This window comes from Methanococcoides seepicolus (assembly GCF_023684405.1).
Taxonomy (GTDB): Archaea; Halobacteriota; Methanosarcinia; order Methanosarcinales; family Methanosarcinaceae; genus Methanococcoides; species Methanococcoides seepicolus.
The window spans coordinates 1-57,538 of sequence record NZ_JAGSOI010000010.1 but is presented as its reverse complement, the minus strand read 5'-3'; the positions used below and the strand labels follow the sequence as shown (position 1 = coordinate 57,538).

Below are 57,538 nucleotides of genomic sequence, written 5' to 3'. Positions count from 1 at the left end.
ATTTGGAAGAACAGAAATAATATGTGGATCCGTCCCTCTTTGCAAAAAGGAGACCCGTACCCGGCTCAAGCAACTCTCCGCAAAATGAACATTTTCTCTGTTCCATTATCATCACCTGGTAGTTAGTTTCTTAGCCTCTCTGGATGTCTCCATAAGCATGAAAACATCAGCAATTCTCACTGGACCAACGCAGTTTCTTGTAATGATCCTACCCTTGTCACGACCTTCAAGAACCCTGCACTGAATCTGGCTGGCTTCACCATGCATACCGGTGTTACCGATCACGTCGATAACCTCAGCTGCAAAACCCATATCATCATCTGCCATTCGGGATACCTCCAGTCAATGATTATTTGAGTGCAGCGACTTTCTGTGCAACGTCTTCTACAAGTTCGCTGCCCTTTCCTGCATCAGTGATCACAACAGCTGCACAGCCCACACCAATTCCACATGCTGCACCAAGTTCTTTCTGCTGTTTTACAAAAATGTATGGTGTGTTCTTTTCTTCGCAAAGAGCTGGAATATGAGCAACGATCTCGGATGGCTCAATGTCAGCTGCGATTACCGCAAGCTTTGTGATGCCTCTTTCGATAGCTTTTGTTGCTTCGTTGGTACCTTTCTTTACCTTACCGGTGTCTCTTGCGAGTTCGATTGCTTCAAGTGCTTTATCTGCTAATTCGTCAGGAACTTCAAATTTAACCATATTTATATCTCCTTCGAAACCGCCCTTATCTGCGGTCTGTCATTATTCATTGTAATTAACATCAGCAATGCACATTCACTCACAAATGAGCATATGTTGCATCAACCAAAGTATTTGGTATGAATCGCCACAGTCACATATATAGCTTGCGCCAAAATGCCTGATAGCTCACCAAAGACATATGCAGAACAGAATATAAAAAAGAAAAACGAGGTGAGAACAAGCTCACCAAGCAGGCTCACCCAAGAAAGTATAGAAATCTGAAGAATCTAAGGTAACGGTCACCTTCAAAATATCTTCCTGAGACTCTATATCATAGTCCAGACCCTTATCAGGACCTTCAGCTGCATAAGCAGTTATATTGTTGCGAGTACCATCTGTCGGATTAAGATAGACAGTAGTACGTGACAAACGTGAATCATCAAGGAACATCAGATCAAGGTAATACTGATCTGCAAACCCATCATTCACGACCATAACTTGCTGTATAGGTGCACCCGGCTCCACGAACTCCATCAACCTGCTGAAATCTGATGATGCATTAGCATCGCCTTCCATGACATCCAGAACATCCTCTAACCGATCCTGCTGACCAAAGAGCATAGGATTGCCTATTACATTATACAGGTCGCTACCGCGTGAAGCGAAATAGTATCCATTATACGCATCCTCTGAAAGATAATAAGGGAAAGCAATGACCTCAGGGTTTATCACATGCATATTGAAACTGTGCTGGTTAGCATATTCTGCAGAGTACAACTTAGTGACCTGAACTCCATATACTGAATCCAACTGTGACGTATTACCCATCATAAGGTAAAGTGGTGTATCCCTTATGCTGTCAATGTCAACATACTCTGCAAATGCCACCCCTTCAGGTGTCACTGCAAGACCATCAGCAAGGGAATTCAGCTCATGATCCACATGTTCACCGGGAATAGATTCAAAGCCAGCGGCATCCACAACCGAATTATCCACAACCGAATTATCCGCAGTCTCCCCATTCGAGCCTCCACTGAAGAAAAAAGGCATGATTGACATGACCATTATAACCGCCAAAAAAATGGCTATATATTTTGTATTCATTTATACTCTCCAAAAAATCGATGCATTATCGTATCTAATATGTAAAGCAATTATCTACATAATCATATATAAAGACTATTTATCTACTCCAAAAATAAAAAAATAGGGCAGACAATATAGCCCGATCCATCAGTCCATAAACCAATCAGTCAATAAGCCTTGATGAAGCCATAATACAAGGCTGTCCCGACCATTCTCCACAGACAAGCTTTGTTTCGACCCCGACCAGAAAACCACCCGCACCCACCATGACAGTCTCATAGACTAATTTTTCCCCAACCCGGGCACTCGAAAGCATAGAATCAACATTGTCCCATTCCCCATCAGGATGAAGCTCAAGGTAATGCATATCTGAAATATCCCCATCAGAAAGTTTCAGACCTTCCATAAGCATCTTATTTGCATAGAGGACATATCCATCCATGTCCAGTACCACCAATATCTCATCCACCATATCAACAAGGGACTGAAGGTCCTTGTACTTCTTAGAATCATTTGAATCCGAGCGGATCTTTGAAATGACCACACCGATCTGGGTAGCAATGGTCTCAAGGGAATTGCGTGCATCGGCAGGGATCTCATATTCGGAATGCGAGGATAAGCAAAGCGCTGCAATGATCTTCCCATCATGTTTCACAGGGATTATACCGGTAGCATGCAAACCCTCGTACTGGGAGCTCTCACCAGTAGTAATAGCACTGAGCTCCGAATGATGTTTGTAAACCGGTTGCCCGGTCATCACAAGACGGTTCTGCACAGAATTCTTTCCAAACACCGAAATGTCCTTCACAAAACGCTCTGAAAGACCTTTATGCGCCACAAGCCTCAGATCCCCAGTTGCTTCATCAAAAAGATACAATCTTCCAGAATCCACCGGCTCGACCTTTAAGCTGAATTCAAGCATCTGTTCAAAGGTTTCCTCAAGACTATGCGCAGAACTTAGAACACTATCAAGATCAAATTGCATATGCATAAAATCATCAGAATGTTTACGGTCAGTAACATCCACAATGATACCCTGCATATAAGCGACATTCCCATCTTCATCGTGCTTGATGAACGTTCTTTCATCCACCCATCGTATATCACCGAACTTGGTCAATACACGATATTCCTGATTAAAATCTATAAAACCTGCATCTATCCTCTTAGAAAGCTCCTTTTGCACCCTATCAAGATCATAAGGATGTACAATATCAGCATACACAAACCTTCCCGAAATAAAATCATCCACCGAATAACCAAACTGGGTCACATTTTCTGAAACGAACTCAACCGGCCAATCAGGGTCAGCGCGCCAAAGGAAGACAACCGCAGGACTATTCTTAATGACATCCCCCAGGATCTTCTGTATGTCAAGAGAACGACGTAGTTCTTCATCCACCCCCCTATGAAGGAGAATACTCCACATCCCCTGCATCAGAAGTGTGACCTGACGCACATCGGAAAGATCATAATTATCAGTCTTATTGGCAAGCCCTACAAGAGCAACGATCTTGTCCCTTTCAAATATAGGAACGCTCAAAAACCGATCGATCCTCATATGCCCTTCAGGATATCCCCTTTTAGAAGGATTCTCTTCTGAATCATCATTTACTATGATCGGCAACCTCTGTTTCAGAGATTCACCCCATAACCCAACATCGACCACATGTGACTGAAGTTTCTTTTTGTTCAGAGAACATTCATTCGTAACGCCCTCAGACCATGAATCAGTCGTGATGACACTTTCATCATCGCTCATGAATGCCAGATATCCGATCTTGCTATTAGTCAGTCTTACGACCTCATCCCTGGCAAAATCAATAATGTCCTGAATGGAAGCATCCGTCATCTGGTACAAACATAACAGCGCTTCAATACGTTTTTCTTCACTATGAAGTGCATTCTCGATCTTCTTCCTCCCAGTGATATCAAGAATGATACCCTGGAGATATGTCACATTGCCCAGTGGATCGTGTTGTATCTGAGTCCTTTCATCGACCCAGCGCACTTCTCCAGTCTTTGTGAGGATACGATACTCCTGGAAGAAATCAGAATATCCACCCTCAGTACACTTGGAAACTCCTGCACGAACACGGTCAATATCATCAGGATGTACAATATCACCATAGACCAATTTTCCCGAGATGAAATCTCCCACCGAATAACCGAACATATCAATGTTCTTCGATACGAACTCCACGGGCCAATCCTTTTCTGCCCTCCATAGAAATACAACTACCGGACTGGAATTGATAACGGTCTGAAGCGCTTTGTTCATACCAAGAGCACCATCAAGCAAAGCAATATCGTCCATCCTTTGCTCAGTAATATCCAGAATGATACCATGATAGAACTGGATAGAACCGGAATCATCAAAATGAGCGGACGTCCTTTCATCGACCCATCGAATATCCCCGGCCTTTGTGAGAATACGATATCGGAGGTTGAAATTGCGGTCTTTATCATCCATATGAAGAGACGTTTCAGATATTACATGATCAACATCATCGGGATGAATAATATCAACATAACGAAACTTTCCGGTGATCAGATCTTTTGCACCATACCCGAATTGTGAGATGTTCTCGGAAACGAACTCCACGGGCCAGCCCACTTCCGCCCTCCATAAAAAGACAACCGCAGGGCTGGAATTTATAACAGATTTAAAAACCTCTTCCCGGGATGCCGCATCAATAGTAGATACTTTTGCACCGCCTACATTCGTTTTTTTGGCACTGATGCGATCAACTCCATAATTACTGCTAGATGATACTGTTCATTAATGTTGCTCATAAAGTAATAAGATAAAAGACATATTTATACATTGATGAGTGAGCATCCAAAATGACAGTTTATTTTATATAAATTTCTGATACGTTAAAATAAATTAGCCTTATGTGGATAAATGTGAAGAGTACGCCAAACCAAACCACTTACTACCTCAACGCCATTGCAAAAAGTATATCACTGGACACCGGATATTTCAATATATGAATAATATCAAGGACATGTTCCAGCAGGCATCTTACAAAAGAAAACTAAAACAAATGGTCAAGAACGCTGAAAGCACCTATGGAAAAGGTTATGTGCTACATGAGATCGGACGATTTGAAGACGCGCTGGAAAAATATGATGAAGCAGCATCCATATGGGAAGAACTACAACAAGAGCTGCTGCAAAACGAAATGGATGATGAGGCCGAGAATGCCGCAAAACGTGAACTTGAAGTTCGATTCAACAAATGTTTCATCCTATTCAAACTGGACAAAAAGGAAGAAGCACTTGCCATAGTAGAAGACACGATACAAAAAACGCCCGATGACATAAAACCCGTCTTCAGCAAGGGATTTCTACTTTTCAACATCGGTCAATATGAAGAAGCACTCAGGATACTTGACAAGGCCATTTCGCTCGAACCGGAATATCCCGATGCATGGTGTTGCAAAGCAAACACCCTATATCAACTCGAACGTTTTGAAGAAGCCCTCGAATCCTATGAAAAAGCGATCGAATTTGCAGACATAATGCACTTCAATTTTCCGCGTTACTCATTCCTGAACACGAACCCTGACCCCACTATCAAGAAAAATGCATCCGGAATTTGGTATTGTAAGGCCAACACCCTTGAAAAGCTGGGAAAGCACAAAGAAGCAATTGAAGCTTACAACAATGCCCTTGAGATCAAACCAGCATTTTCCGATGCATGGTACTGCATGGGGAACACTCTTGAAGAAATAGGAGAGAACGAGAATGCTTTGAATGCATACAGCAATGCACTCGAAGTAGAAAGGGGTTTTACCGCAGCACTTGAGAACAAGGCAAACTTACTATTTAAGCTTGGAAGAGAGGAAGAAGCAAAGGAATTGCTCGGTTCAAACTGAGATGTTAGAGAATGATCAATACATTCTCTTATCCGTTTTTTTTGACCATTCGCTAAGGAGTTCGTGACAATCCTCACACTCCAGGTTCACTTCTTTAAGTACCGAAGGGTCAACACCTTCCCTCAACATTGCATAAATGTCACCATCATCAAAACCTATAGATGCAACATCCTCTGTGCTGGTGCAATAGTAGAGCTTCCCAATACGTGCCCATATGATCGCTGAAAGACACATCGGGCAAGGCATTGTTGTCGCATAGAGCTCACAACCAGACAGATCGAAATCCCCCAGAGCCGCTGATGCCTTACGGATAGCCACGATCTCAGCATGAGCAGACGGATCATTGGTCCCAAGAACTTCATTGTGTCCTTTTGAGATGATCTTACCGTCCTTTACAATGACAGCTCCAAAAGGGCCACCTTCATTGTTACGCATACCTTTTAATGCTTCTTTTACAGCAACATCCATGAAATTGCCCATAGGATCTTCTGACATGTTCACACCTGTCCATCATATCTTTTAAGAAGAAGGGCCATTGCTTCCTTATCAAGCTCACTACCACATTTGTTGACGGTGATAGAATATGCTTTTATGAGCCTCATATACCTCTCATCATTCGTCAATTCATATCGGGTAGCGTGTACACAGGACTCTACCACGAGATTGAAGCCCCTGTTGATTGAATTAAAGATACAGCGACCTGCATGGGCATGCCTTGGAACGAGCTTTGCAACTATTGCTTCGGAAGTCTCCTTGACCTCATCGCATTCGAATACGACCCAACAAAATGAATCCCTGACAGTTGCAAACCCAAGTCCTTCATAGGAAAGAACTTCAAACTCCGATTCAGCGAGGTTCCCAAAAGTACTACGCACGAAAATAAGAGGGTCATAAACAAGATTTGCAACAAGTATGCGTTCTGCTTTTACATTATCATAGGTCTGCGAACCTTTGTAAAGTCTTACAAATACATCATTGCCTTTCCTTATGATACCTATTGGAGCTGCATTTGGCACCCAACCATTAGAGGTAGTCACAATAACTTCCGATATACCCTCAGAAATACCAAAATTATCCAGATCAAATTCCTTCATTAGAATCTCAAACCCCCAAGCAAAGATATGAATAAACCTGCTATGACGATATCTGCTGTCGAACCGGGATTTAAACCTTTCTCCAAAAGCAGTTCATCAAATTCTCCCACATCATCCCAGAAAGGAGACATATGGTAGCCGGAGCCTTCCAGCCTGTCCACAATACATTTCGCCTGCTATGAGACTTCCTCAGCAGTCCTTTCATTCGTCTTTGTCCTAATGAATGTATCAGGTCTTTCAGAAAGAAGTTTTAGAAATGAAAAAACAACTGCATGATTGATATCAGGTATTAGTGGCCCATCCCCGGATATATTCATAAAACGATCCAGCATTTGGGCACACTTCACACAATCACCAAAACCATTGACCCATTCATTAGCGATCTGGTCGTAGCCCTGTGAGATCTTCATGAGGTCGTAGAGAGTAAGTCCCTCCTCTCTCAATGATACAAATGATGAATCATCCTGAAGATCGAACTCATCCACATCGTTCACACGCACCCCTGCTGAACGGAACGCCTTATAGAAATCAATAGCATCATCAGTATCCGTTGAACTGACTATTTCATGAGCACGGGCAACGAGCTCATCCATATCGAGATCATTGCCACTGCCAAGGATCTCACCGGCAGCCATTGAAAGCGGTATAAGGAGAAGAAATGCCCCAAAATGCGTGTTCCCACCGCTCTGCCAGCTATTACTATGACAGACCGCACTTCTTAGCAGAGCACCAACCCGGGCATCTTTTTTTGCTGCAGCTTCAATAACGGGATGAATACTTACCGCAGATGCCAGAAAATGTTCATACCTGGTATCCTCATAGTCATGGTGCCTGTCAATATTACCCGGCTTTGGAGAGGAGGAAACCTCAAGTATCATTGCCAGCTGTGCACAGCATGCGATATGTGAGTATACAGACCGGTTGTTACAACCATCAATAGAATGCATACCCTGATCACTGTTCATTAACAGGTTTTTTGGCATTATCTAATATATAAGTTGCAAGGTCCTTTTTCAACCGCATATAATCCGAAGCAGAAAGGTCAAGGACATCGAGAACACCGTCTCTCAAATAACAGGGTTTTGAGATCTTACAACACCAGGCCAGGCTGCCAAAACATGTGCTATCACCAAATTCGAGTGGGGTTCCTTTTGCAAATTCCATTTTGATGTTCGCAAATTCCTTTGGACTATATCCAAGCTGAGCCGCCTTATCATGCACTGCACATGGTTTAACAGGCAAACAGCAAAATGCGAGTCCCCTAAGGTCACCTTCGCCACGACATACATGTTTGGGAGAATTATACCAGCCCATCTGTTCCTGCACTGCACAGACATCTTCAACAAGAGAATCAATGAACCCATCATCCTCAAGCACACCCCGAGATACCGAGATCATATCAGCACCCTTTGAGAACATGTCCCTTGCATCCATAATGTCCATAATTGAATTATTCCCAATAAGGAAAAGCCTTGTAGAATCACGAATACGCAAAATGGCACGAAGGTCAGCACCAGCACCTTCTTTCATGGCATCGACATGGAGAATGTCTGCTCCTGCGTTCTCAATGCTTCTTGCAAGGGCAACATCATCGACAACGTTTGCCCTCACCTTCACAGAAAGAACCACACCTGTCTCTTTGATCTTCTTTATCCACTCGGTAAGTCTGGGAAGGTCTTTCATCAATGCTTCACCAACACCGATGGAAACCATTTCCTCCTGCCTGCAATGTGCATCAAGCTCAAGTATGCCACCTGCAGCTTTCACGATACTAGCAGCTTTAAGAAGAGGGTCAAGGCTTACAGCTCTTACATTAAAACCTACGGCTCCAACGGTATCAACAGCATTGACCTCAGTTTCAAAAAACTCAAGAGGAGCATCCGATAAGAACTCCTGCCGGCCTCTTTCAACAAGCTTTACCGCAGCTGCATTCGTTTCTTTGTCCAGATTATAGCCACCGATCACTGCAAGACCGGCATTCTTTGCATTTTTGCTGGCAAATGCACTGTCAGTGATACCAGCCATTGGCGCAAGCGCAATGGGGTTTCTGAAAGTAACATAGCCAACTTGCAGATCAAAAAGTTCATCGCTCACAATAATAGCCTCATTCAAATGATTTAGCATATCTTGCGCTGTAGAAGAAAGTAGTTACATATTAATGTAACGTTAGGTAAATAGATAGATACAGACGACAAAGGACCGATAATAGTACCAACATTACTAGCAGATAATAACATCAAAGATCAGAAAAAGAGGCTATAAAGTGGAACCAATCAAAATTGCAGCCATACAGATGGATATTTGTCATTGCAATAAACAAAAGAACATCGAAAAGGCCCTTCGTTTCTCAGAAGAAGCCGTTTCAAAAGGTGCTGATATTATCATCCTTCCGGAAGTGTTCTCCACGGGCTTTTGCTATGAAGACCTTGAGAAGGCAGCAGAATCAAGACCATACCCCACGATTGAAGAAATAGCAGCATTCTCTAAAAAGAACAAATGCATCATGATAGGTTCCATAATCGAAAAACATGGCTCCGAGAACAGAGAAACATATACAAATCTGGGCTTTTGCCTGGAAGATGGAGAACTTGTCGGGACCTACACAAAGACACATCCTTTCGGAAAGGAAAAAGGATATTTCGCATCAGGAGATCTCATCGAACCGATACACCTTAAAGAACGGGATCTGATAATTGGGTTGCAAATATGCTATGAGATAAGATTTCCTGAAATAGCAAGGAAGCTTTGTCTTTCAGGAGCTGACATGCTCATAACCATTGCAGAGTTCCCGAAACCAAGAGAACATCAGTGGAGAACACTTGCCACTGCACGTGCCATTGAAAATCAGATATTCCACATTGCCTGCAATCGCTCCGGTTCAGACCCTAATTCCACATTCTTTGGAGGCACCATGATAATTGACCCCCTTGGAAACGTAATGGCAGGTGCAAAGGATGAGGAATGTGTGATCATCGGGGAAATTGATACATCCCTTATGAGAAAAACAAGAAAAGCAATACCGGTTTTCGATGATCGCAGACCAGACCTATATTGAGGAAAGAATAAAGAAAGGGAAAAAACAAAGGCAATTGAGATATTCAGATCATTAACGAGCTCAGATATTAAAATTGACATCAAGCCCAAGAATGGTCCTTGCGCCGCCTGCAATATCACGTGCTATCTCAGCACAGCCTATGGCAGCACTCCATTTACCGAGCAATTCGGGCTTCAGGTCAAGATGAGAACCTATTCTTTCAGCAACGTAGTCAACTTCACCAACTGAACCTGCAAGGAAGACCTTGCCATGTGAACCGTGATCTTTCATCAGGACCTGTATTGCTGCAATTTCCATTGATGCGAATAAAGCGATCCGATCCAGTGCCAGGATGGCAGCACTTTCACCATTGACTGCAGCTTCGAGAAGTTCATCATTACCCGAATAAGGAGTGTGTTTCAACACACCTGCATTTATGAAGGCCTCGTTGGCACTGCATTTACCCGCATCGACATCCCTTATAGCCTCAAGATCGAGCGGACCATGCCGGGTTCCCGGTGCAAAGATACAAGCATCTATAGCACCTATGAGCTTACCACCGCAAACACCCACTGTAACAGTGTTGGAACTTATGTCTGAGACCACAAGGTCATCTATGCCTTTGCATTTGGCATTGTAGGCTATGCCTATCTTCTCAGGACTTGTGGAATGGGAAAAGACGTTCAATCGGGGATCAGTATTGCTTTTTGTATGGATTCCGGGAATAAGGACAGCAGGGATAGGAGAATTCCTTATGGCATCGAAAACAAGTGTTCCGGCTCCGGTCTTTTTACCGACACCCTCTATGCTCAAAACGCCCCTGGAATCGACATTGTCCATATCCTCGATGCTTACAATACCATCACCCATGGAATAGGTGACAGCTACAAGTTCTATATCAGAGATCCCAATATCAAGATGAGAAGTGATCGAATCGAGTATCTGAGCCTCGGACATGCCCGATACTTCCGTACGTGGCATTTCAAATGTTCGTACATTTCCCTCACAGATCCCGGCAAAACGCATTGCGTTAGTCCCGTGGTCAACTCCGATAAACATCGATCACACCTTGCCATCAGATGTCGAAAAGCATAGCATTAAGCTCTTCCATCAGGGGTTCCCCTTCTTCACGGGTAGCAACCGTTGTAACGATCCTAATTTCCTGAGCTGATGTCCCATGGGATAAAAGAAGACGGAGATTGCCATGCTCATCGGGATGTGGAAGCACCTTTGCTGCCAGATTCCCACCCGGAGAGCTCTTACCCCTAACAGTGATCACGGAAGGAATGATACCCTTGACCTTTTCGTGCTGACTGATGATAGCAAGGATCTTTTTACCCTGACGGTCGCCAATGACAGTGGTGTGTGCACCACGAAGTTTCTCTTTCAACGACGCTTCCTTACTTTTGATAGTATTATCATCCATGAACAAAATTTGGAAGAATAATATAAAACGTTAGTGGTCTACATAAAGTAAAATTTCAAAAAAAGATAGAATATGCACCAAAAGGTGCATTTTCAAGTATCAGATATTCTGAACATCACTCATGTCAAGAAGCTTTATCTTCGCATCACCAAGGACCTTAACAGCACCCCTGATATCGTTGACACGGACAATAAGGAAAGCTTTCTCGGTCCTGGTAACAAAAGCATAAGCGTAATCGATGTTGATATCCCTCTCACCAAGGACCTCTGCAATCATACCAAGCTGACCGGGCACGTCTTCCATCTCCACACCAAGGACATTGGTCTCCGAGACGGTAAATCCGGAATCATGCAGCACCTTGTGAGCCAGATCAGGATCATCAACGACCATTCGGATTATACCGAAATCGCCTGCTTCAGCAATGGTGAACGCCCGGATGTTAATACCGGCACCTTTGAACTTGTCAGAAACGCTTGCAAGCCTCCCTGGCTTGTTCTCTGCAAATAATGAAATCTGTTTGATCATTTTATCTTCCATGAGATCGCCCCATATCCTAATTTAAATGATGTCTTCTAAAGCTTATAACTTTCTGTTGTCGATCACTTTCTTTGCCTTGCCCATAGAACGTGGCAATGAACCATGTTCCACAAGTTCCACCTTGACAGCAATGTTCAACACGCCCTTAAGGGCTGATGCCACCTTTTTCTCCAGGTTGATGATATCATTGACCTTGTCACTGAATGCCACATCGGTCATCTCGATCTGCACCTTCATGATATCAAGCTCATTTATCCTGTCCACGATGATCATGAAGTGTTCGCCAACTTCGGGTATCTTCATGAGCACAGACTCGACCTGTCCGGGGAACACATTGATACCACGGACAATGAGCATATCATCTGCACGACCAAGAACACGCATGATACGTGGATGTGTCCTCCCACATTCACATTCATCCCAGTTCAGTACAGTGATGTCACCTATGCGGTATCGTATGAGTGGCAATGCTTCCTTTACAAGTGTGGTTATCACAAGTTCACCGCGCTCGCCGTTTGGTACAGGCTCACCGGTGTCAGGATCTATGACCTCAACAAGGAACTGGTCTGCCCAGATGTGAATGCCATCCTGCTCCCGACATTCCGTGAAGAGAGGACCGCTAAGTTCGGATGTACCGAAGATATCATAGGCTTTGATACCTGCCGACTCCTCTATCCTCTTACGCATTTCCTCGGACCAGGGTTCAGCACCGAAAACACCTACACGCAGATCCGTATCTTCCTGGAAGCTCACGCCGGCACTCTTTGCAGCCTCGATCATGAAAAGGAAATATGAAGGAGTGCAACCGATAACGGTTGTTCCGAGATCCTGCATCAGTTCGATCTGTCTGTCAGTATTACCGGAACTTGCAGGCAATACCGTACAACCGGTCTCTTCTGCACCATAGTGCATACCCAGACCGCCTGTGAAAAGACCATAGCCATAACCTATCTGCATAACATCGTCGCGTCCGACACCAATCGATGTCATGGCACGGGCAAGGGATGTGGTCCATGCCTTTATGTCATTATCAGTATAACCGACAACTGTGGGTTTACCGGTAGTACCGGATGATACATGAAAACGTACAAGTTTGTTATTGGGAACACAGAACATACCTGTGGGATACGTATCCCTCAGGTCCTTTTTGTACGTGAAAGGAAGCTTTGTGACATCATCGAGACTCTTGATGTCCTCTGGCCTTATTCCTGCAGCATCAAATCGTTTTCTGTAAAATGGAGAATGCTCATAGACATATTTCACGAGGTTGCATAACTTCTCCCCCTGTATCTCCTTCAACTCTTCAACAGGCATTCTCTCGATCTGTGGATTCCAATATTCTATCATATTTATCACGCTATTGTCGATCAATACTGATGGTGGTTTGTTACAACCACTTATAGACTCAACGGGTTTTTCTTAGTTCTCAAAATTTCTTTCACCAACTCAACACATTCGAAGAGAATAGTGTCCATATCAGCTACAACATCTATCCCTGCTGCACCTGCATGACCGCCACCGGTCCCATCGTAGTGGCTGCTGATCTCTTCCATAATCTTGCCAAGATTAACGCCTGCATTGACAGCATCACGTTTGGCGCGACCGCTTACTCTTATGTTATCAGACCTTGCAGTACCTACAAATGCAACATCTCCACCGATGTTGATGAGCATGGAAGAAGCAGAACCACCAAAGGAACTTACATTCGAAGTAACGACCAGCCAATCACCGACACGTTCAACATCTGCCCGTGATGCGGTTTTAAGCATTGCGATCCTCATAGAGACATCCTGAGGTGTTGATGCCATAAGGTCGAGCACTTCTGCATATTCGACACCGCTTGAATCGATTATCTCAGAAAATGTCTTGAACGTCCTGCTCGTGGCATGCTTGAAATGACCTGTATCTGTCACGACCCCGGCCATGAGTCCGAGAGCCATGCGATGCATTATAGGTGCACCCATGCATTTCAGAACATCATAGACGATCTCCGCTACTGATGTGGCATTACGGTGAAGATAAAAAGACGCGTTCTCTGTCAGTGCAGTAGTTGCATGATGATCTATTACACAATAGTTGGTAAGTTTAATATCATTGAGCTGTGCGCTGGTAGATGTGTCTACGACCACTACCAGATCATAATCTTTAGGATCAGGATTATCTATTACATCTATCTCCAGTTTATCAACAAGTAATGCTGCAACTCTGTTACAGCCATCCACAAGCCCCACTTTGCCTCCGATAGCCTCAGATAATGCAAATGCACTACTTATGGCGTCCGGATCGGCATTTCGATGGCAGAGGTATAGGATATTGTGATAATCTAGGAGACGGTTGTAGAATCCAGCTTCGTCAACCTGCATTGCTACCTCTCATCCATTCAGACAGGACTGTCTGAAAAGGATAAAGGAGGGTTTACAAGGATCACTGTCCCTGAGTACCCATTGCCTGCTTAAGTTGTTCCTGAAGCTGGGTAAAACGCTTTGAGATGCGCTCTTCCTGGCGTGTGGTGGATTGAAGCCTAAGTGAAAGTGTCTCAAGTTTTTCTTTCAGCTTTGTGATGGTATCATCCTTGTTTGACTGGATCTGAAGGTCACCTACAGCCCTGTAGACAACAGCATCATCGGAAAGCTTTTCAAGCTCTTCCAGTGCCATTTCAGACTCTTTCTTCATAGATTCCATCTGGTTCTTCTGCATAGCAAGAGCCTGCGCCTGCTGCTGAACCTGCTGCAACTGTGCAAGCTGATTCTGTACTTGTGGGGGTATTTCTGAACTCATATTGGTTTCACCTGACCAGTCAATAAACCTGAAATGATTTTAATGTTTCTATCCAAGGTCCAGCAAAATAAAAAGCAGGGTCTCTCATACACCATTTATGGCATTCTTACCGACAGCACATACATCATGTGCTATTTGTATCAGACGAAGCCAGGTGTTGAGTGTGGAACGCATTGATATGATGTCATCAGCAGTGATATTCATCACAAGGGAGGCATCCCTGACCTTTACATCCACGATAGAACGTTCAGAGACCATGGTCCCAAGCTCAGGTAAGATGCAACGATATATAGCCTCTGCATTCTCTGTTACAAAAACAGATTCAGAAGCCATTTTCATTCAGATATCCCCATTTTGCGATAATTTTTGATATTTAGCCTGAAAAGCATATTATCACGATAAATGAATTCAAGATAATCATCGCTGGCAATAAGGCATTTTGAATCGTAATAACATTCCCCTTCAGGAATATCGAAATAATGGGAAAGCAACTCGAATAGCTCGCCATCACCATTTATTGAAGGCTCCAGCGCCTTAAGAGGAACATATTTGTAACCGTCTGGGTAAAATACGCTCAGGTGGATAGATAACAGTTCAGCGCCCTCGCCATCGTAGAACATAATGCTCCCAGGACTTCCGTGATAATCACCTATGACCATCAACATATCATCTTCACACAAAGTAACGATGTCCATCAGACCCATTTTTCCACGGGCCACATATTCGCAATTAAAAAAAGATGCCAAATACTTGCACATAGTGCGAGTATTGGCTGAAGGTTTGCGAGAAGAAGTGATTAGCATGACTTCTTACTCGACCTTAACCTTTTTGATCGATGATTGCGGCCTTTCTTTTACAAGTATACGGTGCCCGCAGTACGGACAGCGAATACCAGTATATCCATAGTCGATCTCGACTGGCCGCTTGCATCGTGTACACTTATAGTCCATATTGATTACTCAACCTGTTCAGTGGCTTTCTTAACAGTCCTCAACACAGTCTTACCGACTGTAGTAGCTGGGATGTAAGTACCGCCTGCAAAAGTATATCCACATTTTTTACATTTCCAGATGCCAGTCCCAACTCTCTTTACAGTCAGGCGTGCACAGCTTACACATTTGTGCGCTGCATGCATCTTCTCTTCGAGATCAGCAACCAACTTTCGGTCTCTTCTACCATAGCGTGTACCAAATCTTCCTGCGGACCTAGATACACGTCCTTTCTTAGTATATTTCTTTGCCATTATAAATATCTCCTTGAAGCAGATTCCTATTTATGATCGAGCTTATAATGATCGAGTATAATCGTTACGAGCCTTCATTGAATCAGAGACGATTCAGATGTTGAGGAGGTATTCCCCTCTGATTTGCGCTCCTATCTCACGTGATTTTTCAACGGACCTCAGGAAGTTCTCTTCTGAGAGCGTACCTGGACCGCTTTTCTGCATAGCACAGATCGAACCATCCTGATTGGTCACTATAGTGAGTCTTAGATCACTAACTGATTCCTCATTATTGGTCGCATCAATGACAAGTTCCCCTCCAATGTCAACAAAGGAGAGAGAGACCGGCATTTCGCAGATAGGCAGTTTTACGTCATCTCCACGACCTTCGCGTTCCCCTGGAACAGTTGCTGTCATAAGCGCCGCAATAGCACCGATTGAAGCAGCATCCAGTAAATTACCACTGTCGTTAAGCACATGAACATCTATGAAAACTATCCAGACCTCTACCCCTTCCGTAATACACAACTTGTTTAAATCAATTGCGCCTGATTCACGGATACCGCGGTCTACCACACGTGCCATTTCAATAGCTTTCTCTCGTGGTGGACCAGCTTCGAAGTTTGGTGAAGCTATAGGATTAAGCTCCATACTTGTGATAATGACGCCCTTGTCTGCAGAATCCGCGAACGGAGAGCCTACCTGCAGTTTGACACCGACAAGTACCTGCGTATCACCCAGCAAGACCTTTGCAGAGCCTTCTGCCTTATCAATGACATTGGTCTCAACTATCAGATCACGCACTTCATCGAACCCACGACCATCTTCACGCTGGCCTTTGAGAGCCAGATTGAACAAATAATCTTTTTTAAGTCTTGATATAGCTTCACTCATTTTTCTCACCCTCATCCTCATCGGACTCCGCGCCCTCTGGTTCTGAAGAGCTGTCACCCTCGGACTCAGTACCTTCATTTATCTCGAACTCAGAGACATCTTCCCCGAACAGGTCCTCAGCTTCATCAGAAGTATCCTCGACCTCATCATCCGTGAAAGCCTCTCCCTCATCCTGAAGTTCGAGGTCCTCATCCACTTCATCTTTAAGCTCGTCGTCCTCATCCTCAAGTGCGACTTCAGAAACTACCTCAGAAACTACTTCAACGTCCTCAGTTTCATCTTCAGAGGTTGCGACCTCAGCCTGAAGTTCAGCTTCCTTGAGGAGCTCCTCTTCGTCAGTAGTACCGAACTTTGATAAAAGGGCCTCTTTCTGGATAGCAAAGATCTGCTCACAGCCCTTCCTGGCCATTTCGATACCCTTAGCGATCTCATCAGCAGTAAGGTTACCATCCATCTGAAGTAAAGTGATCTCGCCATCCTCGGTCATTGCAATAGGCAGGTCAGCATCACCATAATTGTCTTCGGGTTTGTTAAGGTCGAGCACAAGCTGACCATCCACCTTTCCGACAGCACATGATGCAACCAGTCCCTTCATAGGAATACCTGCATCCACAAGTGCAAGTGTAGCAGCATTTATAGCTGCTGTCCTTGTACCTGCATCTGCCTGAAGGACCTCTGCAAACACATCAATAACAGCACCTGGATAGAACTGTTTCATAACAACAGGTTCGAATGCTTCTCCGCTTACCTTTGAGATCTCAGTACTCCTCCTGCTTGGACCAGGACGGATACGATCCTCCACAGAGAAAGCAGCCATATTATACCTATACCTTACAAGTGCTTCACTTGGACGCTGAAGCCTGCGTGGGTGAAGTTCCCTCGGGCCATAAACAGCTGCAAGGACCTTGTTGTTACCCCATTCAAGATAACAAGAGCCATCTGCTCTTGAGAGTACGCCCATTTCCACGGTCATTGGGCGGATCTCATCAACACGCCTACCGTCAAGACGAAGTCCATTCTCGTCAATAAATTTTTCCGGTTTATCACTCATATTTAATCTCCAATTTCATCTCATTCTCCCATCTGTAAACACAAAAGGTCTTAATCAGTCCCTTCAGGATCATTTTCCAGCAAGACATCGACCTTACGACTGGTCTCTTCGGTAACGTCATCATCTTCAAGGGACACACCAGCAACTTCCTCATCTACTAGCTGTTCTTCATCGGAACTCTCAGTCCCTTCCGGCCCACCCCTCAAAAAAATGCCGACCTTATCCGTTAAACCGGATATATGAGATTCACTTTCTATCATTTCGATCGCTGTTGTCAGACGATCCATATCGTTATCCCTACCATTGATCCAGATACGGCCGTTCTTTCCTACGAAAACATCACAATTCGACTCTTTCTTAAGAATAGACACCATTGAACCCCCGTGCCCGATGACACGTGGTACCTTTGCAGGCATAACTTCAATGATACGACCTTGTCTTAGGACCTTTGAGCCCTGTTCACGCATTGAAAGCTCTACTTTCATAGCCTTGCTGACATCTTTCACACGAACAACGACAGAATCCCCAATATCCATGAACTTCCTCATTTCAGAAGAATCAACACGTTTCGGAAATTCGGATACATGAAGTAGACCATCATAAGGAGAACCTGTTTCCATTATCCAGTTGGAAGGAGTAACATCAATGACTTTCACAATAATGAAATCCTTACGCGAAGGAATATATTTTCCAGAAAAGGGTACTACTGAAACCCTTCCCTTGAAATTTGCAACTCCATAAAGTAAAGAATATATATTTCCGTCTTTAACATAAGTGCCTGGCCCGGCCATTTCTTTCTTCTCAGAAAGCAATTGCCCGGGAATTACTATATTACGATCCATTAATTAACCTCTTACAAAAGTTTTGTTTCCGCATCACCTTTTGTCAGATGGTTCACAAGACCATAAAAGTCATTCTGCATGCCTGCAGGGATCTTGACAACCGCAACCCAGGAACCATCGTTCTGCCAGCTATCCCTGAGCATGGTCCCGAACTTTGCGATATCCCCATAGGATTTTGCTGCATAGTCTGAAGGGATCTTGACAGCGATCTCAACTTCTTCAAAACGAATAGGAATAATCGGTCTTATTGCCTTCATGACAATATTGACCTGCTCATCCACACTCTTCAGAGGATCGATATGGATCTTTGCCTCTTCCATTGCTTTTTCGATCCTTCCAGGAGGGTGAGGTGCCCTTGTCTGAGGATTTATCGCATTTTGTGCAATAGTGGAAATGACCTGTCTGGTCTTCTCCTCAAGAATATGTTTCCTCTGTTCCTTGGTAAGCTGAAGTTCGCCGTGTTTGATAATATACGCTGCGATCTCAAAAACGTCATCTGTCTGGAATGCATTGGTAAGATCGGATTCAGATGCATGGTCTCCCCTGCCAGAATCCTCGAAAACGGCCTCTACTGCAAGAACGTCCTCAATTTTAACATTGCCTCCTTTCTTGAACTCCAGAGCCCCGTCAGGATCCACAAGCACTTCATAATGTTTGCTGCCTTTCTTTAGCCTTGCAACCAATGATTCATCAAGAGATACCATACTCTAAACCCTCCTATATTACCCAATAATGCTCAAAAACACATTATTCGTCCTGCTGCTTTTCCTCATCTGCTGCTTCTTCAGTGGTTTCGTCAGCATCGTCTTCCTTATGTTTAGCAAGAATGGCTTCAACGTATGACTCGACCTCTTCAACGGGACATTTCCTGAACTGGCGGTCCTCAAGAGTGACCATGCCCACTTCAAGTGTTGCAGGATCGATCTTTACATCAGATGCCCTGTAAAGTGCTTCCATTCCAAGCATTACTGCTTCTTCCATGGTCATGTCATCACGATGCATTTCCTCGAAAGTTTCCATGAAAACATTTCTGCCTGCTCCGATAGCTGTTGCCTTATACTCAAGAAGTGCACCGCTAGGGTCACTTTCGAACAGCCTGGGTTTGAGGTCATCGACACCTGCTATCAAAAGTGCAGTACCATAAGGACGGACACCACCATATTGCGTGTATGTCTGTTTGTGGTCACATATCTTCTTTGACAGAACCTCAACACCGATAGGCTCATCATAGGTGGCCATGTTGATCTGAGCTTCCACTCTAGCCCTGTCCACGAGAGCACGTGCATCAGCAACAAGACCTGATGTTGCAACTCCGATATGCTCATCTATCTGGAATATCTTTTCGATGGATTCCGCTTCGATCAACCTGCTTGTGATCCTCTTGTCAACAATAAGGACAACACCGTCCTTTGCTTTAATTCCAGCAGCGGTAGTGCCTCTTTTAACGGCTTCCCTCGCATACTCTACCTGAAAAAGCCTTCCATCGGGACTAAAAACAGTAATTGCTCTATCATAACCCATTTGTGGTGCCATTTGCATGCTCTCTTATCTCCTACTAATTATTTTGTGATTCTAAAAAACGTATGAATAGAGTTTCTGTACATTCACCTAGTTCACTTGAAGTAATTCCAAATTATAATATATATGGCTGTTTATGTCTTTTCTTCAGGACTATATACAGTACACCCTTCTAAATACTTTGTTGTTGCTCCATGAACAGTCCCGGATATACCAAGAACATGAATTATCACCGGCTTGCCATCCACCGATGTAACCGAAGCAAGAACAGCACGGGTCATATCCATACGGTCCCGAAGACAACGTACAATACCTTTTGAATCCTCAAAGTCAAGTAACTTTATATCGCATTCACTTGAACCCTTATCGCCCACTAGCGAACTGGCACATGAGAATATCTCACGAAGGAGATCACTTCGATCGACCCTATTGCCACCTATAAGTTCAAATGCAAAATATCTGCGATCCTGACGCAAGGTCGGAGGAAGGACTTTCAGCTTCATTCATCCTCCTGAACAGAAAGAGAAGGCTCAAGTATCTCCACCCCTTCACAAACATAGTTCTTATCATGTCGTTTATTTTGAACTATCCCCAAAGGAGTTTCCGATAATGCCATAATGGCCTCATCCTTTTCCATTCCAAAAAGAACTGCAAGTGCAATGATCTCCCGAGGTGCACGCAGGCCAAAGATAGACGAAGCATTGCTTGTAAGCAACATTGGAACATCATATTTCCTTGAAAGTGCCAGATAATCCCTGAAATGAGATAGACTGTGCACACGTCTGCCGCCACGGGACATGATCAACGAATCAATATCAAATGCAATAGCAACATTATTTTCACTCGCAGATTTTGCAAGCACATGATTTAAGCCACTACCCTTTGGAGTGGACGGGTGTAAAAGGACATCAACGTTCGAATTCTCCAATGCTGCACGATTAATTCCCTCATCGCCACCATGCACAGCCAGAACATCCACGTTATTGCGATATTTTCCAACAAGACCATGAAGTTTAGATGGATTGGAAGCCACAATCTCGACCGTACGAAAAATATCAAAACCTTCAATGCCATCAGATTTTAGCAGTCCCTCTGCCGTGGAATGATTGCTCAGACCGATCCCGGCAAAACCAAGATGCTTTGCCATTGAGACCAGTTCTTGTACCGTATTTTTTCCATCTGGCACAGAGTGAATACTAAGATCATAGAATGAACGTTCAGCCAAATAATTCCTCCACGATCCTGCCGGCATTAAGCCGATCCTTTGGATACGTTTCGATCTTCACCTTCACAATTATCGCATCCGATGAAGAGGATAACTTGATCTGGCCATTGAAAGCTGCCTGCTTGTCGAATCTCAGATGGAACATCTGGTCATCATCAAGACGGTCAGGCATCTCCTCACGAAGAAGTTCTACATCTTCAGGCGTCATGTTCGGTCTGACGAATGCGGCAAAGGCCTTTGTGTCGGGCTTGCGCTTGATAGTTGCACTGAACAGGGTAATAGGATTACCATGATACCCTTCGAAGACCAGGGACTCAACGTACTTATCCGTATCAGTACACTTGCCCTTGTCAAATGAATTCAATAAAAAGAGATCCAGAGCAGATCTTACTCTGGACTCATCCTCAGTAGCATGTGCGCTTACACGCACAGAGATATAGTGGATCACTTTTTGCTTCTGTTAAGGTTTGATCTTACACTTGGCCTGGTCTTCTCAGTACCGGTACCGCGCGTCTGCATGCCTCTGCCCTTGCGACCTGCACTGGTCTTACCACGGAATACCCTACCGCTGTGAGCCTTGCCACAGATCCAGTTGAGGTTCTTGTCAGATTTGATGACAGGGTGGCTTGGGTCAACGAGAATTACCTCGTACCATTTCTGCTTACCATCTTCGCCCACCCAGTAAGAGTTAAGGACTTCCATGTTAGGGTACTTTCTTGCAGCACGCTCTTCAGAGATCCTCTGAATGCTCTTACCGACAGTGATCTTGTTCTTACCGGTGTGCTGAGTACGCCTTCCACGAATGTAACGGGACTTTCTCATGCTACCCCTTCGTACTTTTACACGAGCAACAACGATACCCTGCTTGGCCTTGTAACCAAGTGATCGTGCACGGTCGATACGTGTTGGGCGTTCTACTCTTGTAACAGAGCCTTCCTTTCTCCATACCTGAAGCCTTTCCCATCTAAGGTCACGGACGTAAGTCTCGTCAGGGTTCTTCCATGCATCTCTTATATATCCATAAAATGATTTTGACAATTTATTCACCTTGTTTCATGTTAGTTTCACGGTTCAGCTGAAGTTTTCAGCCACACTCCTACGGGACATTATCCCGACAATGAAACATCGATTAGTACGTACACTATGACATTTAAGTCTTTGTATCCAACAGGATTGAAAGGATGATGGCGTTAACTAATTAGAACAAAAACAAAAAAGATTGGTTGAGAGCTAAAACCCTCAACTAGTTCTTAAGTAGGGTTCACGCGTAAGATATAAATCGATCAGTTTACTAATTTCTGCAAAAGACGATAACCCATTAAGATAACCATCGATTCCCGCACTCACATCACCAAAATCAATCAAACAGTCCTTATTTTTATCGTACTGATTGTATGGAATTACATGGTCTGCAGCTGGTTCGCCCCATCCAAAGTTCTGCGTGTACGTTGCAGCATTACTGTATGTTCTGCCATCATATGTGAATTCACCAACCCATATGCCAATACCGATCTCATTATAACTGGGGTTCAATATATTTGCCCTGTGCCCGGGAGAATTCATAAGACCTTCATGAGCTATTGTAACACTTGGAGGTACCTTGAAAGCAATGTTCTCAGCACACCTATAGGATTCATAGCCAGAGCTCCCGATCCTTGTAGAGAAAGAGGTACCATCGTATGAATTGTGGCTGAAATAATCCTTGTCTATCATCTCTTGACTATGCTCACTTGCCACATTGTTAAGAAGAGAATTGAACCTAAAGGGATCAAGCCCATATTCTTCGCGCTCCTGATTAATAAGGTCAAGCATTTGCCGTTCTTCCTCAGCATATGGATTATCAGCACTTGCTGCAGGGACAAGCAAACAAACCATTAGCAAGGAAACCAATAGGATCTTTAATTTGTTCATTTTTCACTTACCGCCCAATATTAGAATTAGACTATTCGTTAATAATACCCTCATATTTATCAAATTGAGTTTATACAAAGTCGTTCATCCTTTGCATTGAACAACTATATACATCTAATGCACACAAGTCACATAAAATAAGTAAATTAAGGTAGTTCAAGATCATATTCCAAGAGATTAAGATGGAAATATCTTTGTAGCTGTGGGATGGAAGGATATCCACACCAAATTTTATCGAATAAAACCTGCAACACAAAAACGTTGTCTTGGAAGTGATAACGTGTGTAAAGCAATATTGATACTCTTGACAAAGTTAAACCTGGACAAAAGAAAAACTTGACATTATAATAGAGTAGTACAAGAAAAGAAAAACGTGGGGCTGGAGAGATTCGAACTCTCGATCGACGGGTCTCTCCGAACAACTGCCTTACGACAGTCAATTCTTAAGAACACACATCAGTGCTCCAACGGCTCTTCACCGACCCACTCCGTCGAGTAGATCTCAGTAGACCCGTTGTTCATCATTTATCCGCTGGAGCCCGTCGCCATTCCAGGCTAGGCCACAGCCCCGCAACCTTGCGATTACAATCCAAAGATACATCTTATCAGTGATATAGGTATCGGTTTAAAAAACAAAAATGGTTCAAGAATGTAACAACTGCACACACTTCAACCCAAAACGATCATTCTGCATTGATAAGGTCAGCAAGTTCAAGACAGATCTTTTCGATCTCCTCACGGATAGTATCGACAGAAACTCCGAGAAGGCCTGCAAGATAAAGTGCCCCTCCGGCACCCACCCCTTCCTTCACATAACCAAGCTCATACTGCCTCAATCCTTTGTGGGAAGAATTACCAAAACGAGGGTCAATGGCGAACATATCAGCACCAAGGGCCTCAATGATCTCATTGAAATTAGCAGTCTCATCATTAGCGACATAACTTGTGGTCACAATGGACACATTACTAAGATCAGTACCCAGATGCTTCATGAAAGCATACACTGCGGCCATCTGAGTTCCGCCTGCAAGGATGACACGCTTACCTTTAAGGCCTGAAACAAGACCCGCCACAGCTGGCATCATCGGATCACCAAGACAGGCTATTGCGCGCATAGGATCCCCCTTAAGACCACCAGAAATGATACCCGATGCATCCATTGCCTCTTTCACGACCCTTCTCTTAAGCCCCACAGGATTCTCGGAAGAGCTGCTACTCACATTACTATCATACCCGAGAGCATCGAGAACGCCCATGGCAGTGGTCGTACCAGCAGGAGTACTCTCCCCTATTACGAACATATCGTGATCATCGCGAACCTTCTCGCCAACAGAAAGTGCAGCCTTGATGATGCCTTCAACATCATGCACCGCAACATCGTTCCGGATATCTTCCCCATACCTTGCACCAAGGTCCTCAAAAGGAACCTTAGGAGGTATCTTCAGACCAGAGTTCACAAACAAATGGGGAACACCTGAAAGCTGTAATGATGCACGTGTAATAAGCCCGGGGGTGGGAGTATTATAGGGAGGCGTCATCGGGATCACAGGAGTACTGATGATACCACCAGTCTCCACAAGCTCCGCGTCGCCTGTCGGAGTATAATCCGTAAGCTTAGCAGTCTTTCCTGCCGCAGACAACTTCTCGATATATGCAGTTTCCGTATTTCCCAATACACAAATGAATAACGGCTTTTCCGGTCTTTTATCGTTAGCTATCAGAGATCCCATATCAAATCACCCCGTCAGTATCAATAAGTCCTTGCCACGTAAACCCTTGTACGAGTTTCTTTGCTACAGATAGGACACTTGTAAGTACCATCCTCATCCATATCAGTAGGAATTCCAAGTATGCCTGCACCGGCCTGTTCATCCAGATCGAGACCACACTTTTCCTCACCACACCACGGGACAAGAGCAATTCCATCCTGCACCCTTTCCTTAACATCATCCACAGTGGAACAATCGAAGATGCGCTCGTTCAACTCAGCGGTCGCCTTTTCCAAAAGAGCTACCTGAATAATCTCGAACCTTGAGAGAACCTCATCCTTGATAGAAGCCAGAGGCACCTGTTCCTTCTCGCCAGTATCACGTCTGGCGAGCATTGCAGCCTCGTTCTTCAGGTCCCTCGGACCTATCTCTATCCTCAAAGGAACGCCCTTCATCTCCCACTTATAATACTTGGAACCCGGACGTTTATCACTATCATCGATAGTGACCCGAACACCTGCAGCCTCAAGCTCAGCCTTCACATCATTACATGCATTGAGCACAGCTTCCGGCTCTTTGAAAATGATAGGTATGATAACAACCTGTGTCGGAGCGATCTCTGGAGGAAGCACCAGACCCTTATCATCACCATGGGTCGAAAGCAGAGTGGCAATGCACCTTTCAGAAACGCCGTAACATGTCTGATGAGCATAGACCTGTTCACCATCAATATCCTCATACTTGATATCGAAGGTCTTTGCGAAATTATCACCCAAGTGATGTGCAGTTCCTACCTGAAGCGTTTTCCCATCAGGCATCAACGAATCTACTGCAATAGTATAATCAGCCCCAGGGAACTTATCCCAGCTAGGACGCTTTGAAGGGAGCACAGGAATAGCAAGCCTTCTGTAGAACTCGATATAGAGCCTGATAGCTTCATCCACCTGAGAAGCAGCCTCATCCCAGGTTGCATGAACAGTATGCGCTTCCTTAAAAGAAGTTATCTCCCGGAGACGGATAAGCGGCCTAGTGTGCTTTGTCTCATACCTGAAGGTATTGACGATCTGATAAAGCTTCAATGGAAGGTCCGCATGTGAACGTACCCAGAGACGATACATAGGATAAATAGCGGTCTCACTGGTTGGACGAAGCGCAAGTTTCACATCAAGAGGAGTTGTACCGCCATTGAGAACCCAGTACACTTCTTCTTCAAACCCTTTGATATGTTCTGCCTCTTTCATGAACTCATTTTCAGGTATCAAAAGAGGGAACAGTGTTTCCTGGTGATCTTTATCAAGCAATCCACGGATAATATCATAAACATTCCTGCGAATGGAAAAACCGAAAGGATACCAAACATATGAACCTTTCACAGGATAACGTACATCCATGATCTCTGCGATCTGGAGCATATCATTATACCATTCACTGAAATTCTCTTTTGAAGGAAGCGTTGCCTCTTTTTCTTGTTCAGCCATAATGTCACCAATAAGATCGAAACGATTAAATTCGAATTTTTGAGCTAAATACAGGCATCATTTATAGTTATTTCCAATCGGCTGTATCTTATCAGAAGAATCGACTTCCATCTGGGAGGTATCAACATCAAAGACAACCATACCGCTATGAAGATCGCCCGCTTCTTCGGCTGAGAGCTTTCTGGATACAACTTTCTCAGAGATTATAGCACTGTTACCAAGAGGATCTTCTATAATGACGGTCAGAGGAAAATCGCCAGCAATAGCTTGTTCAAGCTGATCCTGTAGTTCCAGTCCACGTGCATACGCATCGGCATCATCTTTAACCCAGCCAGTAGCGGTCACGACAACCGACTGTACCCTTTGAAGAATGCCCTCAATATTGGTAACATATGAATCAGAAACAGAACCGGGCTCAACATCGATCCCGAGTTCAGGGATCCTTATGGTGCCTGAGGTCGAACGTATGACCCTTGCATTGAGATCCTCAAGTCCTTCTACCTTGAGCTCAAAACGCATAGGCTCTTTCTGAGCAAGTATCATTGTATCCGTGAACCTGAACCCACAGTTACAACAGGAAGTGGAAATGTACATAACTTCCCCGAAATAGGGAATTTCATCCCCCTGCCACTTAATGATAAGGTCTTCCTGGCAGAGAGGACAGGAAGTTCTGGTCTCAAATGATCTCGGGGACTCTGCCCCGGAACTATCTTCTGCGCTCAATACCTTCCACCAACTATCTTGGATCTGTCTATTCTGACACCTGTCGGAGTGACAAGTACCTGATCATCCTTAATACCTGCAATGTCCCCATGCACATCGATAACAACATCTTTCAGATCCTTAAGTGCCCTGTCAAGCATGAGTTTATCAGCCTTGATATTAGAGATATCGATCATAAGGATATTGCCATTATAGATCTCTTTCTTCAAGTCAGGAAGTTCATTAAGGTTCGTAAGTTCTGCCACCCTGATATAGGTCTCTGCAGGTTCATCTGCCATTTCCTGTTCAAATTTACCAAGGTCGAGCTCAGTATATTCATCAGCATCTGTCGCACCCTTTACTCCACTTCCAAATATTTTATCCATGAAATTTGCCATAGTCAGCACCTTTGTCCTAAGATTCGATTGAATGGATTTAGAATATATCTTTAATAATTCTTTTAATATTTAAGCCATTAGCTATTTTGATTTTCTGGCTTCGCATCAATGTTATAGGGTTTAATATGGATGTTCATCATATTTTAATGATAGCTTCCCATTCATCCTGAAATATCATGCCTCAAGGTTCCAAAGTTCATCCCCGACATAATGTATAGACTTAATAGCCTTACCTGACCTGTCCACCATCTCAGTCGCCGGCACAAGGGCACGTCCGATAGCAAGAGGCTTACCATGTGTTTCTTCAACGATAATAACAAGGTCGCCCTCATTCAGCCCATCATCAACTTTAACGATTCCCGGACACATTATATCAGCACCATTCACAACAAACTTCACAGCACCCGCATCAACAGTAACGACATTGCAATCAAGTCCCAATTCCAGCACACCCCTTACAGTAGGGAAAGATACCTCACCCATCTGGAAGAAAAGCACCTTGCCATCAACGATGATAATCTTAAAATCATCAGCCATAGCACTCTCAAGCTTGCATTCTGAAATACTATCAATAACATCCCCGAAAGTAGATCGAAGACTTTTAAACAATTTGTTCTTTGCAGATTTCCTTAGTTGAACCCTGGACTTTACTTTCAACTTATCACCTTTGATAATAAAACATGATTTTAACCATGCATTATAGCCCCGTATTGTTTTAAACATTTCGAACAGGAAATTGCAAAAAATAATGGAGCAGTATTCGAAAATAAACAGAAAGATAGCAATACCCCCTGCCAACCATCAGAATTGTTTTGGAGATACTGGCAAAAAGTAGAACCAGTGGCATAAAAAAAGGGAAATTATTATATAATCAATCGTAATAGGAGAGTTCAGAATTTAACAACTATATATTATCTGTAGTGTAATTTGTCTAAATCACAAATCGTTTCAAGGATAAATTGAAACCGCTGGCATAAGGCAGCTTTTCTAAAAAAAAAAACGGGAGGTATCGGCATAACTGGTGCTACAAAACGAGATTTCCGCGCATACACCCTTTCAAATTATAAAGAGATCCCACAGATACAGAATTTTACTCAGGAGCAGCAAGAGGATATCGAGATCGCTGCAAGGATATTTCCGTTCCGCGTTAATAATTACGTCATCGATGAGCTTATTAATTGGGACAATGTACCCAATGACCCAATGTTCAGACTTACTTTTCCTAACAAGGACATGCTATTGCCTCCTCACTATGAGGAGATGAAGCACCTTTTACACACCGGTGCATCGGAAGAAGAGGTCCAACAGGCAATACATAAGATACGTTTGACCCTGAACCCACATCCTGCAGGGCAGCTTGATAAGAACGTTCCCGAACTTAACGGCAAGGTCCTTGAGGGAATGCAACACAAGTATAACGAAACCGTCCTTTTCTTCCCCACACAGGGACAGACCTGCCATACATTCTGTACATTCTGCTTCAGGTGGGCACAATTCACCGGCATGAAAGACCTGAAGTTCGCCAGCCGGGAGATAGAGACGTTAGTATCATATCTACAGGAACATCCCGAGGTCAAAGATGTGCTTTTCACAGGAGGAGATCCTATGACAATGAGCGCAAATCTCCTGAAAAGATATATCGAACCCATCCTGGAAGCAGATATTCGCACGATCGAGAACATCAGGATAGGGACAAAATCATTAAGTTACTGGCCACAACGCTTTGTTTCGGACAAGGATAGCGAAGACATACTGTCCCTGTTCTCCAATGTTACCGACCACAACAAGCACATGGCCATCATGGGACATTTCAACCACCCGGTAGAGCTTACAACAGATACAGTCAAGGAAGCCATAAAGAACATACGTGCAACCGGAGCACAGATACGAACCCAATCCCCCCTGATAGCCCATATAAATGATGATCCTATCATCTGGGAACAGATGTGGAGAGAACAGGTACGGCTTGGATGTATCCCTTACTACATGTTCATGGTAAGGGACACAGGTGCAAACCACTATTTCGACACTCCTGTGGCAAAAGCATGGGAGATCTTCCAGGAAGCATACCAGAAAGTAAGCGGACTCGCAAGAACCGTACGCGGACCAAGCATGTCCACTGACCCCGGGAAGATAAATGTCCTTGGCACACAGGAAATAAACGGTGAAAAGGTCTTTGTGCTTGAATTCCTGCAAGGCCGTGATTGCGGATGGGTACGTAAACCGTTCTTTGCAAAATATTCCCCGACAGCCTCATGGCTTACCGACCTTGAGCCTGCATTTGGGGAAGAGAAGTTCTTTTTTGAAGAGCCAGGAACGATATAAGCATTTAAGGGGACATCTTTACCCCTGTTTCCATGCATATTACATTTTTTATAACATACGCCTATTTAACAATAATATTTAAATCTGTTACCGCATTAGGATGATACCTATACATAGCCAAGGAACTGGACATATCCAGGAGGGCACCATCATGATCAAAGAAGTTACTGACCAGTACAATGCCAAAGAGATCGAAACAAAGGTTCATGGATTTTGGGAGGCGAACAACGCCTACAGATCAGTACGTGAACACAGGAAAGGCGCTAAGAAATTTTATTTCGTGGACGGACCACCATACACCACAGGTCACATCCACCTTGGTACTGCCTGGAACAAGATAATCAAGGACAGTATCCTGCGTTACATGTCAATGAACGACCATGACATCCTTGACAGGGCAGGCTGGGACATGCACGGATTACCCATCGAGGTAAAGGTAGAAGGTGCCCTTGGTTTTGAATCAAAGAAGGACATCGAGACATATGGCGTCGGCAATTTCATTGAGAAATGTAAGGAGTTCGCACTTCGCCAGAAGGACGATATGACCGAACAGTTCCAAACCCTTGGTGTCTGGCTTGACTGGGAAGACCCTTACATGACGCTCAAGGATGAGTACATCGAAGCTGCATGGTGGACACTTAAACAAGCACAGGAAAAGAACCTGCTTGACACTGGAAAGAGAGTTGTCAACTGGTGCCCAAGATGCGAAACCGCAATTGCTGACGCGGAGGTCGAGTATGAGGACCGCGAAGACCCTTCAACTTATATCAAGTTCAAACTAAAGGACGAAGAGAACACTTTTGTCGTCATCTGGACAACGACCCCCTGGACCATCCCCTCCAACATTGCTGTGGCAGTCCATCCGGAATTCGAGTATTCAAAAGTGAAGGCTGTCAAAGACGATGACTCAACTGAGACATTGATAATAGCATCAGAGCTTGTTGAGAACGTGCTCAGAATAGGCAGATATGCAAATTATGAGGTACTCAGTACGATGTCAGGCAAGGACCTAGAGGGCACAGTTTACGAGCATCCACTTGCAGACCTTGTGCCTTTACAGGCAGAGATAGAACACAGGATATGCAATGCAGATTACGTTACAGCAGATAGCACAGGTTGTGTCCACATTGCGCCTGGACACGGTGTTGACGATTTTGAAGTTGGCGTAAAGAACGAACTCCCGATCTTCTGTCCCGTAGGCCCTAATGGTAGCTACACCAGTGAAGCAGGAAAATATTGCGGAATGAACATCCGTGACGCAAATCGCGTTGTTATGGATGACCTGCTGGAGAGAGGACTTCTCATGGCCGAGAGAATGATTAGCCACAGGTATGGTCATTGCTGGAGATGTAAAACAGCTATCATCTACCTTGCAACCGAACAGTGGTTCCTGAAGATAGGCGAGCTAAAGGAAGATATGCTCGAAGAGATCAAGAAGGTCAACTGGACACCCGAATGGGCAGGTTCTGCAAGGTTCAAGGACTGGATAGAGGGTGCACGCGACTGGTGTATCTCAAGACAGCGTTATTGGGGTATCCCGATCCCTGTCTGGAAATGTTCAAGTTGTAACAGCCTTACAGTTATCGGAACCCGGGAAGAACTTATCGAACGCTCCGGAGCAGACCCGGATATCGAGCTGCACAGACCTTATGTTGACAAAGTGACAATACCATGTGAGTGTGGCGGAACCATGAAACGTGTCGAAGATGTCTTCGATGTATGGTTCGATTCTGCAGTGGCATCCTGGGCAACATTGAGGTTCCCACATTCAAAGGAAAAATTCGATGAATGGTGGCCTGCTGACTTTATCACAGAAGGACATGACCAGACACGTGGATGGTTCTATTCACAGCTTGGAGCCAGTATGGTGGCATTCGGAAAAGCACCATACAAGAATGTGCTAATGCACGGTTTCACTCTTGACGGCAGCGGAAAGAAGATGTCAAAGAGCATAGGCAATGTCATACAGCCTGCCGAGGTCATCGATAAGTTCGGTGCCGACACCCTCAGATCATATGTACTATCAGCCAGTGCACCCTGGGAAGACCTGAAGTTCAACTGGGACGAGCTGGCAACAGTGCACAGGACGAACAACATCTTGTGGAATGTATACAGATTCCCGCTCCCATACATGGCACTTGATGATTTCGACCCTCAGAAGGTTTCATACGAATCCGTTGAAGCTTATTTGAGAAGCGAGGACAAATGGATCCTTTCACGCATGCAGACAGTGATCGCTGAGGTCAATACGGCAATGGATGCGAGATTGCTGCACAAGGCAATGCGTTCCATCAATGAATTCGTGCTCGAGGACCTTTCGAGATGGTATATCCAGCTCATCAGACCAAGGACATGGGTCGAAGCAGACAACCCCGACAAACTGGCAGTCTACAGGGTGCTCTACGATGTGTTCGTGACCACTGCAAAGTTGATCGCACCATTCATGCCACACCTTGCGGAAGAAATGTACCAGAACCTTGTCAGGAACGTTGACGAGAATGCACCTGTGACCATCCATCTCTGCGATTGGCCAGTTGTCAATGAAGCACTTGTTGACGCCAGCCTTGAAGCACAGATGAAGGTCGCACGCTCTATCGTCGAGGCTTCTTCCAACGCTCGCCAGAAAGTAGGACGTAAACTCAGATGGCCGGTATCACGCATAGTTGTCAGCCCGACCGATGAGAACACGATCGCAGCTGTCGAAGGACTGCGCTATGTTCTTATGGACCAGACAAATGCCAAGGATATCGAGACTACCAAGGTAGGAGAAAGCTGGAACGAGCTTGGAGTGAAATCCGCACCTAACCCCGGAGCTATCGGACCGGTCTTCAAAGGAGATGCAGGTAAGATCAGTGCCGCTATCGGCGCAATGGATGCTTATGACCTGAAGAAAGGACTTGTCGGCGGAGAGATGGAGATATCTCTTGCAGACGGTACAAATGTGACCATCACCGAGAAAATGGTCAACTTCAGCGAAACAGTTCCGGAAAATGTGGGAAGTGCTGAATTCAATGGCGGAGTAGTGTTCGTTGATGCAAAGCTTACCCATGAGATAGAGTCAGAAGGATATTCAAGAGAGGTCATTCGCAGAATACAGGACATGCGTAAGGAGCTTGACCTTGATGTCGATGACAGTATCAGAGGTCACATACAGATCAGCGATGAAAGAGTACTCGACCTTGTTCTCGACTTTGAGAACTACATCGCGAAAGAGGTACGTGCAAACGTGCTTGTGATCGGCCTGGATGTCGAGACCACAGGAGAGCTCGCGAAGGAATGGAATGTTGAAGGCATCCCGATGACCATTGCGATCTCAAAGGAAGAATAAAACAAAGGTGTGAAAATGGATTTTAAAAAGTGGGAGCCAGTCTATGAAGCGATCCTCGAGGACTTCGGGTTCTTGAGGGAAGAAGATGAGAATGCTGCAACCATCCTTTCCCATCTTCTGATAGGACCTAACACCGCAAGTACCAATGTACTTGAAGAGCTCATTTCCGGAAAGGATGTGCTTGTCTGTGGGAATGCACCCACACTGGCACAGGAGCTCGACCAGGTCAAGATCGAAGACCACGTTGTCATCGCAGCCGATGGTGCCACTGCAACCCTTGTTGACAGAGGCATTATCCCGGCCGTTATAGTGACAGACCTTGACGGTGATGTGGAAAAAGAGATACAGGCAAATCAGGAAGGGGCAATTGCAGTCATACACGCCCACGGCGATAATATTGAACAGATATTGAAGTATGCCCCAAGGTTCAACAACATCATCGGCACCACACAGGCAGCACCCTTTGGCAACATATACAACTTCGGTGGCTTCACCGATGGTGACAGATGCGTTTTCCTCGCAGGCGAGTTCAATGCGGCCAGCATAACCCTTGCAGGTTTCGATTTTGACGATGAGAACGTAACTGAGATGAAGCATAAGAAGCTTGGCTGGGCGAAGAAGTTGCTCGGCGTCCTCTGAACTTTTAATTCTTCCTCCCATTCCCTCTTTTTTTCTTTCTTTGTTCTTTTTTTGTTCTTTTTTTGTTCATCAATTAGTATTTTGAGAGAATATACGAAAAGTTGGTTCGGACCTACGCCATGGGAGGAAAAACTATTTCAGACAGAGTCGAGATGAAATTATTTCCATACACCACCCATAAATATTGATCTCAATTACAATAATACAGTATATTTTATATTGTTTCAATTGTAATATTCAATCGAAAATATAGTCCTTCATTACATTATAAATAAAATAACGAATATTGTTAAATTCTAAAGAGGTTTTATGCGAACTTTAGTGATCTGTATCGACAGGGATAATGACCTGGGAGAAAAGGCAAATGTCTCCAGCCCCATCAAAGGGCGTGAAGATAATATCAAGGCTGCAGTGGAACTTGCTACTGTCGATCCTGAAGACTCCGATTCAAATACGATATTCGGAGGTATCAATGTCCTCAATGAGCTACATTCAAAGGGTATTGATGCGGAAATTGTGACCTTTGCAGGGGACAAGAACGTAGGGGTAATATCAGATCAGAAGATAGTTGTCCAGCTTGATGCGTTCCTGGAAGAGAATGATATCACTAACGCGATCTTTATTTCCGATGGTGCAGAGGATGAAACTCTTATACCTATCGTCCAATCACGCGTCAAGATAGACTCCGTAAAACGAATAGTAGTCCAGCAGAGTGCAAATCTTGAAAGTACATACTACATCCTCAAGAACGCATTCAATGACCCGAAGATATCACAAACGTTCTTCGTACCAATTGGACTTACAGCATTGATATATGCAATATTCCTTCTGGCAAACTATCCCGAAGGTGCCATAATCGGTATTTCAGCAGCCATAGGCGCTTACATGCTTTACCGCGGATTCAATCTTGACCAGCCTTTCGCTCTTTTAAGAGAAAGGATGAAGGGGTCCTACTACGAAGGGCAAATGACATTTGTGACAAATACAATTGCCATAATCCTTGCAGTAATAGCCACAATGATAGGAGCAGTCACGTTGTGGAAGTACTTTACCGCAGGTGGTGGCTGGTATTATGGACTTATCACGTTATTTACCGTATTCATCAATGTTACGGTCTGGTGGTATGTGATAGCCATACTTTTTGCCAACATAGGAAAAATGGTCGACCTGAAAATAAATGATCATTTTTCAATAAAGGATGTATCACCATCACTATTCATTACGGCAATGGGATTGCTTTTCTGGGGTGCGAGTACCTACATACTATCAGTCAGTGCATTACCCGGTGCATCGGATGTACCCGACCTTAGCCTCCAATATTTCATATATTCAGTAGTGGGAGCGATAATAATTGCCCTTGCAGGTATTAAGACCTCCCTAAAAGAATCCTTTTCGGACACACAACGTAAGGTCAAAAAAGGTAAAAAGGATAAAAATAAGAACTAAAACGACAAACTACCAACCATGAGCATAGATGTAGCAATACTTGGTGGCGTCGGGTCCTCTTCTTTTACAGATGGAGATACAAAGATCATAGCCACACCCTATGGAGATATAGGAGTGTACATCACCCATAACAATGGGAAGAGTATCGCAATGATACCCAGACATTCCGGTGCAGCCGAACATGTACCTCCACACATGATCAATTACCGCGCCATCATATGGGCCATCCGCGAACTTGGTGTGAAAAGGATAATAGCAACTAATTCAGTAGGCACCATGAAAGGCCATCCAATAGGAAGCTTTGTAATAACTGATGATTTTATCGACCTTACCAAAAGCCGCATATCCACATTCTATGACAAGGAAACCGTTCATGTGGACATGACGGAGCCATATTGCCACATCATAAGCAAATGCCTGATGGATTCCCTTGATAAAAAAGGTCTCAGCTACACCAGAGGCACCTATGTATGCACCGAAGGACCACGTTTCGAGACCCGTGCAGAAATAGCGATGATGAGCACTTTCGGCGACATCGTGGGGATGACAGGATTACCGGAAGTTGTGTTGGCAAGGGAATTGGAACTTTGTTATGCGTCTATTTGTACCATCACTAACCAAGCTTGTGGAATAAACGATAACAAGATAACTGCAGATGAAGTTGTGGAAGAACTTTGCACAAAACAGGATATTCTGCTGGAAATACTGTTCGATGCCATTGACAACCTTCCCATGGAAAGGGATTGTGGCTGCAAAGATGCGACCCACGGTGCACGCCTTTAAGGCAAGTACAGAGGTAATCTCAGGGGAATTATGCAAAAAATATAACCTACGATAGCTGAACATACCCTGATGCTTGCTACCCAGTTCCCCGATCCAAAAGATCAACAAGGTCATCAATTAATTGCCTACTAGCGTTTCGATGAACTTTCCAAACCCTTCATCGTGATCCCTAGCTGAAAATTCAAATATGCTAACATCCGGATTGATAGCTTCAAGCATATATCTTATTGAAGATACCTTAGCCATATCTGTAGAATCGATCTTGTTTATACCGATAATATCCGATTCCCTGATCTGTTTAATGATGAAATTTGGCAATTTGGCAATTTCACTGCTAAAAGTGCCTGCATCTAAAAGGTATACAAGCAGGAAGGACAGATCCTCAAAAGGCATGTATTCAAGGCTTTCTTTTATCTGAGCTGGAAAGGCAGGACCTTCAAGCTCTATGAACACAAATTCAGGGACAGACTTATCAGCCATCACCTTTAGTGTCTTTTCGACAGCAAACCGCAAACTGCAAGGCACACATTCAACAAATAATTCTTGTATAGAGATTCCCTCAAAGGGGAGGGAACTATCATCAAGCTTTGTATCGCCTTCACCTATAATTATTATTGCCAGTTTCTTGCTTATTTCACCAAGATATGTTCAGATCTTGCCTATTAAGGTAGTTTTCCCACTTCCCTGCAAACCACATAAAAGAATTGTTCTCATTGAACTCCCCGTATTACCTTTTTGGATCTGTTAACGTATAAACATGGCCTTCTTGCCAGATAAAAAGTAACTAAATAATATCAGCATAAAGAAAATCCGAAAAAATAGCAGATCATTGGGAAAATGTATTTTCAAATAACAATGAAGTTCGGTGAAAAAGCAGCTAACATTCCATGAAAGCAGTTGAACTCTTTAAGGAAAAAGGGAAAACAAAGTGAAATATTGCCCCATGCTGTCGTTCATCATGCAATATCCTTTGAAGTATCGATCTGCACACCTTCTGAAACTTTGAACTTGAGAACGTCCGAATTAGGCACCATTCCGCGTATCTTGGGAATTGCGAGCTTGCTTATTACATGATCACAGCTGTGGTCAACGCTTACATCGAAGATGACATCAGAAGCGTTAAGCACCTCATTTTCAATATGCTCATCGTAGCATCCTTTCAATGAATAAAGATAGACCATGCTATTGGTCTCTTTAGAGGTTTCGTAGATTATGTTGGTAAACCTCTTCAACAGACCGGGATTCACATTGAGATTCATGAAGAATGAGAAATTGTCAAAGATAATGTTGATATCTTCATCGACAGCATCGTTCTGGATGTTGTGCAGATTATATTCCGTGAACTCGAGGATCTTGGAGTCGACATACTCATTGCCCACATTATCGATCATATCACCCAGTGGAGTAAAATAATATTCACTGTAGATATCGACAAATACGATGTGAGATGGATCAAGATTCTGATTTATTATATCCCTCATGATATATTTAGGTCTGCGCCCTGTGGTAAAATAGTATGTCTTGCGTGATTGAGTAAATTCGTAAAGGAAGACCTCTGCCATTGATCTGGGATCTGCCGAAAAATATATCATGGAACTAAGTGGCAAACCACCGCCAAGGCTTCGGTCCAGAACGTAGATACCAGTAGGTGAAATGATAGGACCCTTATAGACCGGAGTCTGAGGTTCAGGCACTTGATCACGAGTAAGAACTTTCGACTTTGGGACGGCACAGAAGTCAAGTTTCCGGCGGTTGGGAATCTCTTCTGAAGTAGAGCATTCTTGTACTGCCATATTTTGCATCTCCGACGACTTCGGAGTAAGTATTACTTCTACACCCATAGAAAGACTACCTGACATGTTCTACCCCCCATAACGTCATTACTCAGTACAATCCAATACAATTATTGAGTAAGTGTATACACGCATATAAAGAGTGTGAACACGAATACCTACGTGTGCATACATCAAATCTAAAAAAGGTTTGGACAAACATGATTTATATGTGAGTGCACCTCTTTGAAATCAGAAAATGACTTTGTGGACATTCCTAAAAGCTGAGAAAGCAAAGGTCATAGTAATGGCCATCAAGGACCGTAAAAGAGTGCCACTCCTGACCGGAGAGCTCATCCTTCGCACATCCCCTGCAGGCCCACGTCCGCATAAATTTCGCGTGGTCAAAGATGATAAAGAGGAGTTAAGACAACCAGAGGAGTTCATTGAGCTTCTCAGGATCTCAGAGCGCATTCTTATCGATATTGAGAGTGAAAAGAGGAGCGAAGCTGCAGTCCGGGAACTTCTGGATGATTTCCACCTGGAATCGGAAGATGTGCATGTGTGCAGGTTCTGCCTGCTAAAGAAACAGTTCAATTTCATTAATAAGAAGTCGATCAAATATCATCACGAACTAATTTGCGAGGATTGTGCAAAGGAAGAGCTTGAGATGGCACTTCGTAATGCACATCGTTATATTGGTGATGAGGCTGCAGATCGCATCCTGCAGATCATGCTCACCACGCGTGACCTTGACCGTACCATAGGCATGCTGAGCCCGGAAGAACTTGACCTTGAATATACACGGTTCGATACGATAGAGCAACAGACACATGCCAATAAGATAAAGATAAAGGATGTCCCGCTCTCAAAAAAGCTTAAAGATATACTGCTTCAAAAATCCGATACATTCCTGCCGGTACAATCACTATCCATCGAAAAGGGATTGCTGGAGAGAAGGAATCAGCTTGTTACATCAGTTACTGCTACCGGAAAGACCCTTATTGGAGAAATCGCGGGTATTGAGAACATCTTGCATGGACACGGAAAGATGCTCTATCTTGTCCCTCTTGTGGCACTGGCGAACCAGAAATATGATCAGTTCAACAAACGTTATTCAGGGATAGGGCTCAATACCTCGATAAGAGTAGGAAGTTCGAAGATAAGGACATCGAAGACAAAAAAGATGAAAAGGGGACTTGATGCCGACATTATAGTGGGTACATATGAAGGTCTTGACGTTATACTTCGTACAGGGGATGCCGATCTTCTGGGACAGATCGGTACTGTGGTCATCGATGAAGTGCATATGATAGAAGACTCTGAGCGTGGTCACCGTCTGGATGGAGTTATCGGGAGGCTCAAATACGTTGCATCAGGTGCACAGTTCATTTACCTTTCAGCAACTGTGGCAAAACCAAAGTTGCTCGCAAAAAGACTCAATACCGAGCTTGTGGAATATGAATACAGGCCGGTACCCATTGAAAGACATCTGCTTTTCTGCCCGGAGAGCAGCAAGATCAGACTGATGACAAAGCTTGCCAAGGACGAGTATGCCAAGGTCTCTTCGAAGGGACACCGGGGACAGACGATCATATTCACAAATTCACGCCGGAACTGTCACAGTATCGCACAGGCAATATCGATACCCGCATCCCCATACCATGCAGGTCTTTCAATGGAGGAGAGAAAGAAGATCGAAAGGCGGTTCGAGAAGGGAGACATACCGGTCGTGGTAACTACAGCAGCCCTTGCAGCAGGAGTGGATTTCCCGGCCTCACAGGTCATCTTTGAATCCCTCGCCATGGGTATAGAATGGCTGAACATGCAGGAGTTCCTTCAGATGCTTGGCCGTGCGGGAAGGCCTGACTTCCATGACAGGGGTATTGTTGTCTTGCTTGCCACCCCTCAAAAGCATTATACCAGTGAGCAGACCGGTACTGAAGAGGAAGTTGCCATCAGGCTGTTGAATGGCGAGATGGAACATACGGATGTGAAGTATGGTGAAGAAGAACAGATAGAGGAGATCCTGGCAACCGCTGCTGTAACCACATCTAAAAGGGACCTGGAGACCATACACAGGAACATGCTGGCGGACTTTGCCTTTAGTTCATTGCTTGCTAAATTGAAAAAGAAGAAGTTTATTACGATAAAGGATGATTCCATCGCACTTACGAAGTTCGGAAGTATTGCCGCAGGACATTTTCTTTCGATATCAAAGGCGTTCTTGATACGTGATGCGGTCCTTTCCGATCATAGAGCCATAGAGATAGTCACAAATCTCGAGTTCTTTGAGGCTGTTTATTTCAAGTATGCAGCCCAGATATCAACTGCCCTGAAGATAAATATGCCTTCAAGGGTGTTCCAGGGAGCTTCAATGGATATTGTTATGGAGGGTGAGAACCTTTCGAAACTTGAGACCAAGATGCAGGACCAGATACTGGACTTTGCTGCGGATTTCCTGACGTGTGGATGCAAGGATAGCCCATTTTGCGGGTGTCCTGAGCATTTGTTCTCCGAGAAGATCATCAACATGAGGATGGATGGTTATGATCCTATACAGATAGTCAGGCAGCTTGAGGATAAATACGGTATTACTGCATATCCGGGAGATCTGCTCGGATATCTTGATGATACTATAAGAAACCTTGATGCTGTTGAGAGGATAGCGGCAGTATATTCAAAGAAAGATATCGCACATTCTGCAAAAGATTTGAAAAAGCTCATTGAAGGATAATATGGGTTTATTCCGAATAGGACAAACCCTTTTAAGCGATGTTGACAATTACTTTCCAAATAAGGCATGGTTTTTGAAGGATATATTAATATGACTGAAGATAAGATCGCTCCCGAAGGGAAAGTTGCAAAGAAGTTGAAGATAGAGGTCGTTAAACCTGAGAACTTTAAACAGACCTATGCTATTGGTGCATTGGGTGGTCACAGTCCTTACGATTTTAGGATCGGTTTCTATAATGACAGCCCTAAAGGGTTTGAGAAATCTTCGAATTCACAGGTCATACAGAGATCCATCGAGACAGAAGTGATCATGTCACCTCTTGCCGCACTGGAACTATCACACTGGCTTGAACAGCATATTCGCGACTTTGAAGCTATGTTCGGACCTATCGCGAAAGTGAAGAACCATCTGCGTCCGGTAGAACAGCCAGAAGATACAGCCGAAATACAGGGATATATCTAAGAAATCACCTACGCCCTGCAATTTGTGGGAACGATGTTTTGATTCTAATCGGCAACCATAAATAGTAGGCAGAACACTTTACTTTTCCCGTATATAGTATTGATTATTATCTATTAACAATGATGTGAGGATACGATCTTGTTCCCAAATAAGAAAGTTCAGAAAATGATTGGATCTAAAGTCCAGGTAGAGATGAAGGGCGACCAGCACATCCTTGAAGGTACATTACAGAGTGCTGATGATTACCTTAACCTGCATCTTGTGGACACTACAGAGCTCGCTGATGGCGAACGTCTACGATCACTTGGTTCCGTTGTATTGAGAGGAAACAACATAATATTGATAGTGCCTGTAGAGAACTAAGATTTTATTTCCCGGAAAGAACCATGGAAATAGAAGAGAAGACTCTAAAGATCATACGCGATAGCAAGGACGGCGTCTATCAGAACGAGCTCTGGAAGCTTCTGGAGATAGACAGCCGTAAATGCTCAAGGATACTCAACAAGCTGATCAAAGCGGAGCTTATATCCCGCGAATCATCTGTTAATAATGGAGCTAGTACCTACCTTATAAAGGTAGTTACCCCAGAAGAGGAATCCTTCGATCTACTCCTTGCAGGAGAGATGTTCTCCCCTTGCGCAGGTTGCAGGCTTGCCTGCCAACCAGAAGAATGTGAACTGTTGTCAGACTGGATCAGCCAGCTGAGCGCAGAACCCGTAGAGACAGAAGAAGAAGAATAAGCCATTCCAAGCGAAAGGTATATATCCCCAATCGCCCTTATAGGGCTCGCTTCAATGCGAAGGATTAAAGCCCGCATTAAAGCGAGTAAAAACAGCGTGCTCCGGTAGTGTAGTCCGGCCAATCATTCCAGCCTTTCGAGCTGAAAACTCGGGTTCGAATCCCGGCCGGAGCACCAATATAACTTTTTTAAAATGTAATTAAACAATACATAAACATTTTGCTATTACAATTAAGCATCTTTTCTGAAAATTCTGCTAACACAGAGCCAACGGCTACAAGTATGGAAGGATTAACATGCATAGTCTGAAACTAGAGTCCCAGAGAACTTATTCTCTGCTTTTCACGATCAATACTACATTTTTCAGACACTCCAAGCAGTGGGGATGGGGTGTGAGCTTTCGTATCATACAAATTCATGCATGCAAGATCCATGAAATTATATTGGACTCCCTCACAATTTGTTTTATATCGCATAACCAACAACATTGATATGGGTAAATGAGGGGGATTTGAAAAACCCTGTAAGGTAGGGCTTGAGATTGTATTCCTCCAATCTACGGGAGTAATCACATGAAGAAAATGGTCTCTATGAATCCGGCAACAGGGGAAATAAATGAGGAATTTGAATACTATTCAGAAGAGAGGATCAACCGGGCCTTAACAAAGGCAAGGACTACTTTTCTTGAATGGAAGGATCTTGACATTTCCGAAAGAGCGCATTATCTAAAGACTGCGGCTGCACAACTAAGAAAAGACAAGGATGAACTGGGCCGTATCATAACGATCGAGATGGGCAAACCCATCAAGGAATCAGTTCCCGAAGTGGAGAAATGCGCGTGGGCTCTCGAATATTTTGCGGAGAATGCGGAGAATTTCCTTGCACCGGAAGCTGTGGAAACCGACGCCCTGGATTCTGGAGTCTCATTTGAACCAAAGGGAGTGATACTCAGCATGATGCCCTGGAATTTCCCGTTCTGGCAGGCCCTTCGTTTCAGTGCACCGGCACTTGTAGGAGGCAATACGGTCATACTGAAGCATGCCAGCTCCGTGCCCAGGTGTGCCCTTGCGATTGAAAAGGTGTTTGCTGATGCAGGCCTTCCAGAAGGTGCATTTCAGACCCTGCTTATCGACGGCAGGACCGCCTTGGAACTCATCGCAAGGGATGAGATCGCAGCAGTCACTTTCACAGGCAGCCTTAATGCAGGCAGCAAGGTGGCGGAAGCTGCAGGCAGGAATATGAAAAAGGCTGTGCTTGAGCTTGGAGGCAGTGATCCGTTCATCGTTCTTGATGATGCCAATGTGGAGATGGCCGCAAAGGCAGGAGTGAACAGCCGCTTCCAGAACGGCGGCCAGCGTTGCATTGCAGCCAAACGTTTCATTGTTACCGAAGCTGTGGCCGATGAATTCCTGCGTATTTTTATCGGGTCCGCACGACAGCTGAAGGTCGGGGACCCAATGGACCCACAAACAGATGTTGGTCCCCTGGTCAATACGGAACAGGTCGATATCATTGATGCACAGGTAAAGGATGCTGTGAACAAAGGTGCCGACCTCCTGCTTGAAGGGGGAAGACTTGACAGGCCAGGGTCATTTTATGCACCTGTGATCCTCAGTAATGTTAACGAGAACATGCGTGTGTTGAAGGAGAGACATTCGGACCGTTGCCCCTATTATCATTGTCAAGGGTGAGGAGGAGGCCATACGGGTTGCAGGCAACAGCGATTTCGGGCTTGGTGCCAGCCTGTGGACCGAAGATAGGGAACATGCAATGGAGATTGAAAAACGTATTGAATCCGGCATATTGTCGGTGAACTCAATGGTTGCCTCGGACCCCCGCCTTCCCTTTGGCGGTGTCAAGAAGAGCGGCATAGGACGAGAACTGTACAAGTATGGACTCTATGAGTTCATGAACATCAAGTCGATCAAGGTGTATTGATATGAAAGGAAGCGAACTGTTTGTCAAGTGCCTGCAAAACGAGGGCGTGAAATATATTTTTGGTATCCCGGGAGAAGAAACACTGGATCTCATGGAGTCCTTTTCGAGATCAGACATTAAATTCATTGTGGTAAGGCATGAACAATCCGCGGCATTCATGGCGGATGTGTGCGGCCGCCTGACAGGCAGGCCCGGTGTCTGCCTCTCCACCCTGGGTCCGGGAGCTACCAATCTCATGACCGGTGTGGCAGATGCCCATCTTGACAGGGCACCCCTTGTGGCCATTACCGGTCAGGGTTCCCTTGACAGGGCGTATAAGGAATCCCACCAGTTTCTGGATGTTGCGGGAATGTTCAGCAAGATAACTTCCTGGAACGCAACTGTGACCGCTGCACACCAGATCCCGGAACTGGTAGGGAAAGCCTTTGATATAGCCAAGGATGTGCCTGGAGCTGCTCATATTGAGCTGCCTGAGGACGTATCCGCCCAGGAGACCAATGCACTGCCCCTTGAGAAAAAAGAATACTCCCATTCATGTAGCTTTGATGAAAAGGAATTGCATAAAGCGATCGAACTTATCTCGGGTGCGACCAGACCTTTGATCATTGCCGGGAACGGTGTGATCCGCGAGAATGCTTCCCCTGAGCTGGAACAGTTCGTGGAGGCAGCCAATATAGGCGTTGTTACAACTTTCATGGGGAAAGGTGCAATTCCCGCAGACAATGATCATTTTATAGGTTCCATGGGGATGTCCGAACAGGATTACATCATATGCGGTCTGGACGCAGCGGACGTGGTCATTGCCGTTGGATTCGATTCCGTGGAATACAGCCCGGACCACTGGAACATGGACGGTTCAAAAACCATTATTCATGTTCAAAACAGGCATCCTGAAATAGAGGCCAGCTATATCCCGGAATGTGCACTCCTAGGCACACTTAAGGCAACCCTCCGTGCAATGACCTCTGCAGTTACCCCGCAGGAATTCCCGGACCATTACAGGAATATCAAGACTTCAATGGAAGACGAATTACTTCGCTACAAGGATGACCCCGCATTCCCGGTGAAACCCCAGCGCATTCTCTGGGAGGTCCGACAGAAACTTGATCGCGAGGACATCCTTATCAGCGACGTAGGTGCTCACAAACTCTGGATCGACTGTATCCAGCACTTGCCCCTAACACCGTACTGATGTCGAACGGCCTGGCTGCCATGGGATTTGGCCTACCTGCCGGCATAGCGGCCTGCCTTATGCGCCCTGAAAAGAAAGTTGTGACAATCGCAGGAGATGCCGGTATCCTCATGAATATCCAGGACCTGGAAACCGCTGTGAGACTGGACTGCGATCTTGTGATCATTATCTTTGACGATGCATCCTACGGTCTTATCGAATGGGAAAGCAATACTAAATTCGGGGAATCTTTCGGCACCTCTTTCAAGAACCCGGACTTCGTGGGACTAGCAAACAGTTTTGGTGCCAAAGGAATACGCGTAAGCAGCGCTAACGAACTTGGTGATGCCCTGCAATCTGCCTTAAAGGAAGGAGGCGTCTGGTTGATCGACGTCCCCGTTGATTATTCGGAAAATATGAAACTTACAACAATACTGGAAGGCAAGTATTGTACTGTTTAAGCGGTTACTTCCAAAATGCCATGACCTTTGATCTCTGCAGCAACCTTGCTAGATATACTGTATATCACGTTTGAGATCTGATTGGATATACAACTAAACTGATCTATGCGAGAACTCCAGGAGTGAACCTCTCGGTGCTTTCGGTGAGCTGCATCACTACCGTCCAGAAGATCATATTTCTGGAGAGTAATTGGAAGATATCCGTCAGTCTGTTTTGGATATCCTTAATGATGGTCGTGACACTCTCCTGCAGTATGATGCTGATGGTGTCCTCTCTTATGATCATGACGATAGTGGCATGGAAGATCAAGCCGTTGATGACTATGTCCCTATCCGGGAATTCGTTCCTTATGGCATGCTGCAGCGTGAGAGCTTGGAGGCCTGGCTTGCTTCCATTCCTGATTTAGATAACCGGTACTATTGTGAAGGCCTGATTGATCTTTATTGTGAGATTCAGGAGAATAAAGATCTTCCTTCTAAGATGAAGCGTTTGTATGTCGCAGATCTTCCGAAGCCTCCTGCAACGTTCAAGATAATATCTCGTTTTGTGGAGGGTGGTAAACTGTGAATAGCGATAGCTATAGATTTTAGTTTATGTTTTATCGTTGAATGAAATTCTTTTAATATCGCTTTCTGTAAATAGTATTTCTTCCCATATTTGAATTTCATCGATACATTCTTGTTTTTGATCTCTAATAATCATAGATGGTTTGTCTATTAGTATCATTTTTTCGTCATCTGCATCTCCAGAATATCGCTTAACCCTTCCATAAAATTCCTCATCTGATGATGTGATGATGTATGCGTATTTTCCTTTTTTTTTGGCCAGGTTACTAAGTGTAACAACCCATACACTGTCGTTATTGATCTTGTTTCCATCACCGTGTTTTTCATTTTTACGTCTTTTTCCTATGAAGCTGCCTAATATAATTGCAGCTAAATACATGAAAATTATTGTGCTGTAATCTAATGAGATAGCAGTGGGTTTTACAAATGCGTCTGAATATGTTATCAACTTAAAAAAAGCCAATATACTTTTTATTATATTGGCAATTACAAAGAATAATACGCTTACGAATAAACTAAGAAAATAATATTCGTGTTCGTATATTTTCTTTTTGTTATATGCTGATAATTCATAAATGATATGCAAAAATAAAAATCCTGGTACTAGGAAGATTGCTGCTACAATAATTTCGTTGTTTGCAATCTCTATCATTCATTTTCTGTCCTTTTTAGGATTTGCCACCCTAGGCCTTGGTAAATCGTCTGCTTCTATTTCATGTGATTTTAAACATTTGGACGAATCGGTGTTATTAAATTCACTTAGTTGTTTATCTGATTTTTTGTTTTCCATTTTTTCACCAATGTTGACTCTAATTTATTTTAACTGTCTTCTCTTATACGTGTTTGGATATATATATCTTTCTTTCATGTCTTTTTTACTTGTGCACCCGATTCATCCCCTCCTCCCCTCCGACCCGGCCAGATCCAGCAAAAAACAGCAGGTCTTTGCTCTCTTCTGTTAGTATGTACATACGTTAGTTATCTTTAACAAAATTAAAAAGAAGGTTAAAGAGAGAGGAAAAGTGGAAAAGATAAAAGAGAACATACACCAAAAACAAAATAAAGAAACAGGGCTGACCTTCATCAACCCATTCTAGCTTTAACGGCGGTTTATGCAGCTTTTTCCAAGAAGTTCAATTGCCTGTCCCATGAACTGACCGATGGCCTCTGTAGGATCATAGGTCACCTCGATTCCCATTGAATCACACAGGAGATCTGTGATATCCTTTTGTTTTACAGGGGCTTCCATCATATTGGAAATGAGGTTAAGCTGGGATGCACATCCTGCACAGTTGGTCACAAGATAGTCGGCTCCCGTTTCAGTAGCCTCACCGATACGCTTCTGTCCGCAATGGGCCACTGTTGGAAGATCATTGAATGCGGTTACAATGCCACAACAGAGGGCTTCTTTTCTGTTCTCCACGAATAATAGTAACTACAATGACCGCTCGTAAATCCACTCGAATCAATGGCAGTGATCTCAATCTTTTCACCATGAGAATAAAAGAGTTTTAGTGTTTGTTGTAGCAATCCGCTGAAATAAACAGAGTTGAGTCTTGTAATGAATTTATGAAGTGTGTTCCAGATTGAAAATCTGGAACTCCCACTAAATCTATGATTTAATGGAATAGTAAAGTGTGGAACCTGTTTTAATCCAATTCTTGTTTTTACCTCATCCATTACTTCGACAAGTTCAACAATATCTCTATAATCTTCATTCAGATACTCTTTCAATAGAACCAATGTCAATAGTTGATGTTGTGTATATTTTCTTTTGGAATACTTGCAACTATAGATCTGAAGGTGTGAGTTACCTGATACAGCTAGCGCTGTATCAACAAACTTTAAATATTTGTTAGGCAAAACACAATCATCCCCTTTGTGTTTTCTGTGATACGTAATACTCAGGGGATAATCCTTTTTAAAATTTTATGTGGAAATTAAATAAAAAAATAGGTTTTCTACAGAGCCAAAATTAGCGTTATTTATATAAGGTACATGAGTAAAGAATGATGTTATACATACCCTATCGATAATATCAGCAATGGATCTTCATTGGCTGGCAGGTTAAGGATGGAAGCAACCTTCGCATCATCAAACGCACCCGTCACACACGTCCCAATGCCAAGTGACATTCCCTGCAGACAGATGTTCTCAGCAGCGCAACCCCCTTCGATATGTACATACCTGATTCCACGAGTTCCATACTTTACCGTTGTGCGTGAGTAATCCGCCGCAATCACGACAACCGCAGCAGCGTCCCTGATATGTGGTTGTGACAACGAAGCTTTGCAGAGCTCATCCCTTCTGTCACCATCACAGATCCGTATCAGTGAATGCCGGGCTGGAGCATATCTGTATACACCAACGTCCAGTCCCCTTACATTGCCAGCAATCAGATACACCTCAAGCGGATAAAGAGCACCTGCTGACGGTGCTGTCCTGAAGAACTTATCCATGGTCATTCCTTGTGCAGCCCACAGAATTTGGGACACATTCGAAAGAGATAATGGATTGTCGGAATAGGAACGAATGGACCGCCTTTGAGCAAGGGTCTGTTCGATGGAAATGTTGCCAGCAAGGGCCGGATCCGGAAGTTGGAGCTCAGGCAATGGGTCCGCAGGTTTTGTTCCTGCATCAAGCTGATCATTCTCATTTCTTTCGACATATCTACTCATCAAAATAATAGATTGGTGTGCGACATCTATAAATCTTACTCTTAGCAAACTATTTGCAATGTCTGATAGACAATTGCTTCCAGCCGATCAGCTGAAAGAAAAGCTTTCAGAACCCGCAATGGACATAAGGTATCTTCTCTCCAGAGGATATAAGAGAAAGAGTGCAATTACCTTTGTAAGCAACCATTACCGATTGACAGTACCGGAAAGGCATATACTCACAAGACTTGTTTTCTCACCAAAAAAAGCAGACCACCGCAACAAAAAGAAGCTTGAATGCTCCCAATTAAAAGGATGCGATGTCTTTGTTGACGGCTATAATGTCCTTATAACCATAGAGACTGCACTCAAAAATGAACCCCTATGGTTTGCAGATGATGGATTCCTGCGGGATACAAGTGGAATATTCAGTAATCACAAGATCACGGATACTACTTGTATGGCAGTTGATGAAATGCTCTCAACTCTTGCAAATTTGAAAGTAAGGTCGGCAACCATCCTTCTTGATTCCCAGATGAGCAACAGTGGAATACTTGCAGAGCTTATATGTGAAAGAGTCAAAAATAAAACTTTCAAGGGCGATACAAGGACATCAAAACATGTGGATTTCGATCTCAAGGAAGCGGGAGCAAATACAGTAATAGCAACTGCTGACAGTGTAATAGTAGATGCAGTAGATAAGGTGGTTGACATCACGGAATGCTGGTTGAAGCAGAATTCGAGATCATTGGAGGTCTTTAGTTTGAATCCTCATATAATGGATAAGTTCGAAAATTGAGATAATGTGGTTTTTACGGTTGATGATAAAAATACAAATTAATTTATGCTAATAGCCCAATTCAAACTATAGGCACTGGGATGGGCATAAATTTAATTTAGTTATTCTTTCGCAAGATCAAATTATTCCCTTTTACTCACACTACGTGGACGAGTTGGGAAATAATCTTTTGATCTGGTTTTGGAAATGAGGGGATCTTATCATCTGTGGGGATAAGCATCTGAATTCGAAAGAAAGGATGAATCTCGTGAATTAGAGACATTGCTATAATAATCTCAAATGGGGATCGAGTGCTAAATGTGGCAAAAGGGGAAGTTTGGGGGAATATTATGACAGCTAAAGCAAGTGATAAAACGGTTGGTATTTTAGGTGGCATGGGATCTGAATCGACAGCATATTTTTTCTTAAAGGTGATCAAAAGCACTCCTGCCAGGAAGGATCAGGACCATTTAAGGATCATCGTGGACAATAATTCCAATATACCTGATCGTACACAAGCGATCCTTGGAATGGGGGAAAGCCCCGTCGATGAAGCACAAAAAACCATCCATAATTTAGAAACTGCTGGTGCAGAGATCATAGCAATACCATGCAATACTATGCATTATTATTATTCTGAACTACAGGACAGCACAAAGATACCCATACTAAACATGATCTCAGAAACTGCATCACACATTTCTGACGTATTTCCAGATATTAAAAAGATCGGGTTATTGGCTACTACTGGCACACTGGAAACCAGACTATATCATAAGGCAATAAATGAGATCGAAATATTAACTCCGGATGAAGAGCTACAAAAAAAAGTCATGAATTCAATTTATGGTGAACAAGGAATTAAAACAGGATATACATCTGGAAGTTCACGGAACGAGATCTTAGAAGTAATTGAAGTACTGATCGACCAGGGGGCAGAGGCTATAATACTTGGTTGCAGTGAGCTTTCTTTGCTTTCAATTGAAGACGAAGTGTCTGTTCCATTGATACACCCTTCACAGGTCTTAGCAGATGTGGTCATAAAAACGGCAAGGATGGAGACATGACTTCAAATTAAAGATAAAGCTACAAAAAACATTGTCGGCTTTATAACATCATAACTCTTCATAACCTATATGAAAGTCGATGTGCAGGGCTTATACCGACAATTCTATGTTGACAATAATTTTGAAAGGGAAGACATATTTAAGTCCCTGATATCCAGATTCAACATTAATAACGCTCTTTACCCGGGAAGTTTTGTTCATATTACTCCTTCTTTTTTCATTTCTGAGGTCTTATATGTTGATAGTGATCCACGAGCAAAGAAATTCTTTGAGCAAGAAAATTCAGTTGCTGATATGATCTCAACGAAAAAGACCTATGATACAGATGCTGTTTTCCATTTCATATCGTCTGATTACTCTCTATCACTTGATCTTAAAGAAAAGAGCTACGATCTGCTCATCTCACAATATGCTGGTTTTGTTTCACAGGCATGTAAAAAATATCTGAAAACAGGTGGGATCCTGCTTGCAAATAATAGTCATGGGGATGCCGGAATGGCATTCATAGATGATGATTACGAATTCATTGCTGCTGTTTATGTAAAAGGTGGTAGCTATCACATCACAGACAGGAATCTTGGATTCTATTTCATTCCAAAGAAGCATATAAAGGTTACAAAAGAATACCTCGAGAAACTTGGGAAAGGAATAGGGTACACAAAAACAGCAAATTCGTATATTTTCAGGCGAGTTTCCTGAGAAGTTGGTTTTTAGTATTTCATGGTGGTATTGTTTACATCGAAATAGAGGAAACAAAAAACACAGATGATCACCATTCACAGAAAAGCTAAAGATAACTTAAATGAACAATATTTAAGAACATGTCTCATGCTGACGATCTTAACTGTTGAAGAAGGATATATTAAAAGGATTTAATGGCCTGACTTTTCTAATAAGCCTTTAAGATTTCCTCCCTCTTCTCTCATATGTATCCTAATAGCCTCAACTCTCTTTTTTGCAATTTTTGAAAGCAACCATCCAAATCGAAAAGAAAGTGTGGCTGTAAATACACTTCCATTACTATTGTGAGGTTCTATGGAGAAAGACCCGTATGGTCAAATAATGGAATGTGGAAATAGGGTTTTATATTCTATCAATTCACCTTTTTTGATCTTGGTTATTTCAAAACTTATTTTTTCCAGTTTACCGTTGAGATATTCCTCAGCGTAAAGGATCGCCCCTTTCTCAAAATTCTTCCCTCTGATCCATTTTGCAATCACATGGTCCTTATGCCAGTATGTGTAATTTTCTGAAAAATGATCAAACCATTCAAAAATGACTTCTGGAGGTCGGTTTATTGTTACAGAATCTTTTAATGTGAGCATATTTCAAATCCCCTATCCCCTTGCTAATATCAATTGAGAATGAACATTTGTATTTATTCCTAAAATAAGTTGGTGGAGTTCACTTCTTTGAAGTTAACTGTGTACTCACGATCTAATATGGCTTCTATAATTCGAATCTCAAGCTCTTACAAAATTGTAATAATGAAATAAGAGATGTTTCTCACATATAAAAAAAGATGATCGATAAATAAATATCAATCGATCTGAAAATTTCGATACCAAATATTCATGCTTTCAATATTGCCAGATATATTGGTATTATTTACAAGTCTTCCATAATATTCATATCCGCATTTTGCAAACACAATATTCATTCCATATGAGCTGGCTCTTGCAATGGTATATGCAGTTTTGATACCCTTTGCTTTCATTTCATCTTCCATTTTTCTAAGCAAATATGAAGATAAGCCCTTTCCCCGGAATTCAGGCAATGTTGCAAAATCTGTCATTTCCACATTCGAGTGACCGTATTCTATTTCAGAAGAAGAGAGTGCAATAATTTTTTCTTCTTTGAAAGCTCCGAAATACACTACATTATCCTCTATTGTTTTTAAGAGGTAATTGGGATCATGTATGGGAAAAGGATAGGTTTCAAATGTTTTTTTATACAGATCAGCCATCTGTGTAATATCATTTTTATCGCATATTCTAATCGAGTATTCGGATGGAACATTGGTCTGTTGATCATTTCTTTTTGATAGAGCTGTCGTTACCACATTTTCATGCATTTCATTCAAACAGTCAATGCTTCTCTTATCATCAAGGAATTTGCTCATGATCACTGCATTTTCTTTCCCATCATAATATCGTGGGATCGACGCTTCACAAAGATAATCTCTATCACAAAGAAGTTCTTTGAAAGATTCCGGAACCTTTGTGAATATCTTTGAATAGCTTTCCTTTTCTGCAAGAGCATCCAGTTTATCCAGAAGTAAAGGTATATCTTCTGGATTGGATCTCATGAGATATATGCGATCATTATACCTCCCATGCTGGATAATGGAGTTGCCGATCTTCTCAATAGTATCCTTCAAGTCCTTCTCTCCATCCTCTCATTCTCTTCAGGAACAAGACTTGTGGTGTCATCATAATCCGCAAGCAGTTTGGCAATACCAATTCCCTTATACTCTGTAGCGTCGTCAAGTTTAAGCTGAAGATTGCACTTTTCGCAGTTACGATCACAATATATTTGTTTGTATGATTCCGGTTCTTTGTAGGTGGTAATAACACCTTCATAATTACGAAGGATCACACGGTTTGTCGACCAGGAGATGATATAATTGGGCATAACTGGTATTTTACCTCCTCCATGAGGGGCATCAATAACATAAGTAGGAATGGCGAACCCACTTGTATGGCCAATCAAATTTTCCATTATTTCTATTCCTTTGCCTATGGGTGTCCTGAAATGGGACAGGCCTTCTGAAAGATCGCATTGATACAGATAATATGGACGAACACGATTTTGAACCAGTTTATGAACCAGTTTTTTTATAATTCTCTGGCAGTCATTTACGCCTGCAAGTAGTACCGTTTGATTTCCAAGAGGAATGCCGGCATCTGCAAGCTTTTTAAGCGCTTGTCTGGAGGAAAATGTGACTTCTCTGGGATGATTGAAATGTGTATTTAGCCAGATAGGATGATGCTTTTTCAAAATGCCCACAAGTTCATCTGTAATTCGGTATGGAAGTACAACCGGCATCCTGCTGCCAATACGAATCACTTCTACATGAGGAATACTATTTATTTCAGTAAGGATCCAATCCAGAAAATCATCAGACAACATAAAAGGATCCCCGCCTGAAAGTAATACATCCCTTATTTGTGGAGTGTTCCTAATGTACTCGATACCCTCAAGTATTTTCTCTTTTTCAGGTATGTAATCAATGTCCCCAACTTTTCTTTTACGTGTGCAATGGCGGCAATACATGGAACAGACATTGCTTATGTGGAAAAGAACTCTATCAGGATATCTGTGAGTTATACCTTCAACAGGGCTATCTGTATCTTCCGAAAGAGGATCTTCAAGTTCGTCCACTGATACAGTTAGTTCTTCCGGTGAAGGGAATGATTGTAGGAAAATAGGATCGTTTCTGAAATCCTCAGAATCTATCAATGATAGGTAGTAGGGTGTGATAGACAATGGGAATTTGTCCAGCGTTTCTTTGAGCTTCTCTTTCTCAGGTGGCTCAAAATTTATTCCAAGCAGTCGCTCGAAAGTTTCTATATCCCTAATTGAATGTTTTAATTGCCAATTCCAATCCTTCCACTTATCCAGAAAGTCATCAGAATCGATCATTGTTGCTATTTCTTTTTGTTGCTTACTGTATTTTTCCATTGAAAAACCACGGGTAAAGTTTCGGCTTTAAAATAGTATCTATAATTTGCCATCCAAAATTAGCACAAAAAAGCACATGGATCTTGAATCAGATAGATACTTTCAGTCACTTTTCATTGACTGTAGCCTATAAAATAAAAATACACCTACATTATTAGGTTGTGTATTCCATAAAATGAAGATAATATATGATATACTTGTCCCCCTTCATAGAAGAGACTAAAATTAGATCTGATATAAGGATTGGAATAAATATTTGCAAATTCAATCAATTTATTGTGAAATCTCGGTTTTTTGACGTCACCTATAACTATCGATTTTTTATGTTAGTAGAAAAGGAATTTAATGGCAGTAATCAGGGATCGAATTGCCGACCGCATCGGGCAATCTTTGGGCGACCCTACCCCACTATTCTCCCCGTCTCAGGTCGACCTTAAGGATTTACAAATGCCAAATAAACTTTGAATATTTATGGGCTTTCACACCCAATGGCGTTCTACCTTCTGATTCACTGCCTCACCGTACTGTTTATGGTACGGTAATAGATAATATGTTTTAAAACTATTAATTGATTTTGATATACAACCTGATAACAAAAAAGAATTTGACTTTGTCTAGATATTATTTCCTAAAACCGAATTATCATATATATATTTAATCATAAAAAGTTTCATGAGCATGTTTTCAACAAAAAACATAAGGTGATGAATTTAACGTATTGGTATAACCAGTTTCACTTATCTCACATCAGAAGCTTGGCCAGTATCGGAGCAAGGAAAACTGTAACCAATCCGGCAATGCCAATTGCCATCCCGCTCATAGCTCCCTCGGTCTCTCCCATCTCGACGGCCTTGGTCGTACCGAGGGCATGGGAAGAGGTTCCTATGGCAATTCCCACTGCCACTTTGTCGTTTATTCTGAACAACTTACATACCAGAGGACCCAGTAGAATGCCTGCTATTCCTGTGAATACTATGGCTGCAACAGTTATGGATGGCATACCTCCAAGCTGACTGGATATCTCCATTCCTATGGGCGTTGTAACAGATTTTGGTATCATGGAGATGCTTAGCAGCTCATCAAGCCCGAACATCCTGCACATGACTATTATGCTCACAATACCTGCTGCAGATCCTACACTGATCCCTGCAAGAATTGGAATCACATTCTCCTTAAGAAGGCTGATCTTCTTATACAGGGGCACAGCCAGGATGACAGTAGCAGGCCCAAGGAAGAAAGATATGTATTGTCCTCCCCTATTGTAATCATCAAAGGTTATGTGTAAGCTCAGCAGAAGACCAATTATCATCAGCATGCTCAGTACCAGTGGGTTCAGTAGGGGGGAACCTGTCCTTTTGTAGAGCAGGCAACCCGCATAGAATGTTAGTAGAGATATCCCTATGCCAAAGATCGGAGACCCTGTCAGAGAAGAGATAAGTTCACTCAACAGATTTCCTCCTTTTCATCAGTATCTGTACCGTCATACCGGTCACCACTGTAATGATGAAGGTCGAGACCACAGATATGAAAAGCAGGGCAGTCCATTTTCCTTCAAGTATGGAAAAACAGGTTATCAGTCCCACAGCTGCCGGTATGAAAAAAAATGAGAGATGCTTCAGCAGGAAGTTGCTCACATCTTCGATCATGGATAGCTTGAGGATACCAGTTAACAGAAGGATTAGTAATAGCATCATTCCCAGTATATTACCGGGAATCGGAAGGTTGAGGTAATTATGGAGGATATCTCCCATAAAGCATATAGCGAGAATTATAACTAACTGGATGATATACCTAATTGGGATCATTTTCGTTTTTTTGGAGTAAGGTCAGTAGCAGACAGTAGCATTTTCAGTCCATGAATAAATTCATGAACCGATAAAATGCTCAATTACTGACTGTTTTTAGGCTTACCTGAGCCTCGACCAGAATTCCGACCTGAGTTTTTCTTGGATGTACTCTTAGCCTGGCCTCTATTGGCGTTCTCTGATCTTCCACCCTTATTTTTACTATCCTTATTGCTACTACTACTACTACTTCTACCGCCTTTGCTTTCTCCTTTTTTACCCCTGCCCCTTTTAGGTCCGGCACTTCCTGTTCGTCCTCTCTGTTGCTTGGGAGCTGGCTTTGCTGCATCACCTGTGGCATTCTTCGCCTTTTCGGAATGGTAATTATGTTCTGCGACCTCTATCTCCATGTCGGTGAGTTTTTCTATCTCGCGCAGGAAGTCACGTTCATCAGCTGCACAGAAAGAGTATGCTGTTCCCTCAGCTCCTGCTCTTGCTGTACGTCCTATTCGGTGTACGTAGCTTTCAGGGATATTCGGCAGGTCATAGTTTATTACGTGTGATATGTCCTCGATATCAATTCCTCGGGCAGCTATGTCTGTTGCAACCAGTACACGCAGTTGTCCGGACTTGAAATTCTGAAGTGTTTTTGTACGGTGGGTCTGGGACTTGCTGCCATGGATAGCACCTGCATTTATATTGTTCTTATTAAGCATCTCAGTGACCTTATTGGCACGGTGCTTTGTACGTGTGAATACGAGGACACAGTCCAGATGTTTGCCTCTTAGTAAATGCAAAAGCAATTCGTTCTTGTTATCCGAATCCACGAAAAAGATGAACTGCTCTATGCGCTCAACAGTTGTTGCCTGCGGGGTAACCTCAACCTGTGCAGGATTGCTGAGCATCTTCCTGGCAAGTGCGGATATCTCCGGGGACATGGTGGCTGAAAAGAAAAGGGACTGACGCTTTTTTGGCAGCATATCGACAATTTTGTTCACGTCGTTGAGGAACCCCATGTCAAGCATCCTGTCCGCTTCATCAAGGACAAAATACTCCACACTGGAAAGCCTAATATGGCCTTGTTGTATCAGGTCCAGCAGTCTGCCCGGGGTTGCTACAAGGCAATCCACACCCTTTGAGAGAGCTCTTACCTGTGGTGTCTGTCCAACTCCTCCGAATACAACTGTATGCTTGTAACGGGTGTATTTGCCATACGTGGCAAAACTATCCCCTATCTGTGCTGCAAGTTCCCTTGTGGGCGCAAGCACAAGCACTCGCGGACTTCTTGGCTTCACTGTCTTGTGGGATGCAGACATATTCTGGAGAATCGGTAATATGAATGCAGCTGTCTTGCCTGTACCTGTCTGAGCGATACCGATCATGTCCCTACCATCCAACAGATGGGGGATGGATAGTTCCTGTATCGGAGTAGGTGTTGTATATCCTTCTTCGGTTAATGCCCGCTGAAGCGGGTATATTAAATTTAAATTATCAAATGACACGTTATACCTCTGGTTATAATATCAAAATCGTTGGAATTTATCTGACCCATCTTATTGATAAGAGATAATCTTGGTGGTTAATGAGCCAAGATATATAGAGAATTTCAAATTAGCTCATAATTCCCCCCATTCTAGTTTGATAACACCTTCCTTAAAAAAAACTACCAAACAAATTACTACCTTCAACCTTATTTTGTAACTCAGTAAGCACCAGCAATTGATAT

At 43.4% G+C, this 57,538-nt stretch carries 64 protein-coding genes, 2 tRNA genes and 2 pseudogenes (1 of these 68 cut by a window edge); 20 read left to right on the top strand and 48 right to left on the bottom strand.

Going from position 1 to position 57,538, the window contains the following annotated elements; genetic code table 11:
• The 5 genes from KDK67_RS04215 to KDK67_RS14420 form a co-directional block, all read right to left on the bottom strand.
• Positions 1-106, bottom strand: the 5' portion of a protein-coding gene (locus KDK67_RS04215; RefSeq protein WP_011498393.1) for a 50S ribosomal protein L24e. Its footprint begins 83 nt before the window's first position; only the first 106 of its 189 coding nucleotides appear in the window; its start codon is at positions 104-106; its stop codon lies off the left edge, out of view.
• 5 nt (positions 107-111) lie between these two features.
• On the bottom strand, positions 112-327 hold the full coding sequence (locus KDK67_RS04210) for a 30S ribosomal protein S28e (RefSeq protein WP_172366828.1): 216 nt from the start codon (positions 325-327) through the stop codon (positions 112-114).
• 22 nt (positions 328-349) lie between these two features.
• Complete coding sequence (gene rpl7ae / locus KDK67_RS04205; RefSeq protein WP_250867575.1) at positions 350-703, bottom strand: 50S ribosomal protein L7Ae; 354 nt, start codon at positions 701-703, stop codon at positions 350-352.
• 225 nt (positions 704-928) lie between these two features.
• The gene (locus KDK67_RS04200; protein ID WP_250867574.1) at positions 929-1,789 is read right to left on the bottom strand and encodes a hypothetical protein; all 861 of its coding nucleotides are present in this window, start codon (positions 1,787-1,789) and stop codon (positions 929-931) included.
• Between the two features lie 145 nt (positions 1,790-1,934).
• Positions 1,935-4,469, bottom strand: coding sequence for a PAS domain-containing protein (locus tag KDK67_RS14420; protein ID WP_250867583.1), 2,535 nt, complete (start codon positions 4,467-4,469; stop codon positions 1,935-1,937).
• 295 nt (positions 4,470-4,764) lie between these two features.
• Here KDK67_RS14420 and KDK67_RS04190 point away from each other — a divergent pair, with 295 nt between their 5' ends.
• On the top strand, positions 4,765-5,655 hold the full coding sequence (locus KDK67_RS04190; protein WP_250867572.1) for a tetratricopeptide repeat protein: 891 nt from the start codon (positions 4,765-4,767) through the stop codon (positions 5,653-5,655).
• A 15-nt stretch (positions 5,656-5,670) separates the two neighbouring features.
• Here KDK67_RS04190 and KDK67_RS04185 read toward each other — a convergent pair whose 3' ends face one another.
• The 4 genes and pseudogenes from KDK67_RS04185 to KDK67_RS04170 form a co-directional block, all read right to left on the bottom strand.
• Positions 5,671-6,150: a nucleoside deaminase gene (locus KDK67_RS04185; protein WP_250867571.1), complete on the bottom strand. Its 480-nt coding sequence runs from the start codon at positions 6,148-6,150 to the stop codon at positions 5,671-5,673.
• A gap of 2 nt (positions 6,151-6,152) precedes the next feature.
• Positions 6,153-6,749, bottom strand: a complete 597-nt coding sequence (locus tag KDK67_RS04180; RefSeq protein WP_250867570.1) for a DUF447 domain-containing protein — start codon at positions 6,747-6,749, stop codon at positions 6,153-6,155.
• Positions 6,749-7,696 (bottom strand): annotated as a pseudogene (locus KDK67_RS04175) (triphosphoribosyl-dephospho-CoA synthase). The gene KDK67_RS04180 and the pseudogene KDK67_RS04175 overlap by 1 nt, the downstream one beginning before the upstream one ends.
• A gap of 7 nt (positions 7,697-7,703) precedes the next feature.
• Entirely contained in the window at positions 7,704-8,843 is a 1,140-nt protein-coding gene (locus KDK67_RS04170) for a methanogenesis marker 9 domain-containing protein (RefSeq protein ID WP_250867569.1), read from the bottom strand.
• A gap of 169 nt (positions 8,844-9,012) precedes the next feature.
• Here KDK67_RS04170 and KDK67_RS04165 point away from each other — a divergent pair, with 169 nt between their 5' ends.
• On the top strand, positions 9,013-9,804 hold the full coding sequence (locus KDK67_RS04165; RefSeq protein ID WP_305064334.1) for a carbon-nitrogen family hydrolase: 792 nt from the start codon (positions 9,013-9,015) through the stop codon (positions 9,802-9,804).
• Positions 9,805-9,864: 60 nt separating this feature from the next.
• Here KDK67_RS04165 and KDK67_RS04160 read toward each other — a convergent pair whose 3' ends face one another.
• The 26 genes from KDK67_RS04160 to KDK67_RS04035 form a co-directional block, all read right to left on the bottom strand.
• On the bottom strand, positions 9,865-10,842 hold the full coding sequence (locus KDK67_RS04160; protein ID WP_250867568.1) for a methanogenesis marker 12 protein: 978 nt from the start codon (positions 10,840-10,842) through the stop codon (positions 9,865-9,867).
• Between the two features lie 16 nt (positions 10,843-10,858).
• Entirely contained in the window at positions 10,859-11,209 is a 351-nt protein-coding gene (locus tag KDK67_RS04155) for a DUF2103 domain-containing protein (protein WP_250867567.1), read from the bottom strand.
• Positions 11,210-11,308: 99 nt separating this feature from the next.
• Positions 11,309-11,746, bottom strand: coding sequence for an ACT domain-containing protein (locus KDK67_RS04150; protein WP_250867566.1), 438 nt, complete (start codon positions 11,744-11,746; stop codon positions 11,309-11,311).
• 42 nt (positions 11,747-11,788) lie between these two features.
• Positions 11,789-13,093 (bottom strand): phenylacetate--CoA ligase family protein, encoded by a 1,305-nt coding sequence (locus KDK67_RS04145; RefSeq protein WP_250867565.1) that lies wholly within the window; start codon positions 13,091-13,093, stop codon positions 11,789-11,791.
• A gap of 50 nt (positions 13,094-13,143) precedes the next feature.
• Positions 13,144-14,109, bottom strand: a complete 966-nt coding sequence (locus KDK67_RS04140) for a DHH family phosphoesterase (RefSeq protein WP_250867564.1) — start codon at positions 14,107-14,109, stop codon at positions 13,144-13,146.
• A 61-nt stretch (positions 14,110-14,170) separates the two neighbouring features.
• Positions 14,171-14,524 carry a prefoldin subunit beta gene (locus KDK67_RS04135; protein ID WP_250867563.1) on the bottom strand — a complete coding sequence of 118 codons (354 nt, stop codon included), beginning with the start codon at positions 14,522-14,524 and terminating at the stop codon, positions 14,171-14,173.
• Between the two features lie 84 nt (positions 14,525-14,608).
• Entirely contained in the window at positions 14,609-14,863 is a 255-nt protein-coding gene (locus KDK67_RS04130) for a KEOPS complex subunit Pcc1 (RefSeq protein ID WP_250867562.1), read from the bottom strand.
• A complete protein-coding gene (locus tag KDK67_RS04125) occupies positions 14,860-15,327 on the bottom strand; it encodes an rRNA maturation protein (protein WP_276575057.1) in 468 nt (155 codons plus the stop codon). The genes KDK67_RS04130 and KDK67_RS04125 overlap by 4 nt, the downstream gene beginning before the upstream one ends.
• Positions 15,328-15,333: 6 nt before the next feature.
• The gene (locus KDK67_RS04120; RefSeq protein WP_011498374.1) at positions 15,334-15,474 is read right to left on the bottom strand and encodes a DNA-directed RNA polymerase subunit P; all 141 of its coding nucleotides are present in this window, start codon (positions 15,472-15,474) and stop codon (positions 15,334-15,336) included.
• 5 nt (positions 15,475-15,479) lie between these two features.
• Positions 15,480-15,767, bottom strand: coding sequence for a 50S ribosomal protein L37ae (locus tag KDK67_RS04115; protein ID WP_250867561.1), 288 nt, complete (start codon positions 15,765-15,767; stop codon positions 15,480-15,482).
• Positions 15,768-15,860: 93 nt separating this feature from the next.
• Entirely contained in the window at positions 15,861-16,649 is a 789-nt protein-coding gene (gene rrp42, locus KDK67_RS04110; protein WP_250867560.1) for an exosome complex protein Rrp42, read from the bottom strand.
• Complete coding sequence (rrp41, locus tag KDK67_RS04105; RefSeq protein ID WP_250867559.1) at positions 16,633-17,691, bottom strand: exosome complex exonuclease Rrp41; 1,059 nt, start codon at positions 17,689-17,691, stop codon at positions 16,633-16,635. Before rrp41 ends, rrp42 begins: the two co-directional genes overlap by 17 nt.
• 50 nt (positions 17,692-17,741) lie before the next feature.
• On the bottom strand, positions 17,742-18,533 hold the full coding sequence (gene rrp4, locus KDK67_RS04100) for an exosome complex RNA-binding protein Rrp4 (RefSeq protein ID WP_250867558.1): 792 nt from the start codon (positions 18,531-18,533) through the stop codon (positions 17,742-17,744).
• Positions 18,534-18,544: 11 nt separating this feature from the next.
• A complete protein-coding gene (locus KDK67_RS04095) occupies positions 18,545-19,237 on the bottom strand; it encodes a ribosome assembly factor SBDS (protein ID WP_250867557.1) in 693 nt (230 codons plus the stop codon).
• 43 nt (positions 19,238-19,280) lie between these two features.
• Positions 19,281-20,072, bottom strand: coding sequence for an archaeal proteasome endopeptidase complex subunit alpha (psmA, locus tag KDK67_RS04090; RefSeq protein WP_250867556.1), 792 nt, complete (start codon positions 20,070-20,072; stop codon positions 19,281-19,283).
• A gap of 113 nt (positions 20,073-20,185) precedes the next feature.
• A complete protein-coding gene (locus tag KDK67_RS04085; RefSeq protein WP_250867555.1) occupies positions 20,186-20,554 on the bottom strand; it encodes an Rpp14/Pop5 family protein in 369 nt (122 codons plus the stop codon).
• The gene (gene rnp3, locus KDK67_RS04080; protein WP_250867554.1) at positions 20,551-21,276 is read right to left on the bottom strand and encodes a ribonuclease P protein component 3; all 726 of its coding nucleotides are present in this window, start codon (positions 21,274-21,276) and stop codon (positions 20,551-20,553) included. Before rnp3 ends, KDK67_RS04085 begins: the two co-directional genes overlap by 4 nt.
• Positions 21,269-21,724 (bottom strand): RNA-binding protein, encoded by a 456-nt coding sequence (locus tag KDK67_RS04075; RefSeq protein ID WP_250867553.1) that lies wholly within the window; start codon positions 21,722-21,724, stop codon positions 21,269-21,271. Before KDK67_RS04075 ends, rnp3 begins: the two co-directional genes overlap by 8 nt.
• Complete coding sequence (locus KDK67_RS04070) at positions 21,721-22,314, bottom strand: 50S ribosomal protein L15e (RefSeq protein WP_011498364.1); 594 nt, start codon at positions 22,312-22,314, stop codon at positions 21,721-21,723. Before KDK67_RS04070 ends, KDK67_RS04075 begins: the two co-directional genes overlap by 4 nt.
• Positions 22,315-22,515: 201 nt before the next feature.
• Positions 22,516-23,187, bottom strand: a complete 672-nt coding sequence (locus KDK67_RS04065; protein ID WP_250867552.1) for a CAP domain-containing protein — start codon at positions 23,185-23,187, stop codon at positions 22,516-22,518.
• Positions 23,188-23,561: 374 nt separating this feature from the next.
• Positions 23,562-23,757, bottom strand: a tRNA-Trp gene (locus KDK67_RS04060).
• Between the two features lie 113 nt (positions 23,758-23,870).
• Positions 23,871-24,917, bottom strand: a complete 1,047-nt coding sequence (gene cobT / locus KDK67_RS04055; protein WP_250867551.1) for a nicotinate mononucleotide-dependent phosphoribosyltransferase CobT — start codon at positions 24,915-24,917, stop codon at positions 23,871-23,873.
• 20 nt (positions 24,918-24,937) lie between these two features.
• Positions 24,938-26,374 (bottom strand): proline--tRNA ligase, encoded by a 1,437-nt coding sequence (gene proS, locus KDK67_RS04050; RefSeq protein WP_250867550.1) that lies wholly within the window; start codon positions 26,372-26,374, stop codon positions 24,938-24,940.
• A gap of 57 nt (positions 26,375-26,431) precedes the next feature.
• Positions 26,432-27,097 carry a ZPR1 zinc finger domain-containing protein gene (locus tag KDK67_RS04045; RefSeq protein ID WP_250867549.1) on the bottom strand — a complete coding sequence of 222 codons (666 nt, stop codon included), beginning with the start codon at positions 27,095-27,097 and terminating at the stop codon, positions 26,432-26,434.
• Positions 27,094-27,474: a cell division protein SepF gene (locus KDK67_RS04040; RefSeq protein ID WP_172368164.1), complete on the bottom strand. Its 381-nt coding sequence runs from the start codon at positions 27,472-27,474 to the stop codon at positions 27,094-27,096. Before KDK67_RS04040 ends, KDK67_RS04045 begins: the two co-directional genes overlap by 4 nt.
• 174 nt (positions 27,475-27,648) lie before the next feature.
• Positions 27,649-28,131 (bottom strand): RNA-binding protein, encoded by a 483-nt coding sequence (locus KDK67_RS04035; RefSeq protein ID WP_250867548.1) that lies wholly within the window; start codon positions 28,129-28,131, stop codon positions 27,649-27,651.
• A gap of 546 nt (positions 28,132-28,677) precedes the next feature.
• Here KDK67_RS04035 and KDK67_RS04030 point away from each other — a divergent pair.
• From KDK67_RS04030 to KDK67_RS04010, 5 genes are all read left to right on the top strand, one after another.
• A complete protein-coding gene (locus KDK67_RS04030; RefSeq protein WP_250867547.1) occupies positions 28,678-29,799 on the top strand; it encodes a KamA family radical SAM protein in 1,122 nt (373 codons plus the stop codon).
• Positions 29,800-29,950: 151 nt separating this feature from the next.
• Complete coding sequence (ileS, locus tag KDK67_RS04025; protein ID WP_250867546.1) at positions 29,951-33,127, top strand: isoleucine--tRNA ligase; 3,177 nt, start codon at positions 29,951-29,953, stop codon at positions 33,125-33,127.
• Positions 33,128-33,142: 15 nt separating this feature from the next.
• Complete coding sequence (locus KDK67_RS04020; protein ID WP_250867545.1) at positions 33,143-33,766, top strand: 6-hydroxymethylpterin diphosphokinase MptE-like protein; 624 nt, start codon at positions 33,143-33,145, stop codon at positions 33,764-33,766.
• Positions 33,767-34,075: 309 nt separating this feature from the next.
• The gene (locus KDK67_RS04015) at positions 34,076-35,212 is read left to right on the top strand and encodes a DUF373 family protein (protein WP_250867544.1); all 1,137 of its coding nucleotides are present in this window, start codon (positions 34,076-34,078) and stop codon (positions 35,210-35,212) included.
• An 18-nt stretch (positions 35,213-35,230) separates the two neighbouring features.
• Positions 35,231-35,995: an MTAP family purine nucleoside phosphorylase gene (locus KDK67_RS04010; RefSeq protein ID WP_250867543.1), complete on the top strand. Its 765-nt coding sequence runs from the start codon at positions 35,231-35,233 to the stop codon at positions 35,993-35,995.
• A gap of 117 nt (positions 35,996-36,112) precedes the next feature.
• Here the strand turns inward: KDK67_RS04010 and KDK67_RS04005 are convergent, their stop codons facing one another.
• Positions 36,113-36,616 carry a GTP-binding protein gene (locus KDK67_RS04005; RefSeq protein WP_276575059.1) on the bottom strand — a complete coding sequence of 168 codons (504 nt, stop codon included), beginning with the start codon at positions 36,614-36,616 and terminating at the stop codon, positions 36,113-36,115.
• Between the two features lie 335 nt (positions 36,617-36,951).
• Positions 36,952-37,854: an RAD55 family ATPase gene (locus KDK67_RS04000; RefSeq protein ID WP_250867542.1), complete on the bottom strand. Its 903-nt coding sequence runs from the start codon at positions 37,852-37,854 to the stop codon at positions 36,952-36,954.
• A gap of 172 nt (positions 37,855-38,026) precedes the next feature.
• On the opposite strand from KDK67_RS04000, the gene KDK67_RS03995 reads away from it, so the two are divergent.
• The 10 genes from KDK67_RS03995 (at position 38,027) to KDK67_RS03955 (ending at position 45,843) form a co-directional block, all read left to right on the top strand.
• Positions 38,027-40,504, top strand: coding sequence for a DEAD/DEAH box helicase (locus KDK67_RS03995; protein WP_250867541.1), 2,478 nt, complete (start codon positions 38,027-38,029; stop codon positions 40,502-40,504).
• Positions 40,505-40,594: 90 nt separating this feature from the next.
• On the top strand, positions 40,595-40,966 hold the full coding sequence (locus tag KDK67_RS03990; RefSeq protein ID WP_250867540.1) for a DUF3467 domain-containing protein: 372 nt from the start codon (positions 40,595-40,597) through the stop codon (positions 40,964-40,966).
• A gap of 138 nt (positions 40,967-41,104) precedes the next feature.
• Entirely contained in the window at positions 41,105-41,329 is a 225-nt protein-coding gene (locus KDK67_RS03985) for an LSM domain-containing protein (RefSeq protein ID WP_250867539.1), read from the top strand.
• Between the two features lie 23 nt (positions 41,330-41,352).
• Entirely contained in the window at positions 41,353-41,706 is a 354-nt protein-coding gene (locus KDK67_RS03980) for a helix-turn-helix transcriptional regulator (protein ID WP_250867538.1), read from the top strand.
• A 98-nt stretch (positions 41,707-41,804) separates the two neighbouring features.
• Positions 41,805-41,882: transfer RNA gene (locus KDK67_RS03975), tRNA-Glu, on the top strand.
• Between the two features lie 395 nt (positions 41,883-42,277).
• Positions 42,278-43,396, top strand: coding sequence for an aldehyde dehydrogenase family protein (locus KDK67_RS03970; protein WP_338101229.1), 1,119 nt, complete (start codon positions 42,278-42,280; stop codon positions 43,394-43,396).
• Positions 43,359-43,643, top strand: coding sequence for an aldehyde dehydrogenase family protein (locus KDK67_RS14415; protein ID WP_338101230.1), 285 nt, complete (start codon positions 43,359-43,361; stop codon positions 43,641-43,643). Before KDK67_RS03970 ends, KDK67_RS14415 begins: the two co-directional genes overlap by 38 nt.
• Position 43,644: 1 nt before the next feature.
• Positions 43,645-44,835, top strand: coding sequence for a thiamine pyrophosphate-binding protein (locus KDK67_RS03965; protein ID WP_250867537.1), 1,191 nt, complete (start codon positions 43,645-43,647; stop codon positions 44,833-44,835).
• Positions 44,835-45,275 (top strand): thiamine pyrophosphate-dependent enzyme, encoded by a 441-nt coding sequence (locus tag KDK67_RS03960; RefSeq protein ID WP_250867536.1) that lies wholly within the window; start codon positions 44,835-44,837, stop codon positions 45,273-45,275. The genes KDK67_RS03965 and KDK67_RS03960 overlap by 1 nt, the downstream gene beginning before the upstream one ends.
• Before the next feature lie 190 nt (positions 45,276-45,465).
• Positions 45,466-45,843: a hypothetical protein gene (locus KDK67_RS03955; RefSeq protein WP_250867535.1), complete on the top strand. Its 378-nt coding sequence runs from the start codon at positions 45,466-45,468 to the stop codon at positions 45,841-45,843.
• A gap of 24 nt (positions 45,844-45,867) precedes the next feature.
• Here KDK67_RS03955 and KDK67_RS03950 read toward each other — a convergent pair whose 3' ends face one another.
• The 5 genes and pseudogenes from KDK67_RS03950 to KDK67_RS03930 form a co-directional block, all read right to left on the bottom strand.
• Complete coding sequence (locus KDK67_RS03950; RefSeq protein WP_250867534.1) at positions 45,868-46,494, bottom strand: hypothetical protein; 627 nt, start codon at positions 46,492-46,494, stop codon at positions 45,868-45,870.
• Positions 46,495-46,632 (bottom strand): hypothetical protein, encoded by a 138-nt coding sequence (locus tag KDK67_RS03945; RefSeq protein WP_250867533.1) that lies wholly within the window; start codon positions 46,630-46,632, stop codon positions 46,495-46,497.
• A gap of 309 nt (positions 46,633-46,941) precedes the next feature.
• A complete protein-coding gene (locus KDK67_RS03940) occupies positions 46,942-47,265 on the bottom strand; it encodes a heterodisulfide reductase-related iron-sulfur binding cluster (protein ID WP_250867532.1) in 324 nt (107 codons plus the stop codon).
• Positions 47,247-47,705: pseudogene (locus tag KDK67_RS03935) on the bottom strand (transposase); the annotation flags it as partial. The gene KDK67_RS03940 and the pseudogene KDK67_RS03935, both read right to left, overlap by 19 nt.
• A gap of 152 nt (positions 47,706-47,857) precedes the next feature.
• A complete protein-coding gene (locus KDK67_RS03930) occupies positions 47,858-48,520 on the bottom strand; it encodes a SagB/ThcOx family dehydrogenase (protein WP_250867531.1) in 663 nt (220 codons plus the stop codon).
• Positions 48,521-48,578: 58 nt separating this feature from the next.
• Between KDK67_RS03930 and KDK67_RS03925 the strand changes: the two genes are divergently transcribed.
• The 3 genes from KDK67_RS03925 to KDK67_RS03915 all read left to right on the top strand — a co-directional run bounded on the left by KDK67_RS03925 (position 48,579) and on the right by KDK67_RS03915 (position 51,043).
• A complete protein-coding gene (locus KDK67_RS03925; protein ID WP_250867530.1) occupies positions 48,579-49,298 on the top strand; it encodes a DUF434 domain-containing protein in 720 nt (239 codons plus the stop codon).
• 329 nt (positions 49,299-49,627) lie between these two features.
• Entirely contained in the window at positions 49,628-50,344 is a 717-nt protein-coding gene (gene cuyB / locus KDK67_RS03920) for a cysteate racemase (protein ID WP_250867529.1), read from the top strand.
• A gap of 69 nt (positions 50,345-50,413) precedes the next feature.
• A complete protein-coding gene (locus tag KDK67_RS03915) occupies positions 50,414-51,043 on the top strand; it encodes a hypothetical protein (protein ID WP_250867528.1) in 630 nt (209 codons plus the stop codon).
• Between the two features lie 356 nt (positions 51,044-51,399).
• On the opposite strand, the gene KDK67_RS03910 is transcribed toward KDK67_RS03915, so the two are convergent.
• The 6 genes from KDK67_RS03910 to KDK67_RS14410 all read right to left on the bottom strand — a co-directional run bounded on the left by KDK67_RS03910 (position 51,400) and on the right by KDK67_RS14410 (position 57,314).
• Complete coding sequence (locus KDK67_RS03910; RefSeq protein ID WP_250867527.1) at positions 51,400-51,669, bottom strand: SRPBCC family protein; 270 nt, start codon at positions 51,667-51,669, stop codon at positions 51,400-51,402.
• A 215-nt stretch (positions 51,670-51,884) separates the two neighbouring features.
• Positions 51,885-52,724, bottom strand: coding sequence for a putative beta-lysine N-acetyltransferase (gene ablB / locus KDK67_RS03905; protein ID WP_250867526.1), 840 nt, complete (start codon positions 52,722-52,724; stop codon positions 51,885-51,887).
• Positions 52,721-54,028, bottom strand: a complete 1,308-nt coding sequence (gene kamA / locus KDK67_RS03900) for a lysine 2,3-aminomutase (RefSeq protein WP_250867525.1) — start codon at positions 54,026-54,028, stop codon at positions 52,721-52,723. The genes ablB and kamA overlap by 4 nt, the downstream gene beginning before the upstream one ends.
• A gap of 742 nt (positions 54,029-54,770) precedes the next feature.
• Positions 54,771-55,475: an LrgB family protein gene (locus KDK67_RS03895; protein WP_250867524.1), complete on the bottom strand. Its 705-nt coding sequence runs from the start codon at positions 55,473-55,475 to the stop codon at positions 54,771-54,773.
• Positions 55,468-55,779, bottom strand: a complete 312-nt coding sequence (locus tag KDK67_RS03890; protein WP_250867523.1) for a CidA/LrgA family protein — start codon at positions 55,777-55,779, stop codon at positions 55,468-55,470. Before KDK67_RS03890 ends, KDK67_RS03895 begins: the two co-directional genes overlap by 8 nt.
• A 137-nt stretch (positions 55,780-55,916) precedes the next feature.
• Positions 55,917-57,314: a DEAD/DEAH box helicase gene (locus KDK67_RS14410; RefSeq protein ID WP_250867522.1), complete on the bottom strand. Its 1,398-nt coding sequence runs from the start codon at positions 57,312-57,314 to the stop codon at positions 55,917-55,919.
• Positions 57,315-57,538 lie beyond the last annotated feature (224 nt).

Excerpts from the sequence above, each read along its gene's own strand:
- KDK67_RS04210 (WP_172366828.1), bottom strand. The coding sequence starts at position 327 with ATGGCAGATGATGATATGGGTTTTGCAGCTGAGGTTATCGACGTGATC.
- rpl7ae (WP_250867575.1), bottom strand. The coding sequence starts at position 703 with ATGGTTAAATTTGAAGTTCCTGACGAATTAGCAGATAAAGCACTTGAA.
- KDK67_RS04200 (WP_250867574.1), bottom strand. The coding sequence starts at position 1,789 with ATGAATACAAAATATATAGCCATTTTTTTGGCGGTTATAATGGTCATG.
- KDK67_RS04190 (WP_250867572.1), top strand. The coding sequence starts at position 4,765 with ATGAATAATATCAAGGACATGTTCCAGCAGGCATCTTACAAAAGAAAA.
- KDK67_RS04185 (WP_250867571.1), bottom strand. The coding sequence starts at position 6,150 with ATGTCAGAAGATCCTATGGGCAATTTCATGGATGTTGCTGTAAAAGAA.
- KDK67_RS04180 (WP_250867570.1), bottom strand. The coding sequence starts at position 6,749 with ATGAAGGAATTTGATCTGGATAATTTTGGTATTTCTGAGGGTATATCG.
- KDK67_RS04160 (WP_250867568.1), bottom strand. The coding sequence starts at position 10,842 with ATGTTTATCGGAGTTGACCACGGGACTAACGCAATGCGTTTTGCCGGG.
- KDK67_RS04155 (WP_250867567.1), bottom strand. The coding sequence starts at position 11,209 with ATGGATGATAATACTATCAAAAGTAAGGAAGCGTCGTTGAAAGAGAAA.
- KDK67_RS04150 (WP_250867566.1), bottom strand. The coding sequence starts at position 11,746 with ATGGAAGATAAAATGATCAAACAGATTTCATTATTTGCAGAGAACAAG.
- KDK67_RS04145 (WP_250867565.1), bottom strand. The coding sequence starts at position 13,093 with ATGATAGAATATTGGAATCCACAGATCGAGAGAATGCCTGTTGAAGAG.
- KDK67_RS04140 (WP_250867564.1), bottom strand. The coding sequence starts at position 14,109 with ATGCAGGTTGACGAAGCTGGATTCTACAACCGTCTCCTAGATTATCAC.
- KDK67_RS04135 (WP_250867563.1), bottom strand. The coding sequence starts at position 14,524 with ATGAGTTCAGAAATACCCCCACAAGTACAGAATCAGCTTGCACAGTTG.
- KDK67_RS04130 (WP_250867562.1), bottom strand. The coding sequence starts at position 14,863 with ATGAAAATGGCTTCTGAATCTGTTTTTGTAACAGAGAATGCAGAGGCT.
- KDK67_RS04125 (WP_276575057.1), bottom strand. The coding sequence starts at position 15,327 with ATGCTAATCACTTCTTCTCGCAAACCTTCAGCCAATACTCGCACTATG.
- KDK67_RS04120 (WP_011498374.1), bottom strand. The coding sequence starts at position 15,474 with ATGGACTATAAGTGTACACGATGCAAGCGGCCAGTCGAGATCGACTAT.
- KDK67_RS04115 (WP_250867561.1), bottom strand. The coding sequence starts at position 15,767 with ATGGCAAAGAAATATACTAAGAAAGGACGTGTATCTAGGTCCGCAGGA.
- rrp41 (WP_250867559.1), bottom strand. The coding sequence starts at position 17,691 with ATGAGTGATAAACCGGAAAAATTTATTGACGAGAATGGACTTCGTCTT.
- rrp4 (WP_250867558.1), bottom strand. The coding sequence starts at position 18,533 with ATGGATCGTAATATAGTAATTCCCGGGCAATTGCTTTCTGAGAAGAAA.
- KDK67_RS04095 (WP_250867557.1), bottom strand. The coding sequence starts at position 19,237 with ATGGTATCTCTTGATGAATCATTGGTTGCAAGGCTAAAGAAAGGCAGC.
- psmA (WP_250867556.1), bottom strand. The coding sequence starts at position 20,072 with ATGCAAATGGCACCACAAATGGGTTATGATAGAGCAATTACTGTTTTT.
- KDK67_RS04085 (WP_250867555.1), bottom strand. The coding sequence starts at position 20,554 with ATGAAGCTGAAAGTCCTTCCTCCGACCTTGCGTCAGGATCGCAGATAT.
- KDK67_RS04065 (WP_250867552.1), bottom strand. The coding sequence starts at position 23,187 with ATGAACAAATTAAAGATCCTATTGGTTTCCTTGCTAATGGTTTGTTTG.
- cobT (WP_250867551.1), bottom strand. The coding sequence starts at position 24,917 with ATGGGATCTCTGATAGCTAACGATAAAAGACCGGAAAAGCCGTTATTC.
- proS (WP_250867550.1), bottom strand. The coding sequence starts at position 26,374 with ATGGCTGAACAAGAAAAAGAGGCAACGCTTCCTTCAAAAGAGAATTTC.
- KDK67_RS04040 (WP_172368164.1), bottom strand. The coding sequence starts at position 27,474 with ATGGCAAATTTCATGGATAAAATATTTGGAAGTGGAGTAAAGGGTGCG.
- KDK67_RS04030 (WP_250867547.1), top strand. The coding sequence starts at position 28,678 with ATGTTCAGACTTACTTTTCCTAACAAGGACATGCTATTGCCTCCTCAC.
- ileS (WP_250867546.1), top strand. The coding sequence starts at position 29,951 with ATGATCAAAGAAGTTACTGACCAGTACAATGCCAAAGAGATCGAAACA.
- KDK67_RS04020 (WP_250867545.1), top strand. The coding sequence starts at position 33,143 with ATGGATTTTAAAAAGTGGGAGCCAGTCTATGAAGCGATCCTCGAGGAC.
- KDK67_RS04015 (WP_250867544.1), top strand. The coding sequence starts at position 34,076 with ATGCGAACTTTAGTGATCTGTATCGACAGGGATAATGACCTGGGAGAA.
- KDK67_RS04010 (WP_250867543.1), top strand. The coding sequence starts at position 35,231 with ATGAGCATAGATGTAGCAATACTTGGTGGCGTCGGGTCCTCTTCTTTT.
- KDK67_RS04000 (WP_250867542.1), bottom strand. The coding sequence starts at position 37,854 with ATGTCAGGTAGTCTTTCTATGGGTGTAGAAGTAATACTTACTCCGAAG.
- KDK67_RS03995 (WP_250867541.1), top strand. The coding sequence starts at position 38,027 with ATGACTTTGTGGACATTCCTAAAAGCTGAGAAAGCAAAGGTCATAGTA.
- KDK67_RS03990 (WP_250867540.1), top strand. The coding sequence starts at position 40,595 with ATGACTGAAGATAAGATCGCTCCCGAAGGGAAAGTTGCAAAGAAGTTG.
- KDK67_RS03980 (WP_250867538.1), top strand. The coding sequence starts at position 41,353 with ATGGAAATAGAAGAGAAGACTCTAAAGATCATACGCGATAGCAAGGAC.
- KDK67_RS03970 (WP_338101229.1), top strand. The coding sequence starts at position 42,278 with ATGAAGAAAATGGTCTCTATGAATCCGGCAACAGGGGAAATAAATGAG.
- KDK67_RS03965 (WP_250867537.1), top strand. The coding sequence starts at position 43,645 with ATGAAAGGAAGCGAACTGTTTGTCAAGTGCCTGCAAAACGAGGGCGTG.
- KDK67_RS03960 (WP_250867536.1), top strand. The coding sequence starts at position 44,835 with ATGTCGAACGGCCTGGCTGCCATGGGATTTGGCCTACCTGCCGGCATA.
- KDK67_RS03950 (WP_250867534.1), bottom strand. The coding sequence starts at position 46,494 with ATGATAGAGATTGCAAACAACGAAATTATTGTAGCAGCAATCTTCCTA.
- KDK67_RS03945 (WP_250867533.1), bottom strand. The coding sequence starts at position 46,632 with ATGGAAAACAAAAAATCAGATAAACAACTAAGTGAATTTAATAACACC.
- KDK67_RS03930 (WP_250867531.1), bottom strand. The coding sequence starts at position 48,520 with ATGAGTAGATATGTCGAAAGAAATGAGAATGATCAGCTTGATGCAGGA.
- KDK67_RS03925 (WP_250867530.1), top strand. The coding sequence starts at position 48,579 with ATGTCTGATAGACAATTGCTTCCAGCCGATCAGCTGAAAGAAAAGCTT.
- cuyB (WP_250867529.1), top strand. The coding sequence starts at position 49,628 with ATGACAGCTAAAGCAAGTGATAAAACGGTTGGTATTTTAGGTGGCATG.
- KDK67_RS03915 (WP_250867528.1), top strand. The coding sequence starts at position 50,414 with ATGAAAGTCGATGTGCAGGGCTTATACCGACAATTCTATGTTGACAAT.
- KDK67_RS03910 (WP_250867527.1), bottom strand. The coding sequence starts at position 51,669 with ATGCTCACATTAAAAGATTCTGTAACAATAAACCGACCTCCAGAAGTC.
- kamA (WP_250867525.1), bottom strand. The coding sequence starts at position 54,028 with ATGGAAAAATACAGTAAGCAACAAAAAGAAATAGCAACAATGATCGAT.
- KDK67_RS03890 (WP_250867523.1), bottom strand. The coding sequence starts at position 55,779 with ATGGGAGATATCCTCCATAATTACCTCAACCTTCCGATTCCCGGTAAT.